This is a genomic window from Streptomyces sp. NPDC048278 (assembly GCF_040652195.1).
Lineage (GTDB): Bacteria > Actinomycetota > Actinomycetes > Streptomycetales > Streptomycetaceae > Streptomyces.
This window is the reverse complement of the sequence record NZ_JBEZLP010000003.1, coordinates 54,701-110,378: the sequence shown is the minus strand read 5'-3', so window position 1 is coordinate 110,378 and position 55,678 is coordinate 54,701. Positions and strand designations below refer to the sequence as shown.

Genomic DNA, 55,678 nt, shown 5'->3' with positions numbered 1-55,678 from the left:
GCCGGTGATGGTGTAGGTGTCCTGCTTCGCGTCCCGGCCGCCCTGCTGGTGGTTGTACTGGCCGGCGAACACCCACTCGCCGGTGGCGACCTTGCTGCCGGGCTTGAGCGTCCAGGTGTAGATCAGGAAGCCGTCCCGCTCGGTGACCGACTGCGTGAAGTCGGTCTCCGGCAGGGAGCGCCAGGCTCCCGCGTTCGACACCCCGCCGGTCTGGGCCACCTTCAACTCGACTGTGAGCGCGGTCAGTTGCCTCGAGGCCTTCAGGGTCACGTCGGACTGCGCCCAGAAGTCGTTGCTGTGCGGGTCCACCGAGCCGTCCGACCAGAGCGGGCCGTCCTGCTCGCCCCGGGCGACGGGCGCCGCCGGGGTGGCGGAGGCCTTCGCGGTCGCCGAGGGCGTCGGGCTCGCCTTGGGGGAGGAGTGGGCCGAGGGCACGCCCGGGGCCGGCGGGGCCGCCGTGTGGGACGGCGGGCGGCTGGTCGCGTCCGGGGACGCGGAGGGCGTCGGGGACACCGCGACCGTCTTCTCGGTGGGCGGGTCCTTCACGGCCGAGGCGACCGCGTAGCCGCCGACCCCGAGGACCGCGGCGACCGCGGCCGTGGCGCTGACCACCCGGATCCAGCCGAGGACCGGGGGAAGGGTGGCCCGATGGTCCGGGCGGCCCTGCGCGGCCATGCCCCGCTCGACCCGGGCCAGGATGCGGGCGCGGTCGGGTTCGTGCGCCTCGGCCGCCCCGTGCAGCCGGGCGCGCAGCTCGTCGTGCACGTCCTGCTGGCTCATCGGTTCCTTCCTCCGCTCTCACCGGTCCGCGGCGCCATCACCGCGTGCACCCGCTGCGGAACACCCTGGGAGTCGCCGAGGAGCCGCTGCAGCTCCGCCATGCCCTTCGACGTCTGGCTCTTAACCGTACCCACCGAGATCCCCAGGGCGAGCGCGGTGTCCTTCTCCGACAGGTCGAACGCGTGCCGGAGCACCACACACGCCCGCTTGCGGAACGGCAGTCGGGCCAACGCCCCCTGGACGTCGACCACTCCGGCGACGTCCGGGTTCTCGGTCGTCTCCTCGCGGTGCGGCCAGAACAGGGCGATACGGCGCCGCTCGCGCACGGCGCTGCGGATGCGGGTCCGGGCCAGGTTGGCGACGACGCCCCGGGCGTACGCCACCGGATGGTCGGCGGCCCGCACCCGGTCCCAGCGGTGCCACAGCGCCAGCAGGGCGTCGGCGGCCAGATCGTCGGCGGCGTCCGCCTCACCGGTCAACAGATGGGCGAGGCGCGCGAGTTCGGCGTAGTGGCGTTCGAAGAAGGCATGGAACTCCACGGAGGCGGCGTCGTCGACGACTGTGCCCACGGGTGACCTCTTCTGTCAGGGATTCTGTGTCATGTAGATGACATGCGGTGACATATGGATGTCCGGAGGAACGTTCCGGCGAGATCCGGAGCGTAGCAGTGATCATTTCGTGTCCGTCGTACGGGGGTTCGGTGTGCTCCGTACGAGGAGCCGGACGCGGTGTGGTCCACCGAACCACACCGAGCCCGATTCCGTAACACGGGGAAAACCTGAAACCGGTGCGACGCGGGAACAATCCAGCCAGCATCCGCACACGCACGCTCAGGTGACGAGGAGTTCGACCATGTCCGAGACGCAGAAGGCGGCCCCGCCGCAGGGGGCCGCGCCGCCTGCCGGGAACGGCGTCGACCGGTTCTTCAAGATCTCCGAACGGGGATCCACCTTCGGCCGGGAGATACGCGGCGGCTTCGCCACGTTCTTCACCATGGCCTACATCCTTGTCCTGAACCCCATCATCCTCGGCAGCGCCAAGGACAAGTTCGGGCACACCCTCGACACCGGCCAACTCGTCACCGCCACCGCGCTGGTGGCCTGTGTGATGACGGTCGTCATGGGCGTCGGCGGCAACCTGCCCCTGGCGATCGCGGCCGGCCTCGGCCTCAACGCCGTCGTGGCCTTCCAGCTGGCGCCGCTGATGAGCTGGTCCGACGCGATGGGCCTGGTCGTCCTCGAAGGCCTGCTGATCTGCGTCCTGGTCCTGACCGGCCTGCGCGAGGCCATCATGAACGCCATCCCGCAGCAGCTGAAGCAGGCGATCGGCGTCGGCATCGGCCTGTTCATCGCGTTCATCGGCTTCGTCGACGCGGGCTTCGTCAGCCGGATCCCGGACGCGGCGGACACCACCGTGCCGGTGCAGCTCGGTGCCGTCGGACGGCTCACCGGCTGGCCCGTCCTCGTCTTCTGTGTCGGCGTGCTCCTGACCATCGCGCTGGTCGCGCGGAAGGTGAAGGGCGCGATCCTGATCAGCATCGTCACGATGACGCTGGTGGCGATCGTCATCAACTCCGCCGCTGACATCAAGAGCTGGGGCCTGACCACGCCGAAGATCCCCGACAAGATCGTGGGCACGCCCGACTTCGGGCTCATCGGCCACTTCAGCCTGTTCGGCGGCTTCGCCAAGGCCGGCGTCCTCACCGCCGTCCTGCTGGTCTTCACCCTGATCCTGTCCGACTTCTTCGACGCCATGGGCACGATCGTCGGCATCAGCGCGGAGGCCGGACTCCTCGACGAGCAGGGGCAGGTGCCGGGCATCGGGCGGGTGCTGTTCATCGACGGCGCGGCGGCGGTGGCCGGCGGCCTCGGCTCGGCCTCCTCCAACACGGCGTACATCGAATCGGCGGCGGGGGTGGGCGAGGGGGCCCGTACCGGCTTCGCCAACCTGGTCACCGGCGGCATGTTCGGCCTGGCGCTCTTCCTGACCCCGCTGCTCACCATCGTCCCGCTGCAGGCGGCGGCGCCCGCGCTGATCGCCGTGGGCTTCCTGATGATGACCCACGTCAAGCACATCGACTGGGACAGGTACGAGATCGCCATCCCGGCGTTCCTGACGATCGCCGCGATGCCGTTCACCTACTCCATCACGGACGGCATCGGTGCGGGGTTCCTGGCGTACGTCGTGATCAAGACGGTGCTGGGGAAGGCGAAGGAGGTCAACTGGCTGCTGTGGGCCGTGTCGGCGCTGTTCCTGGTGTACTTCGCGATCGATCCGGTGGAGCAGGTGCTGGGGGTGAAGTAGGTGACGCTGCGCGACCGGCCGCGGGTTCGTCGTGGCTGGTCGCGCCCGCGGGGCGGTAGCCGCACATCGACTACCGCCCCGCGCCCCTGACGGGGCGCTTCAGCTCGGGGCGTTATTTCAGCGCCGCCTCCATCATCGCCTTCGCCACCGGTGCCGCCAGGCCGTTGCCGCTCACTTCCGACCGGGCCGCGTCCGACTGCTCGACCATCACCGCCACCGCGACCTCCTTGCCGGTGCTGTCCGACTTGCCGTACGACGTGAACCAGGCGTACGGCGTCTTGCTGTTGTTCTCGCCGTGCTGGGCGGTGCCCGTCTTGCCGCCGACCGTCACCCCGTCGATGAGCGCGTTCGTACCCGTGCCCTCCTTGACGACCGTCTCCATCGCGGACTGCAGCTGTTCCGCGGTCGAGGAGCTGACGATCTCCGTGCTGCTCGTGTCGTCGTCGTAGTTCTTCAGCACGTCGCCGCCGCTGTCGGTGATCTGCGAGACCATGTGCGGGGAGACCAGCTTGCCGCCGTTGGCTATGGCGGCAGACACCATGGCCATCTGGAGCGGGGTCGCCGTGACGTCGAACTGGCCGATGCCGGAGAGACCGGTCTGGGCCTTGTCCATGTCCGACGGGTAGACGCTGGCGTAGGCCCGCACCGGCACGTCCTGCTTCTGGTCGTTGAAGCCGAACTTCTCGGCCATCGCCCGCACCTTGTCCTGGCCCAGGTCGACGGCCATCTTGCCGAAGACGTTGTTGCAGGAGTACTGGAGAGCCACCCGGATCGGGGCGTTCTCGCAGGGCGCGGACGTGCTCTCGTTGCGCAGCGGGGTCGTGGTGCCGGGCAGGGTGTACGGGTTGGGGCTGTCGGTCTTGGTGTCGACGTTCGCGTAGAGGCCGTCCTCCAGGGCCGCCGCCGCGACCACCAGCTTGAACGTCGAACCCGGCGGCAGCGGCTGGCGCAGCGCCCGGTTGGTGAGCGGCTTGTCGCTGTCGGCGTTCAGCTTCTTCCAGGCCGAACCGGCGGTGTTGGCGTCGGTGAGCGAGGAGGGGTCGTACGACGGTGTCGACACGACCGCGAGGATCTTTCCGGTCTTCGGGTCGATCGCGACGGCGCCGCCCTTCTTGCCGCCGAGCGCCTGGTACGCCGCCTTCTGGACGGCGGGGTCGATCGTCGTGATCACGTTGCCCGGTTCGGCGCGCTCGCCGGTGACCGTGTCCATGACCGTCTTGAGTTGGCTGTCGGTGCCGTTGAGCAGATCCTGGTAGATGCCCTCCAGCTGGGTCGGGGCGTAGGCCTGTGAGGCGTAGCCCGTCACCGCCGCGTACAGCTTGCCGTTCGTGTACGTGCGCTTGTACTTGAGGTCGCTGTTGCTCAGGGTCTGTGCCGAGCCGGTGATCGCGTCACCGGCCACGATGATGTTCCCGAGCGGCTGTGAGTACGTCTCGATGACGTTGCGCCGGTTGTTCGTGTCGTCCGCGAGGGCCTGGCCGTCGTAGAACTGCACCCATGTCGCCCTGACCAGCAGAGTGACCACGAGCAGCAGTGCGAAGACGGACGCCCGCCTGATCGTCTTGTTCATCCCGCTCAGACAGACGAGCGAAAGCGGGGTCCTCGTTCCCGTACGGCCGAATTCTCATCGGGCTCCGTCGATTCTCATCGGCCGCTCACGCGGGGAGCCGGAGGCCTAGAGCCGTCGCGTCGCCAGCGTCAGCCGGTCCCGGGCGTCGAACAGGGCGTCCTTGATCATCTGTTCGTGGGCGGGGGTGAGGCGGGCCACCGGCACCGAGCAGCTGATCGCGTCGCGGGCCGGGGTGCGGTAGGGGATCGCGATCCCGAAGCAGCGCAGCCCCAGCGTGTTCTCCTCGCGGTCGATCGCGAAGCCCTGCTCGCGGATCTGGTGCAGCTCCTCGATGAGCTTCTCGCGGTCCGTGAGGGTGTGCTCGGTCAGCGCGGGGAGGGTCTCCGGCAGCAGCTTGCGGACCTGCTCGTCGGTGTGGGTGGCGAGCAGCGCCTTGCCGAGCGAGGTGGAGTGCGCGGGCAGCCGGCGGCCGACCCGGGTGAAGGGGCGCAGGTAGTGCTGGGACTGGCGGGTGGCCAGGTAGACCACGTTCGTGCCGTCGAGGCGGGCGAGGTGGATGGTCTCCGTGGTGTCGTCGGAGAGCCGGTCGAGGGTCGGGCGGGCCGCCGCGACCACCTCGTCGCCGTCGATGTACGAGGTGCCGACCAGCAGCGCCCGCACCCCGATGCCGTACCGGGTACCGGTCGCGTCCGTCTCCACCCAGCCCAGCTCCACCAGCGTGCGCAGCAACATGTAGAGGCTCGACTTGGGGTACCCGACGGCCTCCTGGACGGCCGCGAGGGAGTGCATACCGGGCCGGCCCGCGAAGTACTCCAGCAACTCCACGGTCCGAACCGCGGACTTGACCTGTGCCCCGCCGCCTGTCTCGCCTGCCGACATCGCCCTTGACCCCTTCGTTGGACGAGAAACCGAGGTTATAGTCTCCAACAGCATATTCATCATCAGAGACAGCGTTCAGTATATCGAACAGTCCTGGTGAATGACCCGGATATGACCGGGATACTGCGGCAGAACGCAACTCATGGAGGGACCCGCGGTGGCAGCAGCACCAGTCTGGAGCGTCGACCCGCGCACCGGGAAGCAGCGTGAGCAGGTTGCGGTGGAGGCCACAGCCGAGGAGGTCGACACCGTCGTCACGGCCGCGCACGCCGCCCGCGGCTCCCTCGCCGACCGCACGGTCCGCGCGGCCTTCCTGCGCTCGGCCGCCGCCGGACTCGACGCGGCCAAGGACCGGCTGGTCGAGGCCGCCGACGCGGAGACCGCGCTCGGCCCCGTCCGGCTGACCGGGGAACTCGCCCGTACCGTCTACCAGCTGCGGGCGTTCGCGGACATCGTCGACGAGGGCGCCTTCCTCGACGTCATCATCAACCACCCCGACGCGACCGCCACCCCGCCCGTCCCGGACCTGCGCCGCTACAAGGTCCCGCTGGGCGTCGTCGCCGTCTACTCGGCCTCCAACTTCCCGTTCGCCTTCTCCGTCGCCGGCGGCGACACCGCGAGCGCGCTGGCCGCCGGCAACCCGGTCGTCGTCAAGGCCCACCCCGACCACCCGGCCCTGTCCGAGCTGGTCGCGAAGGTGCTGCGCCGGGCCGCCGCCGAGCACGGCATCCCCGACGCCGTCGTCGGTCTCGTGCACGGCTTCGAGGCCGGCATCGAGCTGATCAGGCACCCGCTGGTCGCCGCGGCCGGCTTCACCGGTTCCGTCCGGGGCGGCCGGGCGCTCTTCGACGCGGCTGCCGCGCGTCCGGTGCCGATCCCCTTCCACGGCGAACTGGGCTCCCTGAACCCGGTGCTCGTCACCGAGGCCGCGGCCACCGAGCGGGCCGAGGAGATCGGCACCGGGCTCGCCGGGTCGATGACGCTGGGCGTCGGGCAGTTCTGCGTGAAGCCGGGCCTGGTCCTTGTGCCGGCCGGCGCCGCCGGGGACGGCCTGGTCAAGTCCCTCACGGACGCGGTCAGCAACACCGACGCGGGCGTGCTGCTCGACCACCGGATGCGGGACAACTTCGTCGCCGGGGTCGCCGAGCGCGCCGAACTCCCCGACGTGGAGAGCCCGGTGACGCCGGGCGCGGGCGGCGAGCACACCGTGAGCCCCGGGTTCCTGACGGTGCCGGCGGAGAGGCTGACCGAGGCCGGGGCGTACGACCTGCTCCTGGAGGAGTGCTTCGGGCCGGTGACCGTGGTGGTCCTCTACGAGGACCGGGGCGAGGCGACGGCGGTGCTGTCGCGGCTGCCGGGGAACCTCACGGCGACCGTGCACGTCTCCGCCGAGGAGGCCGCGGGGGAGGGGCTGGGGGCGGAGATCCTCGCGGAGCTCACGCCGCTGGCAGGCCGGGTCCTGGTGAACGGGTGGCCGACGGGGGTCGCCGTGGCTCCGGCCCAGCACCACGGCGGGCCCTACCCGGCGACCACCTCCACGTCGACCTCCGTGGGCGGTACCGCCATCGAGCGGTGGCTGCGGCCGGTGGCCTATCAGGGGGCGCCTGCCGCTCTGCTGCCCGCGGAGCTGCGGGACGAGAACCCGCTGGGGCTTCCCCGGCGGTTCAACGGGGTGCTGGAGCGGTAGCGCCGTGGGGGTGCGGGGTGCGTTGCGGGGTGCCGGTTCGATGTGGTTGCCCGCGCAGTTCCCCGCGCCCCTATGGGGCACGGCTGCCCGTGCGCACGTCGAAAAGTTCTGCTGACAGAATTCCGCCATGGACCTGGAACTTCCCGAACTTCCTTTTCCCCTTCGTACCTACGGGCCCGACGGGCACTGGTTCCATGAGGGCGGGGTGCTCACCGGGTGGGCCGGGGCCCGGCAGGACCGGTTCGTCTCGCCCACCGGGGAGGCGCTGGACCCCGCCTCGGACGCGCCCCGGCTGCTGGGGGCGCCCGAGGGCGACTTCCAGCTGATCGCCCGGGTCACCGTCGGGTTCGGTGCCGCCTTCGACGCCGGTGTGCTGTACGTCCACGTCGGCGACCGGGCCTGGGCCAAGCTCTGCCTGGAGAACTCCCCGGACGTGCCCACCGTCTGCACGGTGGTCACCCGGGGGCACTCGGACGACTCCAACGCCTTCACGGTGGAGGGGAGTTCCGTCTGGCTCCGGATCAGCAGGACCGGCCGCGCGTTCGCCTTCCACGCCTCCCGCGACGGCAAGAAGTGGGTCTTCGTCCGGCTGTTCACCCTGGGCGCCGAGAAGGAGACGGAAGACGCACTGGTCGGCTTCATGACCCAGTCCCCGATGGGGGAGGGGTGCGTCGTGACCTACGACCACATCGAGTTCAGGCCCGACTGGCCGGCCGACCTGCGCGACGGAAGCTGATCACGAGGCTCACGGCGAACAGGGCCGCGGCCAGGGCCAGGCTCGCCCGCATCCCGGCCGCGAAGCCGCCGCCGACCAGGGCGCCGAACACCGCGATCCCGAGCCCGCCGGCCACCTGCCGGGCCGCGTTGAGCACCCCGGCCGCCAGGCCGGCCCGCTCGGCCGGTACGGCGTCCATCATCACGACGGTCAGCGGCGGCACGGTCAGCGCGCAGCCGACCGCCATCGGGACGAGCAGGACGGCCACCACGGGGGCGGGCGTGCCGGAGCCGACGGCGAGCAGCCCCAGCAGGCCCACCGCGGCCAGTGCCTGGCCGACCAGCATCGGCAGCCGCGGCCCGTGGCGGGCGGCCAGCTTTCCGGACACCACGTTGGCGAGACCGATCAGCCCGGACATCGGCAGGAACAGCAGCCCGGTGCAGAGCGCCGAACGGCCCTGGACCTGCTGGAAGAAGAGCGAGAAGACGAACACCACACCGTAGAAGGCCACGCTGCACGCCGCCCCGGCCGTCACCGCCACCCGTACCGCCCGGTCCCGGAACAGCTCCGGCGGGACGACCGGATGGGCCTGCCGGCGCTCGACGCGGACGAACAGGACGGCGCAGGCCAGCGCCACGGCGAAGGCCGCCAGTCCCGTCGCACCGCCCTCGATGACCGCGAAGGTGAGGGCGGTGAGCGTGACGACGGCGGTGAGCTGGCCGGGCAGGTCCAGCGGGGCCGGGCGGCGCTCCGAGCGCGGTGTGCGCACCAGCAGGAGCAGCGCGACCGCCCCGAGCGGCAGGTTGATGAAGAAGATCCCGCGCCAGTCCCAGGCCGCGGTCAGCGCGCCGCCCGCCACCGGGCCCAGGGCCAGCGCGACCGAGCCGCCGGCGCCCCACAGCGCCACCGCCCGCGTGCGCCGGCCGGGATCCGCGTACGCCTGCCGCACCAGGGAGAGGGAGGCGGGCAGCACGACGGCCGCCGCGGCGCCCTGCACCACGCGCGCGCCGATCAGCACCGGGAGGGTCGGTGCCAGGCCGCAGGCCGCCGAGGCGAGGGTGAAGACGGCGATGCCGAGCCCGTACGCCCGGCTCGCCCCGGCCCGGTCCGCGAAGGCGCCGGTGGAGAGCATCAGGGCGGCGAAGGCCAGCGTGTAGGCGTCCACCGTCCACTGCAGTCCGGACAGGCCGCCGCCGAGCGCCGAGCCGATCGCCGGCAGGGCCACGTTCACCACGGACGCGTCGAGGGTGATGAGGGCGAAGCCCAGCAGGGCGGCGGTCAGGGTGAGGGCGGGGGTGTGGTTCCGCCCTTTCGGCGATGCGCTCTGCTCCGCGGCGATCCGGGCGGCCCGTCGGGTCTGGTCGGTTGGCATGGCTCCATGCTGCTGACCGGTCGCGCCGCACAGTAGTGGCCCGGACGTCAGGTGTCCGGAGGTTCCGGCCATGCTGCGCGTCGCGGTGGTCGCGTCCCCGCCCGTGTCGTGTTCGACCCCGCCGTTCCGGAGCCCTCACCGACCTGGCCCGGCACGCCGGGGTCTCCGTGCGCACCCACCTGGTCCGCCGCACCGGACCGACCCCGAGCGCCTGCCGTGCCCGGTTCGGCCGGCGCGGAATCGGCGCGGAACCGGCGCGGAACCGGCGCGGACGAGGGCACGTCCTCCTTGGCGTGATCAGTGACCACGTGAAGGGGATCAGGGTGATCCGTACGGCGGTGTCTGCCGAGGCGGAGGCGATTGCCGTGCTGCACCGGCGGGCCCGGGCGACGTACTACCCGGAGGGGCTCCCGGACGACGGGGTGGACTGGACGGCTGCGTGGCGTGGTGCCGTCGGGCGCCCGGACGGGCAGGTGCTGTGCGTGGTGGAGGCGGGGGCGATCATCGGGGTCGCCTCGTTCCGGCCCCCGGAGGGCGCCACCGGCGAAACGGTCAAGCTGTTCCAGTTCCACGTCGACCCCGATCGCTGGCGGGCCGGTGTCGGCACCGCCCTGCACACCGCCTGCCTGGAGCAGTGGCGGGCCGACGGCAGACGGACCGCCGTGCTGGACGTGCACGTCGACAACCGGCGGGCCCAGGCCTTCTACGCCCGCCAGGGCTGGATGCCGGACCCGGAGAACCCGCCGGCCGAGGGGGACCACCACCTGTACCTCCGGTACACGGTGGACGCGGTGGACGGGGAATGAAGCGAGCTGTTTGAAGGTTCAGGTAGTTGCAGGGTTTACCGTCGCTACCTGGAGAGCCGAGAACATGCGCGTCGAGATCTGGTCCGATATCGCTTGCCCCTGGTGCTATGTCGGAAAGGCGCGCTTCGAGAAGGCGCTCGCCGCCTTCCCGCACCGCGACGACGTCGAGGTCGTGCACCGCTCCTTCGAGCTGGACCCCGGCCGCGCCAAGGACGACGTCCAGCCGGTGCTCGCCATGCTCAGCAAGAAGTACGGCATGAGCGAGGCCCAGGCCCAGGCGGGCGAGGAGAACCTGGGCGCGCAGGCCGCCGCCGAGGGTCTCGAGTACCGGACCCGGGACCGCGACCACGGCAACACCTTCGACATGCACCGGCTGCTGCACTTCGCCAAGGAGCAGGGCCGCCAGGACGAGCTGATCCAGATCCTGTACCGGGCGAACTTCGCCGAGGAGCGGTCCGTCTTCAGCGAGGGCGAGGACCGGATCGTGGCGCTGGCCGAGGAGGCCGGGCTGGACGCGGCGGCCGTGCGCGCGGTGCTCGCCGACCCGTCCCGCTACGCCGACGACGTCCGTGCCGACGAGCGCGAGGCCGCCGAGCTCGGCGCGAACGGGGTGCCGTTCTTCGTCCTCGACCGGAAGTACGGGGTCTCGGGCGCCCAGCCCGCCGAGGTGTTCACACAGGCGCTCAGCCAGGCCTGGGGCGCGCGTTCCCCGCTGAAGCTGATCGACGAGGGCGGCGCGGAGGCCTGCGGGCCGGACGGGTGCGCGGTGCCGCAGCACTGAGAAACGTGCAGGTCAGGGCCGTCTTATAAGCATCGCTTAGCGGTTCCGGGTAAAAATCCGCAATGGACGGGGGGTGCCCGGGGCCGCAGAGTGGACGCATGGAGACCACGGAGACGTTCGAGAGCCTCGTCCGCGCCGAGTTCGCCCCGCAGACCACCTACCTCAACACCGCCAGCAACAGCCTGCTGCCCGCCCGCACCGTGGCCGCCCTGCACCGGGCGGCGCTGCTGCGGGCCGAGGGCCGGGCGCTGACCTCGCTGTACGAGGACGTGGAGGCGTGCCGGGCCGCGTACGCCCGGCTCGCCGGAGTCCCGGCCACCCGGGTCGCGGCGGGCGCCTCGGTCGCCGCGCACTCCGGCGTGATCGCCGCCTCGCTCCCGGCCGGCGCCGAAGTCCTCACCGCCGAGGACGACTTCACCTCCGTACTGAACCCGTTCCACGTCCGCGGCGACCTCAAGGTCCGCGCGGTGCCGCTGGAGCGTCTCGCCGAGTCCGTCCGGCCGGACACCGCCCTCGTCGCGGTCAGCGCGGTCCAGTCGGCGGACGGCCGGCTCGCCGACCTGCCCGCCCTGCGCGAGGCCGCCCGGGCGCACGGGACCCGCACCTACGTCGACTTCTCCCAGGCCGCCGGCTGGCTGCCGATGGACGCCGACGCGTACGACTTCACCGCGACCGTCTCCTTCAAGTGGCTGCTCGGCCCGCACGGTGTGGCCTTCCTCGTGCTCCCCGAGGACTTCGGCGGCCTGACCCCGCTCCTCGCGGGCTGGGTCGCGGGCGAGGAACCGTGGGACAGCTGCTACGGCCCGGTCGCCGAACTCGCCCACTCCGCCCGGCGGTTCGACCTCACCCACGCCCTGTTCACGTTCGCCGGCCTGCGCCGCTCGCTCGACCTGATCGAGGAGCTCGGCATGCCCGCCGTGCACGCCCACGACGTGGGCCTCGCCGACCGGTTCCGCGCCGGGCTCGCGGCCCTCGGGCACGAGCCGGTGCCCGCGCCCGGCTCCGCGATCGTCTCGGTCCCCGGGCTCGGTGGCCGCCAGCCCGAGCTGAGCCGGGCTGGCATCGAGGTCTCCAACCGCGCGGGCAACCTGCGCGCGGCCTTCCACCTCTTCAACACGCCCGCAGACGTGGACCGCCTGCTCGACGCCCTGGCCGGCTGACCGACGGCACGGCCGGGCCGGGACCCCCCGTCCCACACGAGGAGATCCCGGCCCGGCGGCTCATGGAACGGTCACCTCACCGGCGTGAAGTCCCGTGCCCCGATGAACTCCGGCCGGCGTACCGGCGCCGCGAACGGTTCCACCGCCGCGTTCTCCACGCTGTTGAACACGATGAAGACGTTGCTGCGCGGGAACGGCGTGATGTTGTCGCCGGAGCCGTGCATGCAGTTGCAGTCGAACCAGGTCGCCGAGCCGGCCCTGCCGGTGAACAGCCTGATGCCGTACTCGCCCGCCATCGCGGTCAGCGCCTCGTCGGACGGGGTGCCCGCGTCCTGCATCTGCAGGGACTTCTTGTAGTTGTCCCTGGGTGTGGCGCCGGCGCACCCCAGGAACGTCCGGTGCGAGCCCGGCATGATCATGAGCCCGCCGTTGGTGTCGTGGTTCTCGGTCAGGGCGATCGAGACGGACACGGCCCGCATGTTCGGCAGGCCGTCCTCGGCGTGCCAGGTCTCGAAGTCCGAGTGCCAGTAGAAGCCGCTGGCCCCGAACCCCGGCTTGACGTTGATCCGGGACTGGTGGACGTACACGTCCGAGCCGAGGATCTGCCGGGCCCGGCCGACCACCCGCTCGTCGTGCACCAGGTTCGCGAACACCTCGCTGATCCGGTGCACTTCGAAGACGGACCGGATCTCCTTGGACGTCGGCTCCACGATCGAGCGTTCGTCGGCCCGGATCGCCGGGTCGGCGACCAGCCGCTCCAACTCCTGCCGGTAGACGGCGACTTCGTCGTCGGCGAGCAACTGCTCGACGGTGAGGAAGCCGTCGCGCTCGAACGCCTCCAGCCGGTCCGTGGCGATCGGCCCGGGCGCGCCGGGCGCCGACCAGACGACCGGGTCCTTGCGGGGGACGGCGACCTCGACGGGGCCGCGGCTCGGGTAGAGGTCGGTGAGCGTGGTCATGGTCAGCCCTCCTCGGTCAGCAGGGGATAGACGCCGTTCTCGTCGTGGTCCTCCCGCCCGGTGACCGGGGGGTTGAACACGCAGACGCAGCGGAAGTCCTCCTTGACGCGCAGCGAGTGCCGCTCGTGCCCGTCGAGGAGGTACATGGTCCCGGGCGTGATCGTGTACGACGTCCCGGTCTCGTGGTCGGTCAGCTCGGCCTCGCCCTCGACACAGACGACGGCCTCGATGTGGTTGGCGTACCACATCGACGTCTCCGTGCCCGCGTAGAGGATCGTCTCGTGCAGCGAGAAGCCGACCCGCTCCTTGGCGAGGACGATGCGTTTGCTCTCCCAGGTCCCGGACGCGGACTTCACATGCCGGTCGGTGCCTTCTATCTCCTTGAAAGAACGGACGATCACGGTTCTGCCATGCCTCCTAGCTGGTGTTTCAGACGGTTTCCCGGACGGCCCGGGCGACGATGCTCAGCCCCTCGTCCAGCTCGTCCGGGGTGACGGTCAGGGCGGGCAGCAGCTTGACGACCTCGCTCTCCGGCCCCGACGTCTCGATGAGCAGCCCGAGTTCGAAGGCGCGCGCGGCGATCCGCCCGGCCCGCTCCTTGTCGTGGAACTCCAGGCCCCACACCAGGCCCCGCCCCCGGTACTCCCGCACGTCGGCGAGGTTCTCCTCGACGATCGCGATGAGCCCCTGCTCGATCTGCTCGCCCTTGGTGCGGGTCTGCTTCTCCATCGCCGGGCCGTCGGTCCAGTAGCTCTCCAGGGCGGCGGTCGCGGTGACGAAGGCGGGGTTGTTGCCGCGGAAGGTGCCGTTGTGCTCGCCCGGCTCCCACACGTCCAGTTCGGGCCGGAACAGGCACAGCGACATGGGCAGCCCGTACCCGCTGATGGACTTCGACACCGTGACGATGTCGGGGACGATGCCCGCCTCCTCGAACGAGAAGAAGGCGCCGGTCCGCCCGCAGCCCATCTGGATGTCGTCGACGATCAGCAGCATGTCCTGCCGCTCGCAGAGCGCCTTGAGGGCACGCAGCCACTCGGGCCGGGCGACGTTGATGCCGCCCTCGCCCTGCACGGTCTCCACGATCACCGCGGCCGGCTTGTTGAGCCCCGACCCCTGGTCCTCCAACAGCCGCTCGAACCAGAGGAAGTCCGGCACGGTCCCCTCGAAGTAGTTGTCGAACGGCATCGGCGTCCCGTGCACCAGCGGGACCCCGGCCCCGGCCCGCTTGAAGGCGTTGCCGGTGACCGCGAGGGACCCGAGGGACATCCCGTGGAAGGCGTTGGTGAACGACACGATCGCCTCGCGCCCCTTCACCTTCCGGGCGAGCTTGAGCGCCGACTCGACGGCGTTCGTCCCCGTCGGCCCCGGGAACATGACCTTGTACGGCAGCTCGCGGGGCCGCAGCACCAGGTCCTGGAACGTCTGCAGGAACGACCGCTTGGCCGTGGTCGACATGTCCAGGCCGTGGGTGACGCCGTCGCGTTCCAGATAGTCGAGCAACGCCCGTTTCAGCACGGGGTTGTTGTGGCCGTAGTTGAGTGAACCGGCGCCGGCGAAGAAGTCCAGGTACGCGTGGCCGTCCTCGTCGTACATGCGGCTGCCCCGGGCCCGGTCGAACACCGTCGGCCAGCTGCGGCAGTAGCTGCGGACCTCGGACTCCAGGGTCTCGAAGACGCTCAGGTCGGGCTGGGTGATGGTCACGGCGGGGCTCCTCAGTGCGATGTGGGGGTCAAGGGGCCTATGCGGTACAGGACTTCGGGGTCGTGCGGACCGTCGGGGAACTCGCCGGCCTCGAACAGCACCGTGCGCTCGACGGCGGCGCCGTGCCGGGCGGCGTACGAGGTGAACAGGTGCTCGGAGGCGGTGTTGCCGGGCGTGATGGTGGTCTCGACGGCGGTGAGCGGCCGTTCGGCGGCCACCCGTGCCGTGAGTCCGTCCAGCAGCCGCGCCGCGATGCCGCGCCCGCGCTGCGCGGCGTCCACGGCCACCTGCCAGACGAGCAGGGTGTCCGGCCGGTCCGGCCGGGTGTACCCGGTCACGAACCCGACGGGCTCGCCGTCCGCGCCGCGCGCCACCGCCGAGGTGCCGGCGAAATCCCGGCACCACAGCAGATAGCTGTACGAGGAGTTCAGATCGAGGCTTCCGGAATCCTTGGCGATACGCCAGAGAGCGGCACCGTCGGTCACCAGCGGGCGGTCGACGATCAGGTCTGCTTGTGGGGCAGTCATGTGGATCGAATTTAGCGAGGCAAATGCAAAAACGCACGGCAGGTCGAGCTCAGGGCCCGACCTGCCGTGCCTGTATGTACCGATATGACCCACCGCAAAGTGGACAAATATCCCTGTTATGTGGAGTGCGTCACAGGGTTGAAACCCGGATGAAATTCCCCCGGTTTAGCTCTGCAAAAAGCGGGCAGACGAACTCGGGTAAGCCATCGAAAAAAAGGGAATTCGAAATAGCTTTGAATTCGGCTACCGCCAGGCGGAATCCACGGCCCGCCGGGCGCCCGCAAGGTCCACCGCCGGCCCCCGCTTCGCCAGCCCCGCGCCGAGCGCCGCCAGGCTCGCCCAAACGGCACCGGCCGTCGCGTCCACCCCGTAGTGGTTGACCCGGATCATCTCCCCGGCCAGCGCGCCCCCGCCCGCCGCCAGCGGCAGGGTGCCGTCGTCCGCCAGTGCCTCGGCGACCAGCTCCGAGGCCGCCACGCCGGCCGGCACCCGCAGGGTCGTGGCGACCGGCGCCGCGTCCGACTCCTCGTACACGTACGGCTCCAGGCCGCCGCCCAGGGCCACCGCCCCGGCCCGGGTGGCCAGCGCGGCCGTGCGGTGACGCCGCATCACCGTCTCCAGGCCGTCCGCCTCGATCCGCTCCAGGCACGCCTCCAGCGCCAGCATCTCCAGCTGGGCCGGCGCGTGCAGCAGCGCCTTGCGGCCACCGTCGACCCAGCGCTCCTTCCAGTCCAGCAGGGAGAGGTAGGAGCGGCGCGGGGCGTGCGGGTTCGCCGCCATCCGGGCCCACGCCCGCTCGCTCACCGAGACCGCCGAGACGCCGGCCGGGCCGCCCATCGCCTTCTGCGCCCCGATCACGCACAGGTCCACGCCCCACGCGTCCGGCAGCACCGGCTCGGCCCCGACCGAGGCGACCGCGTCGAGGTAGAAGAGGGCGCCCTGCTCCCGTACCGCCTCGCCGATCTCCGCGACCGGGTTGGTGTTGCCGGTGGCCGCCTCCGCGTGCACCAGGGAGACGAAGTCGATCTCCGGGTGCTCGGCGAACGCCTCCCGGATCCGCTCGGCCGTCACCGCCGCGTGGAACGGCACGGTGAGGTCGATCACGGTCGCGCCGCAGTCCCGCAGCCAGTTCCCGAAGGTCTGCCCGTACGGGCCGGTGATCACGTTCAGGGCGACCGTTTCCGGCCCCGCCGTCGCCCGGATCGCGCCCTCCAGGGGCAACAGTGCCTCGCCCTGCATGATCACCACGTCCTGGCGGGTATCCAGCAGCCGGGCCACCCGGTCCTCGATCGCGGCGAAGTGCGCGGCGCTCAGCGGGGCCAGGTCGAGGAAGGGGTGGGTCACGGCGGTGCTCTCTTCGGTCGGGACGGGGGAGATCCAGATGAGCGTAACCGGCAGGGGGGTCACCGTCCCCGACCGGCGACTTCTCAGGCTGAACGGCTCCAAGACCATCGGTTTGATTTGAGAGACCCAAACATCTCCTTATAATCGGAACCCGTAGAACCGGAACCCAAAGCTCCCCCACAGATTTCTGGAGGTCTCGTGACCACGCTCCTCGGGCGCCGCCGGGCTCGCGCCCTGGCCGCCGTCACCGCCGCGGCCGGGCTGGCCCTCGTGGCCGGCTGCACGTCGAGCGGCAACGGCTCCAGCGCCTCCAGGACGGCCGCAGGCGGGGTCGAACTCGTCAAGGCGGGTCAGCTCACCACCTGCACCCACCTGCCGTACCCGCCGTTCCAGTCGGAGATCGACGGCAAGGTGCAGGGCTTCGACGTGTCGATGATCGACCTGGTCGCCAAGGACCTCGGCGTGAAGCAGCAGATCCTCGACACGCCGTTCGAGAACTTCAAGACCGGCGCCTTCCTCAACTCCGGCGAGTGCGACCTGGCCGCGGCCGGCATGACCATCACCGCCGAGCGCAAGAAGAACGTCGACTTCTCCACCCCCTACTTCGACGCCACCCAGGCCCTCCTCGTGGGCAGGAACAGCGGTATCACCTCGCTGGCCGACGCCAAGGCCAAGAAGGTGAAGCTCGGCGCCCAGGCGCAGACCACCGGCGAGGACTACGTCAGCAAGCAGGGCTTCGACCCGGTCTCCTTCGAGTCCTCCGACGCCGTCCTCAACGGCCTGCGCACCGGCCAGGTCAAGGCCGTCGTCATCGACTACCCGGTGGTCCAGGGCTGGCTCAAGGACAAGGCCAACGCGGACGCCTTCCAGGTCGCCGGCAACATCAACACCGGCGAGCAGTACGGCTTCACGGTGAAGAAGGGCAACACCAAGCTCCTCGCCGCCGTCGACAAGGCGATCACCGACGCCAAGGCCGACGGCACGTACAAGAAGCTGTACGAGAAGTGGATCGGTCCCTACGACGCCTCGGCCGCGTCCCCCGCCGCCTCATGACCGCAGGCACGGACACCGGACTGAGGCCCCGCAGGAAGGGGCTGTCCCGGCGGCAGAAGCGCCGGCTGTCGCGCGGGGCGCAGTACGTCGTCTTCGTCGCCGCCGTGGTCGCGTTCGCGGTCGGCGCCGACTGGGGACGGCTGCAGAACCAGTTCGCCCAGTGGGACATCGCCCGGCAGATGTTCCCGGACGTCATCACGCTGGCGCTGAAGAACACCGTGCTCTACACGGTGTCCGGCTTCGCCGTCGGCCTGGCGCTCGGCATGGTGATAGCGCTCATGCGGCTGTCGTCGGTCGGGCCCTACCGCTGGCTGGCCGGCGTCTACATCGAGATCTTCCGCGGCCTGCCTGCCCTGCTGATCTTCATCTTCATCGGCGTCGCCGTCCCGCTCGCCTTCCCCGGCACCGAGATCGTCGGCGGCACCTACGGCAAGGTGGCCCTGGCGCTCGGCCTGGTCGCCGCCGCCTACATGGCGGAGACGATCCGCGCGGGCATCCAGGCGGTCCCCAAGGGCCAGCTGGAAGCGGCCCGTTCACTGGGCTTCTCACCCGCCCGCGCGATGATCTCGATCATCATCCCGCAGGCCTTCCGCATCATCCTGCCGCCCCTGACCAACGAGCTGGTCCTGCTCTTCAAGGACTCCTCCCTGGTCCTCTTCCTCGGCGTCACCCTGGAGGAGCGCGAACTGTCCAAGTACGGCCGCGACCTGGCCAGTACGACCGCCAACTCCACGCCGATCCTCGTCGCCGGCCTGTGCTACCTGCTGGTCACGATCCCGCTCGGCTTCGTCGTGCGCCGCATGGAGGCGAAGGCCCAGGAGGCCGTCACATGAGCCGACCCGAGATCGAGGTGAAGGGTCTGCACAAGTCCTTCGGCGAGAACGAGGTGCTGCGCGGCATCGACCTGGAGATCGGCCAGGGCGAGGTCGTCTGCGTCATCGGTCCGTCCGGCTCCGGCAAGTCGACGCTGCTGAGGTGCGTCAACCTCCTGGAAGAGCCGTCCCAGGGGCAGGTGTTCGTCGGCGGCACCGAGTTGACGGACCCCGACGTCGACATCGACGCCGTGCGCCGCCGGATCGGCATGGTCTTCCAGCAGTTCAACCTCTTCCCGCACCTCACGGTCACCGAGAACCTCACCCTGCCGCAGCGTCGGGTGCTGCGCAGGGACAAGGCGACGGCGGCACGGGTCGCCGCCGAGAACCTCGCCCGCGTGGGCCTCTCCGAGAAGGCGGACGCCTACCCCGCCTCCCTCTCCGGCGGCCAGCAGCAGCGCGTGGCGATCGCCCGCTCGCTGTCCATGGGCCCCGAGGTGATGCTCTTCGACGAGCCGACGTCCGCCCTCGACCCGGAACTGGTCGGGGACGTCCTGGCGGTGATGCGGATGCTGGCGCAGGAGGGCATGACCATGATGGTGGTCACCCACGAGATGACCTTCGCCCGCGAGGTCGCCGACCGGGTGGTCTTCATGGACGGGGGAGTCGTGGTCGAGGACGGCACGCCGGACCAGGTCATCGGCAACCCCACCCACACCCGCACCCGCCACTTCCTCTCCCGGCTCCTGGACCCGGCCATGGCCCAGGTGGAGGAGGAGACCGCGGAGTAGCCGCCCGGACAGGGGAGACCGGACCGGCTGTCAGTGCCGTGTGCGAGGGTTCGGGCATGAACGCACACCGTGTGGAGCACAGCTGGGCGGAGACCGTCGCCCTCTTCGAGCGGCGGGGGCTGCCCGAGTCGTCGTACGAGAACCTCTACGAGGAGTCCTACGACGTGCACACCGGCCCGGTGGTGATCGCGGGCGACCTCGACCTGGACACGGTCGGGTCCTCCGGCGCCGGGGTGGTCGTCGACGGCGACCTGACCGTCGGGGGCAGCATCGTCAACGTCGACGACGGCTGCCCGGCCTCGATCGTCCTCGGCGACCTGCGGGCCGCCAACGTCTACCTCGAAGGCGACGTCAAGCTGCTGGTGCTGGGCAGCGTCACCGTGGACGCCTTCATCGGCAGCATGACCGACAAGCTGGTCATGATCCACGGCGACCTGCGGGCCGGAGTGACCGTGCTGTCGGGCGAGTTCAGCCCCGACCTGGTCGGCGGCACCCTGCACGGCGCGGTCGTCGCGCCCGCCTACCTCGACCTCGCCCAGGACGTCGACCCGGCCGCGGTCCTCGTCCCCGAGGTGCTGCGCGCGGACGGCGAGGACGACCCGCGCGGCTTCGACGCCCCGCGGGTGCACGGCGGCCGGCTGCTGAACCGCATCGGGAAGGGGCTCCCGGTCGTCCTAGGCTGAGCCCCATGAGCGATCGAGCGGTGCTGCACGTGAAGGGCAGGGTCCTGGCGGGCCCCGAGGACGTCCGCGACGAGCTGTGGGTGGTGGACGGCCGGGTCTCCTACGGCCGTCCCGCCGGCGCCCGTGACATCCGGACCGTCGAGGGCTGGGCGCTCCCCGGCCTCGTCGACGCCCACTGCCACGTCGGTCTCGGCCCGCACGGCCCGGTGGACGCGGCGACGGCCGAGAAGCAGGCCCTCACCGACCGCGAGGCCGGCACCCTCCTCATCCGGGACGCCGGCTCCCCCTCCGACACCCGCTGGGTCGACGACCGCGACGACCTCCCGAAGATCATCCGGGCCGGCCGGCACATCGCCCGCACCCGCCGCTACATCAGGAACTTCGCCCACGAGATCGAGCCGGCCGACCTGGTCGCGTACGTCGCCCAGGAGGCCCGGCGCGGCGACGGCTGGGTCAAGCTGGTCGGCGACTGGATCGACCGCGACCTCGGCGACCTGGCCCCCAGCTGGCCCCGTGACGCCGTCGAGGCCGCCATCGCCGAGGCCCACCGGCTCGGCGCCCGGGTCACCGCCCACTGCTTCGCCGAGAGCTCGCTCAGGGACCTCGTCGAGGCCGGCATCGACTGCGTCGAGCACGCCACGGGCCTGACGGAGGATCTGATCCCCCTCTTCGCCGCCCGCGGCGTCGCGATCGTCCCCACCCTCGTCAACATCGCCACCTTCCCCGACCTGGCGGCGGGCGGCGAGGCCAGGTTCCCCCGCTGGTCGGCCCACATGCGCCGGCTGCACGAGCGCCGCTACGACACCGTCCGGGCCGCCTACGACGCCGGGATCCCGGTGTACGTCGGCACGGACGCCGGCGGCAGCCTGGCCCACGGACTGGTCGCGGCCGAGGTCGCCGAGCTGGTGACCGCCGGGATCCCGCCCCTCGACGCGCTCTCGGCGACCAGCTGGGCGGCCCGCGCCTGGCTCGGCAGGCCCGGCCTGGAGGAGGGCGCGCCGGCCGACCTGGTGGTGTACGAGAGCGACCCGCGCGCGGACGTGCGCGTCCTCGCGTCCCCCAGGAGAGTGGTGCTGAACGGGCAGGTCGTGCAGTAAGGGAACTCCTGTGCCGACCGATTCGAATACGTTCACGGAAAGTCCACTATTGAGTGAAGTGACGCAGGATTGCCGCCTGTTCACCCACAGTGCGTAATTCTTGGCGGGTCCCGAGCACGTTTCCTCTGGGGGTCCCACCACCTTGAACAGCGACACATTCCGTATGCCCGCACGCCGTCTCGCGACCCTCGCGACGGCCACGGCCCTGGCCGCCGGTCCCGCGGCCCTGGCCGGCGCGGGCACCGCACACGCGACCACCGACCACGGTCGCGCGAGCGCGTTCGTCCTGCGCACCGGCCTTGACGTCTCCCTCCTCAAGAAGACCGTGAACGTCCCGCTCGCGGTCTCCCTGAACGAGGTCCAGGCACCGCAGAGCGCCAACCGGACGGCGCTCACCGCCACCCTCGACGGAGTCGACGGCGGCAAGCCCTTCAACGTCCTCGGCGCGGACGTCGCCGCGGCGAAGGCGACCGTCACCGCCGACCGCGCCGAGGCCTCCGTCCACCTCGCCCACGCCAGGCTGCACCTGCCGGGCCTGCCCCTGCTGTCCCTCGTCGAACTCGACACGGTCACGTCCGAGGCCACCTGCGAGACCGGCAGGCAGCCGCAGGCCACCGCCGACGTGCTCGGCGCCGTCACCGTGCTCGGCAAGCGCGTCACGCTCAGCGCGGGCGGCCCCACCGACGTCAGGGTCCCCGGCGTCGGCGAGGTCCGCCTCGACCTGTCCCAGCGCGAGACGACCTCGACCACGGCCGCGGCCGGCGCCCTCGAACTCAAGGTCTCCATCAACCCGCTGAAGCTCAACGTGGCCGAGGTGGAGGGGACGGTGACGCTGGCGAAGGCGACGTGCGAAACGCCCCCCGACCCCGAGGCCGCTCCGGGTGCCCCTGGCGACCCTGCCGACTCTGCCGACCCCACGGACCCCGCCGACCCCGCCGACCCGGCGTCCGACGTGAAGGTCCAGGGCGCCCCGGCGAAGGAGACCACCAAGCTGGCGGAAACGGGCGGCAGTTCGGCGACGCCGTACGTCGTGGGAGGATCGCTGGCGTTGATTCTGGCGGGCGGAGGAGCGGTCACTGTGGTCCGGCGCAGGCGATAGCGCCCCTTGAGGGGCGCGGGGAACTGCGCGACCAGCCACAACGCACCCGCACTCGCGTGACGGCCCGCAGTTCCCCGGTCCCTCCCCTCACGCCCGTATCAACATCAACGCCTGATCAAGCGCCTGCAGGAACCGGTTCACCGTCACCCGGTCCCGCACCGCGATCCGCACCCACTCCTCGTCGAGCCCGGGAAACGTGTCCCCCCGCCGCACGGCGTACCCCAGCACCCGCAGCTGCCGCCGCACGGCCGCCGCCCCCGCCATCCGGACGAGCACGAACGGCCCCTCCGCCGGCCCCGCCACCCGCACCCCCTCCGGCGCGAACTCCTCCAGCCCCGCGACCAGATGGGCCCGGTCGGTGGCGACGCGGTGCGCCGCGTGCGCCGCCTCCGCCAGCGCGCGCGGCGCGACACACGCCTCTGCCGCCGCCAGCGCCGGCGTCGACACCGGCCACAACGGCTGCGCCCGCGCCAGCTCGGCGACGGTCTCCGGCGCGGCCAGCACGTACCCGATCCGCAGCCCGGCCAGCCCCCACGTCTTCGTCAGGCTCCGCAGCACCACAAGACCCGGTACGTCGGTCCGCCCGGCCAGCGCCTCCCGCTCGCCCGGCACCGCGTCCATGAACGCCTCGTCGACCACCAGCGTCCGCCCCGGCCGGGCGAGCCGGGCGATAGCCCCGGCCGGATGCAGCACCGACGTCGGGTTGGTCGGATTGCCGATCACCACCAGGTCGGCGTCCTCCGGGACGGCCGCCGGATCCAGCCGGAACCCGTCCGCCTCCCGCAGCAGCACCCGGTCCACGGTGTGCCCGGCGTCCCGCAGCGCCGCCTCCGGCTCGGTGAACTGCGGATGCACCACCACCGGCCGGCGCACCTTCAACGCCCGCGCCAGCAGCACGAACGCCTCCGCGGCACCCGCCGTCAGCAGCACCCGCTCCACCGGCAGCCCGTGCCGCGCCGCGACCGCGGCCCGTGCCGCCCGCCCGTCCGGGTAGGCCGCGAGCCCGCCCAGCGACTGGGCTATCCGGTCCCGCAGCCAGACCGGGGGAGTGCCGGTCCGCACGTTGACCGCGAGGTCGACGAGGGCCGGACCGCCGTCCCGGACCTCGGCGTCGCCGTGGTGGCGCAGATCGTGCCCGCCTCCGGAGCCTCTGTCGCCTCCGGGGCCGTCGGCACCGCCGGAACCGTCCTCAGTGCGCATGCGCGTGCCCGCCATGGTGATGGTGTCCGTGCCCGTGGTGGTGGCCGTCGTCGTCCGGGTGGAAGTGCGGCTGCTGCGGCAGCCCGACCTTGTCCTCGAAGCCGGGCAGCGCGATCCGGTACACGCACGAGTCGCAGTTCATCCGCAGATCACCCTCGACCGCCTCCCGGTACCGCTCCATCACCAGGTCCAGCAGCTCGGGCTCGGGCCCGATGACGTCCGCCGAACGCACCTCGATCTCCGGGTGCGCCGCCGCCCAGCCCTCGGTCTGCTGCCGCACCCGGTCCGGCAGGATCCCGGTGAAGAGAAAGTACGGCAGGACGACGATCCGGCGCGCCCCCAGTTTCAGACACCGGTCGAGCCCGCCCGGCACGTCCGGCGCCGCCAGCGACACGAACGCCGTCTCCACCCCCGCGTACCCGCGGCCCTCCCAGAGCAGCCGGGCCGCCTTGTGCACCTCGGCGTTGGCGTCGGGGTCGGTGGAACCCCGGCCCACCAGCAGCACGGTCACGTCCGAGCGGTCCTGGACGGCCCGTGAGGAACCGCCCAGCGCCTCGTCCAGCCGCCGCTCCAGGACCGACAGCAGCGAAGGGTGCGGACCGAGCGGACGGCCGTAGGTGTACGAGATCCCCGGGTGCCGCTCCTTCTCCCGGGTCAGCGCGGCCGGGATGTCGCCCTTGGCGTGCCCGGCGGAGACCAGCATCAGCGGAACCGCGGCGAACCGCCGTACGCCCCGCTCCACCAGCTCGGCCACGGCGTCGCCGAGCGGCGGCGGGGACAGCTCGATGAAGCCGCCCGCGACGGGCAGTTCGGGGTGGCGGCGCCCCAGCTCCCGGACGAAGTCGCGGAACGCCTCGGCCCCGGCTTCGTCCCGGGTGCCGTGGCCGGCGATGAGCAGGGCGGGCGGGGTGGTCACGGCGTCTCCTCGGAAGTGGGGTGGTACAGCAGGGCGTTGAGCGCGGCGGCGGCGACCGCCGAGCCGCCCTTCTCGGACACGTTGCTCACGGCGGGCAGCCCGCTCTCCCGCAACGCGGCCTTGGACTCGACCGCGCCGACGAAGCCGACGGGCAGACCGATGACGAGCGCGGGGGAGGCGTCCAGCGTCAGCAACTCCTCCAGGGCGGTCGGCGCGTTGCCGACCACCCACAGGGCGCCGGGCCCGACCTGCTCGTAGGCGAGCCGGATCGCGTGTGCCGAACGGGTCAGCCCGGGACCGGACTCGGCGTCGCGCAGCCGGCACACCGTCGCGCGGCGGGTGATCCCGGCGGCGACCATCTCGACGTCCACGACGACCGGCGCCCCGGCGTGCAGCGCCGCGTGCGCCCTCACCAGGTCGTCCTCGTCGGTCACCAGGTCGGTCGCGTACTCCAGGTCGGCCGCGGAGTGCACGACCCGCTCCACGACCGCCCGGGTCAGCGGCGGGAAGTGCGAGGTGTCCAGGCGGGCGCGCAGCCGCCGGTAGGACTCCTCCTCGATGGGATGGACGACCCGGTTCACCTGCCCTCCTCCTGGGTGCTCCCCTGCCAGCGGTAGCCGCGCGGGGTGACCATGCGCCCGGCGATGTTCCGGGTCGCCGTGTTGCCCACGGTCACGACGGTCATCATGTCCACCCACGCCGGGTCCAGCGCACCCAGGGTGGTCAGCCGGCTCGACTCGTCGGGGCGCGAGGCGTTGCGTACGACACCGACGGGCGTCGACGGCTCCCGGTGCCCGGCGAGGATCGCGAGCGCCTTGGGCAGCTGCCAGTCGCGGCCCCGGGAACGCGGGTTGTAGAACGTCACCACGATGTCCGCCTCGGCCGCCGCGCGCACCCGGCGCTCGATGACCTCCCACGGCGTGTGCAGGTCGGACAGGCTGATCGAGACATGGTCGTGGCCGAGCGGCGCGCCCAGGATCGCCCCGGCCGCGAGCGCGGCCGTGACACCGGGTACGCCGATCACGTCGATGTCGTCGGAGGCCTCGGCGAGCGCCGGGGAGGCCATGGCGTACACGCCCGCGTCCCCGCTGCCGATCAGCGCGACGGCCTGCCCGGCGCGCGCCTCGGCGACCGCGGTCCGGGCCCGCTCCTCCTCGGCGCCGAGCCCCGACTCCAGGATCCGGGTGCCGGGCCGCAGCAGGTCGCGGATCTGGTCGACGTACTGGTCGAGGCCTACGAGCACGGCGGCGCGCCGGAGTTCGGCCCTGGCGCGCGGGGTGAGCAGGTCCCGGGCGCCGGGGCCGAGCCCGACGACCGCGAGCCGGCCGCGCGCCGGACGCCGTACGACCGCGCAGGTCGCCATGGCGGCCCGGCCGTCCTCCCGGCGCGACTTCCGCTTGGGGACGAGGAGTTCGCCGCCGCGCGCGAGGGCCGCCGCCTCGGCGACGGAGGGGGTGCCGACGGCGGCGAGCGGAGCGTCCGAGGGGTGGGGGACCTGCACCCCGGCCAGTTCCCCGGCGGGGTAGGTCACCAGCGGGACCCCGAGCCGCGCCGCCGCCGCGACGATTCCGGGTTCTCCGGCCTTGGCGTCGACCGTGGCGAGTTCGGCGATGCTGCGCGGTGACAGCCCCGCGTCCCGCAACGCCGCCTCGACGAGGCCGAGCACCTCGTCGACGGGGGCGTCCTTCGAGGCGCCGACGCCGACGACCAGGGACGGCGGCCTCAACAGCACCTCGTTCCCCGCGGGTTCGACCGCGCGGTCGGTCAGCCGGACGGAGAAGGCGCCCTCCTCCGCCAGCGGCAGCGGTGGCAGCGGCCAGGTCAACTCGGTGTGCAGCGCCACCGGTTCGCCGTCCAGCAGGGCCCGCGACACGGCCGCCACCGAGCCCTCGACGGGGAAGCCGAGGGTGTCGAGACCGGGCAGCCCGACCGCGTCGGTCGCGGTGGTCACGACCGGCTGCGCGGCCAGCAACTCACCCACTTCCACCGCGAGTTCGTTGGCGCCGCCGCCGTGCCCGCCGACCAGCGACACGGCGAACCGTCCGCCCTCGTCGACGCACACCACACCCGGGTCGGTCGCCTTCCCGCCCAGCAGCGGGGCGATCAGCCGGACCACCGCACCCGTGGCCAGGAAACACACCAGCTGCTCGCACTCCGCGAACGCGGACCGTACGGCGTCCTTGACGGGACCGTCGTACACCCGCGTGCGGTCCGGCCACGCCGCGGCCAGCCGGTCGCGCGCCGCCGCCCCCGCCGCGGTGGCGGAAATCAGGCCGATCACAGAGCAACTCCTTCGTCAGACAAGGGGGTCCGTGTTCCCCAGAGCAGGAACACGGGATTGGTCGCCGCCAGCCGGGTCACGTCGCCCGGCAGCGGCGCGAGACGGGACGACTGCAGCAGCACCCCGTCGCAGGAGAACCCGGCACCGGTGAGCGCCGCACGCGCCGCCGGCACCCGGTCCAGGGCGGCCATCGCGACCACCACGGTCCGCCGGGCGCGCGCGGCACAGGCGCCGACGATCGCGGGCAGTTCGCTCCCGCCCCCGCCGACGAACACGGCGTCCGGGTCGGGGAGTCCGGCCAGGGCATCCGGTGCCATGTCACACACCACGTCCACGTACACCCCGTGCGCAAGCGCGTTGGCCGCGATCCGCGCCACCCCGTCCGCCGCCTTCTCCACGGCGACGACGGCCGCGCCGAGCCGCGCGCACTCCACCGCCACCGACCCGGACCCCGCGCCCACGTCCCAGACCAGGTCGCCGAGGCGGGGTCCGAGCCGGGCCAGGGCCAGCGCCCGTACCTCGAACTTGGTGATCATCGAGTCGCGGTGCGCGAACGCGTCCTCGCCGAGGGCCCACCCGGTGGGTTCCGCCCGGCCGCCCGCGACCGTCCGTGCGGCGCCCGGCGCCCGCGTCCGCGCCTCGTCGAGGCACAGCACCACGCTGACGTCCGGCCCCCAGTCCCGGTCGGCGGCCTCGGCCGGCGTCACCCGCTCGACGCGCTCCCGCACGGAGCCGAGCGCCGAGGCGACGACGAGCACGCGCGTGGCCTGCCGCAGGGCCGCCCCCAGCTCGGCCGGACCCGCTCCCGGGCCGGTCAGCACCGCCACCTTCGGATGCGCCCGGCACACGTTGACCGCCGTACGCGGCTCCCGCCCGTGCGCGCTCACCACCACGGCGTCGTCCCAGGTGAGCCCGATGCGCGCGAAGGCGGCGGCGACGGAGGACACCCCGGGGCGGACGTCCAGGCGCTCCGCCCCGAACCGCTCGGCCAGCACCCGCACGATCCCGAAGAACCCCGGATCCCCCGAGGCCAGCACGGTCACGGGCCGGTCCTCGCCGACGTACTCCCCGATGGTGTCGAGGGCGGGCGCCAGCGGCCCGAGGACGACCTGCTCGGCCCCCTCCGGCAGCCGTACGGCGTCCAGGTGCCGCCGCCCGCCGACGACCAGCTCGGCACCGGCCAGCGTCTCCGGTGCCGGGGAGGCTCCCGTCCCGGTACCGACCACGGTGATCATGTACTGGCCCCCCGCTCGCGCAGCTCCCGCCGGGCCTCCGGGTCGGCCTTGCGGAAGCCGTGGAAGTGGCCCGGGTGGTAGAGGTGCGAGCGGGTGCCGTGGGCGGCCAGGGCCGGGCCGACCAGGAAGAGGGTGTGCTTCCAGAGCTTGTGCTCCTTGACCGTCTCCTCCAGCGTCTCGATCGTGCACCGCACGACCAGCTCCTCCGGCCAGGTCGCCTGGTAGGCGACGACGACCGGGGTGGACGTCGGGTAGCCGCCCTCCAGCAGCTCGCGCACCAGCTGCCCGCTGCGCGCGGCGGAGAGGAAGACCGCCATGGTGGTCCCGTGCCGGGCGAACTCCCGGACCTCCTCCCCGGGCGGCATCGGCGTCTTGCCGCCGCCGAGCCGGGTGAGCACGACGGACTGCGCCACCTCGGGAATGGTCAGCTCGCGCTGGGCCAGCGCGGCCACGGCCGAGAAGGAGGAGACGCCGGGCACGATCTCGACCTCGATGCCGATCCCGGCACACCGGTCGACCTGCTCCTGCGTACCGCCCCAGAGCGCCGGGTCCCCGGAGTGGATCCTGGCCACCCGCAGCCCCTCCGCCCGCGCCCGCTCGTACACGGCGACGACGTCCTCCAGGGACATCGTCGCGGAATCGAGGACCTCCGCGTCCTCGCGGGCGTGCTGGAGGACCTCGGCCTGGACCAGGCTCGCGGCCCAGATCACGACGTCGGCCTCGGCGATCGCGCGTGCGGCCCGGAACGTCAGCAGGTCGGCGGCGCCGGGGCCGGCACCGACGAAGGTCACCTTGCCGGCCGGAGCGGCACCGGAGGCGGGCTCGGTGGCAGCGGCAGCGGCAGAGGCGGCGGCATCGGCCATGGAAATTCGGTCCTCTCTGGACAAAGGGTGTTACTGGTGGTGCTGGATGTGCGCTGGGGCGGGTCGATCGGATAGCAAGGGCACATGGCGGTCTTCGTCGCGCTCGGCGCGTTCCTGATGACGCTGGCCGGCGGCTGGACGGCACAGCGTGTGACCGACCGTCGTCACCTGGTCCTGGGCCTGGCCGGCGGTCTGATGCTCGGGGTGGTCGGTCTCGACCTGCTGCCGGAGGCGCTGCGCGCGGCCGGCCGGGAGGTCTTCGGCGTACCGGCCGCCCTGCTGCTGTTCGTGGCCGGCTTCCTGCTGGCCCATCTGGTGGAGCGCACCCTGGCCCTGCGCCAGGCCGCGCACGGCGCCGACGAGCACGGTCACCGGGCCCCCGAGGTGGGGCTGACGGCGGCCGGCGCGATGGTCGGCCACAGCGTGATGGACGGCGTGGCGATCGGCGCGGCCTTCCAGGTGGGCGGCGGCATGGGCGCGGCGGTCGCGCTCGCCGTGATCGCCCACGACTTCGCGGACGGCTTCAACACGTTCACCATCACGAGCCTGTACGGCAACGCGCGCCGCCGGGCGATAGGCATGCTGGTCGCGGACGCCTTCGCACCGGTCGTCGGCGCCCTGTCCACGATCTTCGTCACCATTCCCGAGACCGTTCTCGGCGGCTATCTCGGCCTCTTCGGCGGCGTCCTGCTCTACCTGGCCGCCGCCGAGATCCTCCCCGAGGCCCACCACGAGCACCCGGCCCGCTCGACGCTGCTGTGCACGGTCGCCGGCGCGGCCTTCATCTGGCTGGTGGTGGGCATCTCCGGCTGACGCCCGACCGCTCACAGCTTCCCGCCTCTGCCACCGTCCCGGCGCGGGGGCGCGATGAGCGTGGAGAGGTACGGCAGCGGGGAGCCGTCGAGCTCGGCGGCCGGCCGGACGGACTCCTCCGCGAGCCCCAGCGCCGCCCCCCACACCGCGTCGTCCAGCCGCCCGGCCTCCCGCAACGCCTCCACGACGGCCCCGGCGTGCCGTCCGAACTTGTACGCCACGACCGTCCCCGGCCCGCCGAGCGCGTCCTTGAGCACCTCGGCCCCCGCCGTCACCGGCACCAGCGTCAACGGCTCGGTCCCCTCGGTGAGCACGGCCCCGGAGCGGGCGGCGAGATCCTGCATGGCGGTGATCCCGGGCACGGTCTCCACCACCACGTCCGGCACCAGCTCGGCGATGGTCTGCGCGAGATACGTGAACGTCGAATAGACGTTCGGGTCCCCGATGGTGGCGAAGGCGACCGCCCCGTTGCCCCGCAGCAGCTCGGCGACGCGGGCCCCCGCCGCGTCCCAGGCGGCCTCCCGCCGCCCCCGGTCACTGCGCTCGTTCAGCGCGAAGACGACCCGTACGACCTTCTCCGCGCCGACGTAGTGCAGCACCGTGGCCTCGGCCCGCCCCCGCTCACCGGTGTCCATGACGGGCACCACGACGACATCGGCCGCACGCAGCGCGTTGACCCCCTTGACGGTCACCAGCTCCGGGTCACCGGGCCCGACCCCGACTCCGATCAACCTGCTGCTGCTCATGACGTCCGGCACCTCTCCACGAACCTCCGGGCCACACCGGGCTCGGACGCCCAGTGCGTGTGCAGATAACTCGCGTGCACACCCCGCTGTACAAAACCTTCGACCCGCGGCCGGGGCGCACGCACCCCCCACGCGGGAGCCGCCCCCGCCCCCGGCTCCACCACCGTCCGGTGGAACTCGTGCCCCCGCATCCGCGTCCCGGCGACGGCCAGCACACTGTCACTCACGGCGACCGCGTCCCGGTACCCCAGCGTCAGCCGTTCCGACATCCGCGCGGTCACGTCGAGCACCCCGCACATGGCCAGCCCGTCCAGCTCCCGGCCCAGATAGAGCAGACCGGCACACTCGGCGGCCACCGGCGCACCCCGCTCCGCGAGAGCGGCGACGTCCTTGCGCAGCGCCTCATTGGCCGACAACTCCGCCCCGTACACCTCGGGAAACCCGCCCCCGATCACCAACCCGCACGTCCCGTCGGGCAGTTCCTCATCCCGAAGCGGATCGAACACGACAACCTCGGCCCCGGCAGCGGCAAGCAACTCGGCGTGCTCGGCATACGAGAACGTGAACGCGGCCCCACCGGCAACAGCCACTACGGGCCGCACCCCTTCCAGCCGGTCCGGCGTTTGAGGCCGAGATCCGGGCCGCACCCCTTCCAGCCCGTCCGGCGTTTGAGGACGAGGCCGTTCAGGCCGAAGCGGGGGTGCGGGGGCGGCAGCCCCCGAAGCGGGCGGTCGAAGGGGGTCCACCCCCTGGAGGGACGGGACGGGTAGGGGCGGCGGGGGCGAGGAAACCAGGGCCGCACCCGCGTCCCACGCCGCACCCCCCGGCACCTCGCCGGCCCCCCGCGCCAACCCCATCAGTGCCTCCAGGTCACACCCGTCGGAGACCTGCGCGGCCATCGCCGCCACCGCATCCACCGCCGCCCCCCGCCGCTCGGCGACCGGCACCAACCCCAGATGCCGCGACGGCGTGTCCACCCGCGCCACCCGCCGCAACACCCCGAACACCGGCACCCCCGCCGAATCCAGCGCCTCCCGCAGCAGCTCCTCGTGCCGGTCCGACCCCACCTTGTTCAGGATCACGCCCCCGACCCGCACCTCCGGATCCCACGAGGCGAACCCGTGCACCAGCGCCGCCACCGACCGCGACTGCGACGACGCGTCCACGACCAGCACCACCGGCGCCCGCAACAGCTTCGCCACATGGGCGGTGGACGCCAGCTCCCCTTCCCCCGCGGCCCCGTCGTACAGCCCCATCACGCCCTCGACGACGGCCAGGTCACACCCCCGCGCACCGTGCGCGAACAGCGGGCCGACCAGCTCCGGCCCGCACAGGTACGCGTCGAGGTTCCGCCCCACCCGCCCGGTCGCGAGCGCGTGGTACCCGGGGTCGATGTAGTCCGGCCCGACCTTGTGCGGGGACACGGCGAGCCCCCGCGCGGCGAACGCGGCCATCAGCCCGGTGGCGACGGTGGTCTTGCCGCTGCCCGACGAGGGCGCGGCGACGACCAGCCGGGGCACGGACGAGGACGTCACCACTCGATGCCCCTCTGCCCCTTCTGCCCCGCGTCCATCGGGTGCTTGACCTTGGACATGTCGGTGACGAGATCGGCGAGGTCGACCAGCTTCTCCGGCGCGTTCCGCCCGGTGATCACGACATGCTGGGTCCCGGGCCGGTTCCGCAGCACGTCGACGACCTCGTCCGTGTCGACCCACCCCCAGTGCATCGGGTACGCGAACTCGTCGAGGACGTAGAGCCGGTACGTCTCGGCCGCCAGGTCCCGCTTGACCTGCTCCCAGCCCTCCCGCGCCTTCTCCTCGTTGTCCATCTGGGCGTCGCGCTGGACCCAGGACCAGCCCTCGCCCATCTTGTGCCAGTCGACGGAGCCGCCCTCGCCGGAGGCGCCCAGCACCCGCAGCGCGTTCTCCTCGCCGACCTTCCACTTCGCCGACTTGACGAACTGGAACACCCCGATGGGCCACCCCTGGTTCCAGGCCCGCAGTGCGAGCCCGAACGCGGCGGTGGACTTGCCCTTCCCGATCCCCGTGTGCACGACGACGAGCGGCCGGTTACGGCGCTGACGGGTCGTCAGGCCGTCGTCGGGCACGACACTCGGCTGTCCCTGCGGCATTACGCGGCCCTCCTCGAACGACCCTGAACGTCCTTCACCAGCCCGGCGATCGAGTCCGCCCGCAGCTCGTCGAGCGTCACCGCGGTACCGCCCAGCTCGCCCGCCAACTGCCCGGCGAGCCCCAGCCGCACCGGCCCGGACTCGCAGTCCACGACCACCGAGGCGACCCCGCCGGCCGCGAACAGCCGTGCCGCCCGCCCGGCCAGCGCGACCGGCTCCGGCCCGCCCGTGGCCCGTCCGTCGGTCACCAGCACCACCAGCGCCCGCCGCGCCGGATCCCGCAACCGCTCCACCCGCAGCACGTCGTGCGCCTTGAGCAGCCCGGCCGCGAGCGGCGTACGGCCGCCCGTCGGCAGCGACTCCAGCCGGGCCGCGGCGGCGTCCACCGACGAGGTCGGCGGCAGCGCGACATCGGCGGCCGAACCCCGGAACGTCACCAGCCCCACCTTGTCCCGCCGCTGGTACGCGTCGAGCAGCAGCGACAGCACGGCGCCCTTCACCGCGCTCATCCGCTGCCGGGCCGCCATCGAACCGGACGCGTCCACCACGAACAGCACGAGGTTCCCCTCGCGCCCTTCCCGGGTCGCCTGCCGCAGATCGTCCCGCCGGAGCACGAGCCCCGGCCCGGACCGCCCGCGCGCCCGCTGATGCGGGGCGGCGGCCTGCACGGTCGCCGCCAGGTGCAGCTTGGTCAGCGCACCCCGCGGCCGGCGCGCACCCGTGGTCCGCCCGTGCTCGGTCCGCGCCCGCGACCGCCGCCCGGCGGCGCCCTCGCCGATCCCGGGCACGCTCAGCACCTTGGTACGGAAGGGCTCGGCGGCCCGCACGGGCGCCTGCTCCCCGCCACCGGCCTGCTGCGGCACGCCGTCGCCCTCACCGGCCTCGGGCCGGGCGGCACCACCTGCGTCCCCGTCGCCCTGCGGTCCCTCGTCGGGCTGCGGCTGCCCGCCGCCCCCGCCGGGACCGTCCGGATCCGGGTCGTCCTCGCTCCGGTCCTCCCCGGAGAACTCCTCCAGCGTCTGGTCCAGCTTGTCCTCGTCGAGTCCCGGCGCGTCGAAGGGGTTGCGGCGCCTGCGGTGCGGCAGCGCCAGCAGCGCGGCCTGCCGTACGTCCTCGGCGAGCACCTCGGTCCGCCCGGCCCACGCGGCCAGCGCGGTCGCCGTGCGGGCCATCACGATGTCGGCGCGCATCCCGTCGACCTCGAAGGCCGCGCAGGTCGCCGCGATCTGCCGCAACGCCCCGTCGCCCAGCCGCACCGACGGCAGCAACTCCCGCGCCGCCACGATCCGTTGCCGTACGGAGGTCTCCTCGCCGGCCCAGCGCGCCGCGAACCCCGCCGGATCGTCGTCGTACGCGAGCCGCCGCCGGACGACCTCCACCCGCTGGTCGGGTTCGCGGGAGGCGGCCACCTCGACCGTGAGGCCGAACCGGTCGAGCAACTGCGGTCGCAGCTCGCCCTCTTCGGGGTTCATCGTCCCGACGAGCAGGAAGCGCGCCGCGTGCCGGACCGACACACCCTCGCGCTCCACGTACGACGCGCCCATCGCCGCCGCGTCGAGCAGCAGGTCGACCAGGTGGTCGTGGAGGAGGTTGACCTCGTCGACGTAGAGGATGCCCCGGTGCGCGTCGGCCAGCAGGCCCGGCTCGAAGGCCTTCACGCCCTCCGCCAGGGCGCGTTCGATGTCGAGGGCGCCGACCAGCCGGTCCTCCGACGCACCGACCGGCAGCTCGACCATGCGCGCCGGGCGGGACTCGAAGGCCCCGGGCGGGTTGTGCGGACCGTCCGGACAGGCCGGGTCCGGCGCGTCCGGGTCGCAGGAGAAACGGCAGCCGGCGACGACATCCACGGCCGGCAGCAGCGCCGACAGCGCACGCACGGCGGTCGACTTGGCGGTGCCCTTCTCACCGCGTACCAGCACGCCGCCGACCGCCGGTGAGACGGCGTTCAGCAGCAGCGCGAGCCGCAGGTCGTCCTGGCCGACGACGGCTGTGAACGGGAACGGGGTACTCACTGGTCGTCGCCCTCCGAGTTGCCTTCCAGGTCGCCTTCGAGCTCCAGGTAGGTCGCCCGCAGCCGCTCCAGGGTGTCCGCGTCCGGCTCGGCCCACAGGCCCCGGTCGGCGGCCTCCAGGAGCCGTTCGGTGACGCCGCGCAGCGCCCACGGGTTGGACTTCTTCATGAAGTCCCGGTTCTCCGCGTCGAAGACGTACTCCGCGCTGAGCTTCTCGTACATCCAGTCGTCGACCACGCCCGCGGTCGCGTCGTAGCCGAAGAGGTAGTCGACGGTCGCCGCCATCTCGAAGGCGCCCTTGTAGCCGTGCCGGCGCATCGCCGCCATCCAGCGGGGGTTGACCACCCGCGCCCGGAAGACCCGGTGCGTCTCCTCGCCGAGCGTGCGCGTCCTCACCTGGTCCGGCGTGGCCGAATCACCCACGTACGCCTCGGGGTTGGCGCCGGTCAGGTGGCGGACCATGGCGACCATGCCGCCGTGGTACTGGAAGTAGTCGTCGGCGTCCACGAGGTCGTGCTCACGGGTGTCCACGTTCTTCGCGGCGACCGCGATCCGCTTGAACGCGGTCTCCATGTCCCCGCGCGCCGCCCGCCCGTCGAGCCCGCGCCCGTAGGCGTAACCGCCCCACACCGCGTACACCTCGGCGAGGTCGGCGTCGGACCGCCAGTTGCGGGCGTCGATCAGCGGCAGCAGCCCGGCGCCGTACGCCCCCGGCTTGGAGCCGAAGACACGGGCGGTCGCGCGCCGCCGGTCGCCGTGTTCGGCGGTGTCCTCGTCGGCGTGCGCCCGCACGTAGTTGGACTCCGCCGGCTCGTCCAGCTCGGCGACCGTGCGCACCGCGTCGTCGATCAGCCCGACCACGTGCGGGAACGCGTCCCGGAAGAAGCCGGAGATGCGGACCGTGACGTCGATGCGCGGCCGGCCCAGCTCGGCCGGCGGGACCACCTCGAAGCCGGTGACGCGCCGTGACGCGTCGTCCCAGACCGGACGGCAGCCCAGCAGCGCCAGGATCTCGGCGATGTCGTCGCCCTGCGTGCGCATCGCGGAGGTGCCCCACACCGTCAGGCCGACGGACTTCGGGTACTCGCCGGTGTCCTCCAGATACCGCTGCACCAGCGAGTCGGCGAGCGACTGGCCCACCTCCCAACTCAGCCGGGAGGGAATCGCCTTGGGGTCCACCGAGTAGAAGTTCCGGCCGGTCGGCAGGACGTTGACCAGGCCGCGGGTGGGAGAGCCGGACGGGCCGGCCGGGACGTAACCGCCGTCCAGGGCCTTCAGGATGTGCCCGATCTCGTCCGTGGTGCGTGCCAGCCGCGGCACGACCTCGGTGCACGCGAACTCCAGCACGGCCACCGCGTCCGGGAGTTCGGTGCCGAGGACCTCCCGCACCAGGGCGCGGCTCTCGGCGACCGCCCAGTCCCGCTGCTCCATGCCCTCCGCGACCCGGCGGCACAGCTGCTCCAGCAGGTCGACCGCGTCGGCCGCGGTCCGCGACGGGCCCTCGACCAGATCCGACAGCTCGACCGGCACCTTCACCGGCGCCCCCGGCTCGGCCAGCAACTCCTTCTCGACCAGGCCGAAATGCGCGGCGAAGGCGGCGCGCAGCCCCGGCAGCGCGTTCGCCTGCCCGCCCCACACCTGCGAGGCGCGCAGCACGGCCAGCACCAGGTTCACCCGAGGCTCGCCGACCGGCCCGCCGCCCAGGATGTGCAGCCCGTCGCGGATCTGCACGTCCTTGATCTCGCACAGATAGCCGTCGATGTGCATGACGAACGAGTCGAAGTCGTCGTCCTCGGGCTGCTCGTCCACATGCAGGTCGTGGTGGAGCTCGGCCGCCTTGACCAGCGTCCAGATCTGGGCGCGGACGGCCGGCGCCTTCGTCGGGTCCAGGTCCGACACCAGCGCGTACTCGTCGAGCAGCTGCTCCAGCTTGGCCAGGTCGCCGTAGGTGTCGGCGCGGGCCATCGGCGGCACCAGGTGGTCGACGACCGTGGCGTGCCCGCGCCGCTTGGCCTGGGTGCCCTCACCGGGGTCGTTGACGATGAACGGGTAGATCAGCGGCAGGTCGCCGAGGACCGCGTCCGGCGCGCAGCCGGCGCCCAGCCCGAGGCCCTTGCCCGGCAGCCACTCCATCGTGCCGTGCTTGCCCATGTGCACGATCGCGTCCGCGCCGAACCCCCCCTCCGATGCCACAGCGTCCAGCCACCGGTAGGCCGCCATGTAGTGATGCGACGGCGGCATGTCCGGGTCGTGGTAGATCGCGATCGGGTTCTCGCCGAAGCCGCGCGGTGGCTGGATCATCACGACGACGTTCCCGAACCGGAGCGAGGCCAGCACGATGTCGTCCCCGTCGACGTACAGGCTGCCCGGCGGCTCGCCCCACGCCTCGGTCATCGCGTCCCTGAGCTCCGGGTCGAGCTTCTCGAACCACGCCCGGTAGTCCGCGAGCGGTACCCGCGCGGGCGCGGCGGCCAGTTGCTCCTCGGTGAGCCATTCGACGTCGTGGCCACCGGCGTTGATGAGCCGGTGGATCAACTCGTCACCCTCGGAGGGGTATTCGGTGACCCCGTAGCCGGCCGCCGCGAGGGCGTCCAGCACCCGCACCGCCGACGCGGGCGTGTCCAGGCCGACCGCGTTGCCGACCCGCGAGTGCTTGGTCGGGTACGCCGTGAAGACCAGCGCGATCTTCTTCTCCGCGTTCGGCTTGTGCCGGAGCCGCGCGTGCCGTACGGCGATCCCGGCGACCCGTCCGGCCCGCTCGGGGTCGGCGACGTACACCGGGACGTCGTCGGGACCCTGTTCCTTGAAGGAGAACGGGACCGTGATCAGCCGCCCGTCGAACTCCGGGATCGCGACCTGCATCGCCGCGTCCATGGGGGAGAGGGCCGCGTCGGACTCGTCCCAGGCGCTCTTCGAGGAGGTCAGGCAGAGGCCCTGCAGCACCGGCACGTCGAGGTCGGCGAGCGCCCCGATGTCCCAGGCCTCCTCGTCGCCGCCGGCCGAGGCGTGCGAGGCGTGCGTACCGCCGGCCGCCAGGACGGTCGCGACCAGCGCGTCGGCCCCGGCGAGGAGCTCGTACAGTCCCGCGTCCGCACCGCGCAGCGAACCGCAGTACACCGGAAGGGCGTTGGCGCCGTGCGCCTCGATCGCGTCGCACAGGGTGTCCACGAAGCCGGTGTTGCCGCTCAGTTCGTGGGCCCGGTAGAAGAGCACCCCGACGGTCGGCCGGCCGCTCTCCCGGGTACGCGCGCCGTGGACGCCGTACTCCGGCATCTTCCGCGGCTCCTCGAACCCCTCGCCGGTCAGCAGCACCGTGTCGGAGAGGAACCGGGCCAGCTCGGTGAGGTTGGCGGGGCCGCCCTCGACGAGGTACTTGAGGGCCTCGGCGACCACACCCGCCGGCACCGACGACTCCGCCATCAGCTCGGCGTCCGGCACCGCCTCGCCGCCGAGCAGCACCGTCGGGATCCCGGCGGCCTTCAGCGCGGCGAGCCCGTCCTCCCAGGCCCGCTTGCCGCCGAGCAGCCGTACGACGGCGATGTCCGCGCCCGCGATCAGCGCGGGCAGCTCCTCCGCGACGTCGACGCGCGTCGGATTGCCGATCCGGTAGTCGGCACCGGAGGCGGCCCGGGCCGCCAGCAGATCGGTGTCGGCGGTCGACAACAACAACACAGTGCTCATGCGGGCGCTCCCGGTGGAATGAAAGGCAGTCCTTGCGGCGCGCCCGACTCGATGAGCCGCCAGAGCGCGTCCGTGTCCGCGTGCTGTTCGATCAGGTCGCCGAGCCGGTCGAGCTGCTCCTCGCGCAGCGCGGCGAACGAGGTGTCGGGGGCCGGCACGAACCGGCGGCCCGCGGCGGTGGCCACCTCGCGCAGGAAGGCCCGGCGGAAACCGTCCGACTCCAGGGAGCCGTGCCAGTGCGTGCCCCAGGTCTGCCCGACCCGGCAGCCGTCCAGGCTGTGTCCATGGTCATCAGAGATGAACGCGTCGCCTCCGGTTACTTCGGCGACCCCGTGATGAATCTCGTACCCCTCGACCCGCTCGCCGAGTGCCGCCCCCTCCGGCCGGGTAAGGATCTTCTCGGGGGCGAACCGCACCCTTAGGGGCAGCACCCCGAGACCCTCCACCCGCCCCCGCCGGCTTTCGACCTCGTCCTCGATGTGCTCCCCGAGGATCTGGAAGCCGCCGCAGATCCCGAGCACGGGCCGCTGTTCGGCGGCCCGGCGCCGCAGCGCCTCCGCGAGCCCCCGCTCGTGCAGCCACTCCAGGGCGCGGACCGTCCCACGGGTGCCGGGAATGATGACGAGGTCGGCGTCGGCCAGCTCCTCCGGCCGGTCCACGAACCGCACCACGACGCCCGGTTCGGCGGCCAGCGCGTCCACGTCCGTGAAGTTGGACATCAGGGGGATCGCACAGACGGCGACCCGCAGCACGTCCTCGCCGACGGGCGGGGCGGTGTTCGACTCGCGGACGGTCCCGCGCAGGGAGACCCGGAGCCCGTCCTCCTCGTCGATGCCGAGGCCGTGCCGGAAGGGCAGGACACCGTAGGTGTGGCGCCCGGTGAGCCCGTGGAGCATGTCGAGGCCCGGCTCCAGCAGGGAGACGTCCCCACGGAACTTGTTGACGAGGAACCCGGCGACGAGGGCCTGGTCCTCCGGCGAGAGCAGTGCGACGGTCCCGAAGAAGGAGGCGAAGACGCCGCCGCGGTCGATGTCGCCGACCACGAGCACGGGCAGCCCGGCGTTCCGGGCGATCCCCATGTTCACGATGTCGGTCCGGCGCAGGTTGATCTCCGCCGGACTGCCGGCCCCCTCACAGATCACCGCGTCATACGTGCCCCGCAACTCGGCGAGACAGTCGAGCACCGTCCCGAGCAGCTTCTGCTGCCGCCCGCCGTGGTAGCCGCGCGCGCTCAGTTCGCCGACGGGCCTGCCGAGCAGCACGACCTGACTGCTCTGCTCGCCGCCGGGCTTGAGCAGCACGGGGTTCATCAGCGCGGTCGGCTCCACCCGGCAGGCCTGCGCCTGCATGGCCTGCGCCCGCCCGATCTCGGCTCCTTCGCGCGTGACAAAGGAGTTGAGCGACATGTTCTGCGCCTTGAACGGCGCGACCTTCACACCCTGCCGCACCAGCCACCGGCAGATACCGGCGGTGACGACACTCTTCCCGGCGTCGGAGGTGGTACCGGCGACGAGGAGGCCTCCGTTGTTCATGACGCCCGCCCCGAGCGCGATCCGCGCAGCAGGGCCCCCGCCGCGCTCACCCCCAGCGCCAGCCACCCCACGCGCCGCGACAACCGCACCGCCCGCCCGATGTCCGCGACTTCCACGGCCCGTCCCTCCCCGTTCAGCACCGGCCGGTGCTCGACCCGGCCCCCGTACGACAACGTCCCCCCGAGCCGGACCCCCAACGCCCCCGCGAAGGAAGCCTCCACGGGCCCGGCATTGGGACTCGGATGCTTCGCCGCGTCGGTCCGCCAGGCCCGTACGGCTCCCCGCGGGTCGTCCCCGGCCGCCGCGGCCAGTACGGCGGTGAGCCGTGCCCCCGGCCATCCGGCCACGTCGTCCAGGCGCGCGGAGGCCCACCCGTACCGCCGGTACCGGGCCGACCTGTGACCCACCATCGCGTCCAGGGTGTTGACGGCGCGGAACCCGACCAGACCGGGGACGCCGGCCACGGCTCCCCACACCAGCGCGCCCACGACCGCGTCGCTCGTGTTCTCGGCGACGGACTCCACGACCGCCCGCGCGATCCCGTCGGCGTCCAGGGCCTGCGGATCCCGTCCGCACAGATGCGGCAGCCGCGCCCGGGCCGCCTCGACGTCGCCGGCCTCCAGGGCCCGCCCGACGCCGCGGGCCTCGCGCGCGAGCGAAGTACCGCCGACCACGGCCCAGGTGGCGGCGGCGGTGAGAGCGACGGACGCGGCGGTGGACGGCCGTACGACCCGCTGGGCCACGGCGCCCAGCGCCACGGCGCCGCCGGCGCACACCGCGGTGTGCAGCGCGCCCCACCCGCGGTGGTCCCGCCACAGCACCCGCTCCACGGCGCCTGCCGCCCGTCCGAACACGGCGACCGGATGCCCTCGGCGCGGATCGCCGAGCAGCAGATCACCGAGTAGGCCGGCGGCGGCACCGTACGCGAAGACGCGATCGGCACCCATCGGCTCAGCCGGCCGAGGGGTCGGCGACGGGGTCGGGAACGGGCCGGGTACTCGACCTCGATCGGCAGCCGCGCATGGCGTTATGTCCTCACTCAGGGTGTCCGCGCCCTGGTTCGACGAGACCGGCGGTGGGAGTTCCTGGCTTCCGGGGACTGCTACCCCGGTGACAGTGGCGGGACCGCGCCGGATTCACACCGGCTTCCTCCCTTGCCGCCGTACATGGCTCCGGAAGTCCACCACGCCCCGGAAGACCCGTCAACTTGCCTTTGACCTGCAACGGAGGAGTGTGCTGAGGCCCACACACTGGCCGGTTCGCTCACTGGCCGACCGGCCCCTGTCTCCCTAGACTGAAACCGAGGATCCGGCGAGCGGTAGGGCGAGTGGCGGAGGGCGATTGCGACCCATTCCTCGGGGGGCCTGCGCGGCTGCGTGCGGTGACGCTACGGTTTACGGGCATCAACGGACACCTTCGAGGCGCCAATTCGCGAGTCGAGGAGGTCGGTGTGATCGACGGGGGCCCGTCCGCGAGTGCCTGGCGTATCAGCAGCTATTCGATGACTGGCGAAACCTGCGTGGCGGTCGCAGTCGTCGCGGGGGAGGTGCTGGTCCGCGACTCGAAGGACCTGACCGGCTCGGCCTTCATCTGTCTCGCGTGCGAGCCGTGGCACCTGTTCCTCGTGGGACTCAGATCGCGCGGCTTGAGTGACGCCGAGCCGATGTGACCGACCTGGGAGGGGGACCGGATGGGGAGCGACAGTGGGGGCCGCGGGGTGCACCGACCGGACTGGCTCGTCCTTGCGGCGTACTGCGTGGTGTGCGGTCTGGCGGCGAGCGTGGTGGGGGCCGCGACTTCGTTTCTGGCGGACGGCACCAGGGACAGGCTGATCGTCTGGGGAGCCGTGGCGACGGCCGTTGCCCTGGCCGGCGGTGTGGGATGGGGGTACGGCCCGGATCCGGTCCGTCGTCTGGTGAGAATCACTCTCGCCCGCCCCGGCCGGAGCGCCGCAGAAAGCGACCGAGAGCGACACCGACCGCACTGATCGCGCTCGTGGCGGCGAGTCCCAGTGCGATACCTATCGGCCTGGGTATGGACAGTTGGATGCCACGCGCCGCGTAGCAGAGAAAGCCCAGGGAGAGTACGACCGCGACCGTGCACAGGCTTGCGGTGACGAACCGCTGGATCGCGGTCCTGGAGAACGCCTTGTCCTCCGCGATCCGCCGGTCTTTCTCCCCATTTCGGATGTCCTCGTAGTTCTTGGTCTTCCGGGCGTTGTCCGTGACGCGGTCGATCAGTTCGTTGTCCGACAGGGAACCGGAACTCTGCAGCTCCTCAGGGGACGCAACGGTCCCCTCCGTCACACCGGACGGCTCACGTCCCCGGGGCCGCAGTGCTGCAGTGAGTCGTTCGGTGAGCCGCCCCATCGCCCCTCCTGTCGGGCCCATGGCCTAACTGGTGCCGAAGTCCCGTGCGGCGTCATCGATCAGAGCGACGGCGTCGTCGTCCGAGAGCGCCATGTCGGTGAGCAAGGCGAAGCATTCCTGGTATCGGGCGACGAGTTCATGGTCGTCCCTGATGGCGAGCTGTCCCGCCGAGTGCTCCACCCACAGCAGGTCGTCGTCGTCCTTGAAACCGAGCAGGACGAAACTGCCGAGCGTCGCGTAGTGGGCGCCCGCGCCGAAGGGCAGTACCTGGAGGGTTACCCGGGGGTGCTCCATCAGCGTCTTGATGTGCTGCAGTTGATGGCGCATTACGGCGGGTTCGCCGATCCGGCGGCGCAGGGCCGCCTCGTCGACCACGAACATCATCTCCGGGGACTCGTCCCCCTCGAAGAGCCGGTCCTGGCGGGCCGTGCGCAGTTCCACCACACGGCGAATGCGCTCCGGGGGGGCCTGGGGGGCGAGCAGCGCTTCCGCGTAGTCCTCTGTCTGCAGGAAGCCGGGGAAGACGATGGGGTGGTACGTGCGTACGGAGTCGGCGGCGCTCTCGTATCCGAGGTACTGGGTGAACGACTGGTTCAGTACGTCGCTGAAGGGAGTCCACCAACTCTGTCCCTTGGAGCCCCGGGCCGCCTCCTGGAGCTCGGAGACGAGCTGAGGGTCCGTCACTCCATAGCGTTCGAGGAGGGCGCGCAGGTCGGTCACCGAGAGACTGACCGTGCCGGCCTCGATGCGGATGATTTTGGAGAGGGACCACTCCAGGGCTTCGGCCGCCTCGCGCTGCGTCAACTCGGCTTTCTCGCGTGCACTGCGTAGTTCGATGCGCAGTCTGCGTCGGTTCAGGCTCGGATCCAGTGGCCTGGGCATCCTGCTCTCATCTCATCTCTGTGCGTCTGGGCCGAGGTTCGGGCGGCCGGCGGAACGCCATGCCCGATCCGACTCTATCAGTTGGCTGTGCTCCATATGCCATGTGTCGATTCGCTGTTTCGAGCAGACATCGCGATCCGACTGGTGTCGGGTCGCGCATGTCTGATCAGGACATGCAAAACGCGGGGCGGGGAAGCGTGAATGTGCGCTTCCCCGCCCCGCGGGACGGTGTGGAGGGGTGGTTCGCCCGAAGCCTCAGGCCTTCGCCACGATCAGGTGGATGCCGTACGCCACGGCTGCCGCGCAGCCGGCGAAGCAGAGGTAGGCGGCGGTCACGGCCAGGGTCGCGGAGTCGCCCTGGGCGGTGGCGCGTTCGCGGGCGGAGAGGCCCTTGATGCCGAGGGTGAAGAGCGCCACCAGCCCCACGGTGGCCACGAGGCTGACGCCGAAGACGGAGCCGATGGCTGCCCAGTCGATGTTCATGTCGCTTCTTCCTCGGGGTCAGACGGTGGCGGCCGGGTCGGTCGCGGGAGCGGCCGGGGCGGGGGAGGGGGACGGGATCGTGGCGGTGAGGTCGTCCGTGACCTGGCCCGTGACCGTGGCCGGGCCCGCGGGCGGCGGGGTCACGGCGGCGATCGCCGTGGTCACCACGCCGGCCGGCTCCTCGGCGACGACGTTGCTGCTGTCCACGACCTCGCGGCGGGAGAGCTTCCAGATCGTGGCGCTGGAGGCCACGAGGAAGACGGCGACGACCGCCGTGCCCCAGTCGCCGAGGTCCGTCACGGACTCGGCGAGCGCGCCGACCAGCGCGGCGGCCGGGAGCGTGAGCACCCAGGCGACCATCATGCGGGTCGCGGTGGACCAGCGGACCGTACCGCCCTTGCGGCCGAGGCCCGCGCCCATCACGGAACCGGAGACGACGTGCGTGGTGGAGAGCGAGAAGCCGAGGTGGGAGGAGGCCAGGATGGCGGTGGCCGCGCTGGTCTGGGCGGCGAAGCCCTGCTGCGGCTGGAGGTCGGTCAGGCCGGTGCCCATGGTGCGGATGATCCGCCAGCCGCCGATGTAGGTGCCGAGCGCGATGGCGAGGCCGGCCGAGAGGATGACCCAGGTGGGAGGGTTCGAGCCGGGGGCGATGGCGCCGCCCGCGATCAGCGCGAGGGTGATGATGCCCATCGTCTTCTGCGCGTCGTTGGTGCCGTGCGCGAGCGAGACCAGGCCGGCGGAGGCGATCTGGCCGGCGCGGTAGCCCTTGCGGGTGGCCTCGTCCTCGGCGTTCTTCGAGAGCGTGTAGGAGAGGCGGGTGGAGAGCGCCGCCGCGAGGCCCGCGACGACGGGGGCGGCGACCGCAGGCAGCAGGACCTTGGTGACGAGCACGTCGCCGTGGACCGCACCGAGGCCGGCGGAGGCGACGGTGGCGCCGATCAGACCGCCCATGAGGGCGTGCGAGGAACTGGACGGCAGGCCCACCAGCCAGGTCACCAGGTTCCAGAGGATGGCGCCGACGAGGGCGGCGAAGATGACCTCGGGACGAATGCCGTTCTCGTCGACGAGACCCTTGGAGATCGTGTTGGCGACCTCCACCGAGAGGAAGGCGCCCACCAGGTTGAGCGCGGCGGACATGGCCACCGCGATCTTGGGCTTGAGCGCACCGGTCGAGATGGTGGTGGCCATCGCGTTGGCGGTGTCGTGGAAACCGTTCGTGAAATCAAACGCGAGTGCGGTGATCACCACAATCGCGAGGATCAGCGAGAAGTTTTCCATTTACCCAGGCAATCTTTCGAGGTCATTGGCTGTTGGACCGTAGGCAACCTGGATGAACGGAAGATGAACTGGGGCGGTCTTGGTGGTGTATGAGATCGACTTGCGGGGTGGTTGTGCGCGGGGTGGGGTGAGGCCGCCGTCCCGGTTCCGGTCCGGCGGCCCGGTCGCCGCCCGGTTACAGGCCCAGGGCGAACGCCTTCAGCCGGCCCGCCGACCCGTTGAAGAGATTCTGGTCACCCGGCAGGCTGCCGCTGTTGTCGTACTGCCAGAAGGTCCACGACGACCAGCCGGCCGGCAGCGCCCCGGCGTCCGCCGAGCCGTGCCGGGCGATCCACAGCGCGTGGTCCGCGGCGAACGCGCTGCTGCCGCCGGTGCAGAGGTTCCACCAGTTCGTGGTCGTGTAGATCACCGGCCGCCGGCCCGTCTCCCGCTTCAGCTCGTCACTGAAGGACCTGATCCACTTGACCATCCGGGAGTTGCTCAGCCCGTAGCACCTCTGCTTCTTGTCGTACGGGTTGTACTCGACGTCGAGCGCGGGCGGCAGTGTCCAGCCGTCCGCCGTCCAGGCGCCGCCGTGGCTCACGAAGTACGCCGCCTGCCGGGCGCCCGACGACTTGTCCGGCAGGGCGAAGTGGTACGCGCCCCGCCTGATCCCCGCCTGGCGTGAGCCGTTGTACTGCTGGTCGAAGTACGGGTTGCGGTAGGTGGTGGACTCCGTGGCCTTGATGTAGACGAACCTTGCGCCCTTCGCCTTGGCGCTCGGCCAGTCGACGTTCTTCTGGTGCGAGGAGACGTCGTGCCCCTTCGGCAGGCTCGCCGCGGACGCCGGTGTCCCGGCGAACGAGGCCGCGGTGCCCGCGAGGGCGAGCGCCGCCACGAACGCCGCGAGGACGCGGGCGCGGTGGCGGCGCCGGCCGTGGCGGTGGCGGTGGTGGGACGGCGGAATGCGGTCACAGGCCATGTTTCCCCCCGGAATGGCGATGTGTACGAAAAATCGTCCAGAGATTATTGGAAGATCGGCGTATCCTCGGCGATCTTCGGCCAAGCCGAGAAATAAAACCCTTTGTGGCGGTTTGCGCCCTACTGGATTCGGGACGTCCGGCCTAAAGTGCCCCGCCGTACAGGCCCGTTGGAGCCCCGCCTGGCAGGATCGGGCCATGGCTGAGCAGCGGCGGGACGAGCGTGACGGACGGGATGGACGGGCCGGCGCACAAGGTGTGTCGGAGCCGCGAAGGCGGGATGTACGCGCGGCGGAGGCGGACGCCTGGCTCGAACTCGTCGCCACCGCCCGTCGCACGGTCTCCGACGGACTGGTCGTCGGCACCTCCGGCAACGTCTCGGTCCGCGTCGGCGACACCGTGCTGGTCACACCGTCCGGCGTGCCCTACGACCGACTCACCCCGGACGACGTGACGGGCGTGGACCTCGCCGGCCGCCAGGTCCTCGGCACCCTGGTCCCGACCAGCGAACTGCCGATGCACCTGGCGATCTACGGCAGTACCGGCGCCCGGGCCGTCGTCCACACCCACGCCGTGCACGCGACGGCCGTCTCCACGCTCGTCCCGGAGCTGCCGGCGATCCACTACATGTCCGCCGCGCTCGGCGGCGCGGTCCGGGTTGCCCCGTATGCGACGTACGGCACCGAGGAGTTGGCCGAGAACATGCTCCGCGCCCTGACCGACCGCTCCGGCTGCCTCCTCCAGAACCACGGCACGATCACCTACGGCACCACCCTGACCCAGGCCTACGACCGCACCGCCCAGCTGGAGTGGATGTGCCGCCTGTGGCTGACGGCGTCCTCGGTACCCGGCCTGGCCCCGAGCCTGCTCTCCCCGGAACAGGTGGCGGAGGTGGGCGAGCGGCTCCGCGGATACGGGCAGATGGCAGAAGGAGAAGTGAAGTGAAGTGAACGGAGGCGGATCCGCCGCCCCGCCCTCACCGCCCCGCCCTCACCGCCCCACTTCCGCCGCCCCGCCTCCACTGGCCGTCGACCCGCTCCGCCCCGACACTGGACAGGTGCGCCCAGTCAAAGTCACGGCCGCTGCCGTCGGTGCCGTACTCGCCGCCGGTGCGGCCGGTGTGGCCGCGGGGCGGTTCGCCAGTGACGCCGCGCTGAAGGCACCGCCCGGCCGCCCCCTGCCCACCGAGCCCCGGCTCACCGTGCACGGCACCGCGGCCGGCCGCATCACCCTCACCCGCGACCTCGCCTCGCTGCGCCCCGGCACCTACGGCCTGGCCGGGGACGGCTCGCACGCGGTCGTCGGCGCCGTCCTGGAAGCCGCCGCGGACACCGCCGACACCGTCGTACGGCGACTGGAACGGGTGACCCACGGCACCTTCGAGACCGGCGACCGGGCCTGGCTCACCGCCAACGTCCACGTCGGCAACCCGGGCACCGCCCTCGGCCTGGAGTACGCCGACATCGACCTGCCCGGCGAACTCGGCCCGCTGCCCGCCTGGTTCGTGCCCGGCCACCGCGACACCTGGGTGATCGCGGTGCACGGGCTCGGCACCACCCGCGAGCACCCCATGAACGTCATGGCCTTCCTGCACGCCCGCCGCCTGCCGGTCCTCGCCCTCGCCTACCGCGGCGACCTCGGCGCCCCGCGCCCACCGGACGGCCTGAACCACCTCGGCGAGAGCGAGTGGCGCGACCTGGACGCGGCGATCCGCTACGCCGTCCGCTACGGCGCCCGCCGCGTCGTCCTGCACGGCTGGTCCACCGGCGCCACCATGGCGCTGCGCGCCGCCGCCCACTCCGCACTGCGCGAACGGATCTCCGGCCTCGTCCTGGACTCCCCGGTACTCAGCTGGGAGGCCACCCTGCGCGCCCTCGCCCAGGCCCGGCACACCCCCGAGCCCCTGCTGCCGCTCGCGGTACGCGCCGCCCAGGGCCGTGCCGGCCTGCACGCCGACCACACCGCGGACCTCGTCGACCCGGACCGGCTCACCGTGCCCACCCTGATCGTGCACGGCCCCGACGACACCGTGGCCCCCTGGGCGTACTCCCGCCGCCTCGCCGAGCGCCGCCCCGACCTGGTCGCCCTGCACACCGTCCCGGACGCCCCGCACGGCGCGATGTGGAACCCCGACCCGGAGGAGTACGAGGAGCGGCTGCGCCGGTTCCTCACGCCCCTGATGTGACGCGCTCCGGCGCGTGCGCCCCCGCACGAGCCCGCCGCGACCCCCGACGGCAGCTCCGACGACAGCTCCGACCGGCACCTCGCATCGGCACCTCCCGTCTCCCGTCGGCACCTCACCTCGGGCACCTCCGAGGTGGCCGGTGTGATTCTTCCCGCACCCGCCGGTCCTTCCCCTCCCGTCCCCGGCGGCTCTCCGGCCCGAGCCGGAACCCCCGGTCGCAGCCGGTTCCGGAGGTTCCGTTTAACGCCGTACCACTGGCCTGAACATGTCTCCTCGCCTCCCCTCGCACCCCGTGCGTTGGCCAGCCCCGTCGCCCGCCGTGACATTCCGTTTGGGTTTTCGGACCGTCAACCGGAAGACTGCACCCGTGACGTCCCGTATCCCGCGCGACTCAAGGCTTCGACTCGTCCGAACGCGACCCCTGGCCGCCGCCCCCCGAGCGATGAACCAGCGGCCCGCGCGCCGCCCCGCACCCCGCCCGCCCGAGGGCACCCCGGCCCCCGCCGAGCTGGCCAGAATGGCTCGCTCCGGCCTGGCCGGCGCGGCCCGCGTCGCCCACTGGGCCGACGCCGCCCTCGGGCCGGGCAGCGACGGCACCGCCGACGGCAAGGCCACCCTCTCCGACGCGTCCGCCGAACGCGCGTCCGACGACCTGGGCCTGACCGCCGCTCAGGTCCGCGCCGACTGGGACACCGCCCGCCTCGCCGGTCTGGTCGAGGTGCACGGCGACAGCGCGCGCCCCGGCTGGCGCCTGCGCGCCTGGGACCGCGACGACAGCGCCGTGCTGCGGGGCTGGGTCGCCCTCTTCGACGCCTGGTCGCTGGCCCACCCGGAGCCCGCCGAGTTCGAGCCCGCGGCCGTCGCCGAGGTCGTCTCGGCCATGCCCCAGGTGCTCTCCTTCCTCCAGCTGTCCGCCGGCCCCGTCCCGGTCGAGCAGCTCCTGGACCTGCTGGGACAGCGGGTCACGGAACTGCGCACCGAGCGCTGCGAGGTCCCCTACGACACGGAGAACGGCACCGGGACCGCCAGACCGCTCGCCGCCGTGCGCTCCGCCGACGCCGACCCGGCGGACCACGCCCCGGCCGAGGACCCGGCCCCCGCCGACGAGGCCGAGCTCGCCCCGCTCCTCGACTGGGCCCTGCACGCCCTCGCCTCGGTCGGCGCGCTGACCTACGGCGACGGCCAGGCCACCCTCACCCCGCTGGGCAGCTGGGCGGTCTGGGTCAAGCTGGAGCAGATCTGCGTCGCCGCGCAGAGCCCCGCCGGCAACATCGAGGTCGCCGCCGAGGAGATGCTGCGCGGCTGCGCCCAGCTGCGGCCCAACGCGGCCCGCGCCGAGTACCGTGCCTGGCTCGCCGCCCGGCCCGTCGGCGGTGCCGTCACCGAACTCGTCGACGCCGCCCGTGGCGAGGACGCCCTGCTGCGCGGCCTCGCCTTCGAGGCGCTGCGCGTCGTCGGCGCCCCCGCAGAACCGGACGTCCGCGCGGTCGTCGACGAGCCGACCCTGCGGCCCTACGCCCTGTTGTGGCTGGCCGAGCACGACGGGGTCGACCCCGAGGACGCCCACGAGGTGCTCACCCGGGAAGAGGCCACCTGGCTCTGGGTGGACACGGCCGCCGCGGTCGCCGACCACGGCGAGGCCCCGCTGCTCGTCCGCCACCTGGAGTCGGCGCTGCAGCCCACCGTCCCCGCGCTGCTCGACGAGGTGCGCGCCGTCGGCCACCCGCGCACCGTGCAGGTCCTGGTCGCCCTCGCCGCCGCCCACCCCGACCCGGCCCTCGCCAAGGCCGTCCGCCGGGCCGCCTTCCAGGTGCACACCGGCGGCTAGCGTGCCCGGCGGCCGGCCGACGGTCGGGGCGGACCGGGCGGGCCTCGCAGGTCAGCCGGCTATCTCCGGGGCGTACGTGCCGAAGCTCCAGATGTTGCCCTCGACGTCGCGGGCCATGTAGTCACGCGAACCGTAGTCCTGGTCGGTCGGGGGCATCAGGATCTCGGCGCCGTGGTCGACGGCGCGCTGGTGGTGTGCGTCGACGTCGTCCACGACGATGTACACCCCGGTCGGGCCGCCGCCCTCCATCGCCGCGTCGAACCGTCCGCCGCGGCCCCTGGAGCCCAGCATGACCGCGCCGTTGCCCTGCACCAGCTCGGCGTGGAGCACCATGCCGTCCTCGCCCTCGTACACCGACAGCTCGGTGAAGCCGAAGGCCTCCGTCAGCTGCTTGATCGCCGCCTTCGCGTCCGTGTACAGCAGCGACGGATAGATACTCGGCCGCCCGCCACTCGTGCCCGCCATCCCGATCACTCCCTCGTGCGTCGGTCCCCCGAAAGCCGTCGTTCCGGCCTGGTCCCCAGTCTCGCACCCGGCACTGACAACGGCCCCGGTCCGTACCGTCGTTGCAGGTCAGCGGATCACCGGAAGGTGTCGCAGCGCGCCATGTCACCGGTCCGGTAGCCCTGGTAGAACCACTGCTGCCGCTGCTCGGCCGATCCGTGCGTCCACGTCTCCGGCGTCACCCGCCCCTGGTACCGCTCCTGGATCCGGTCGTCCCCCACGGCCGCCGCCGCGTCCAGCCCGTCCTGGATGTCCGCGGCCGTCAGGTCGGTGATCAGCGGCCGGCCGGTCGACTCGTCCTTCGTGGTCGTGGCGTGGTGCGCCCACACCCCGGCGTAGCAGTCGGCCTGCAGCTCCACCCGCACCGCATTGCTGTTCACCCCGGTCATGTTGGACTGCGACCTGCTCAACGTGCCCATCAGGTCCTGCACATGGTGCCCGTACTCGTGCGCCACGACGTACGCCTGCGCGAACGGCCCGCCGCTCGCGCCGAACTTGGACCGCAGCTCGTCGAAGAAGCCGAGGTCCAGATAGACCCGCCGGTCGCCGGGGCAGTAGAACGGCCCGACCGCCGAGGTCGCCGTCCCGCACGCGGTGCCGACCCGCCCGCTGAAGAAGACCGTGGGGGCGGCCGTGTAGGTGCCGTGGCGGCGCCGGAACTCCTGCGTCCAGTAGTCCTGCACGCTGTTGACCACCGCCACGATCCGGCAGTCCTCCTTGGTGTTCGCGTCCTTCCCGGTACGGCAGCTCTGCTGCACCTGCGCCAGCGAGGAGGAGGCGGGTGCGGGCGAGCTGTCCCCGGAGGAGAGCCCCAGCTGGTCCGGGCCGACCCCGAGGAACAGGGCGAGGAGCAGCGCGATCAGGCCGACCAGACCGCCGCCGACGGTCTTCCTCCCGCCCGGGATCCGGCTGCCCCGCACATCCTGCACCTCGGAGGTGTCCAGGTTCGCGTCGTCGTCGAACTGCATGGGGCACCGCCTTCCGCTCGCACCGTCCCCCACCACCACCTTGCGCCATCCGCGCCGCCACTTCGCGCCGATGACCGGTCCGACGCCCGAACGGGCGACGTCCCGCCCCGCCCCCGCGTCACGCCCGCCCGCCCGTCCGGGGCGTGGCTACGCTCTGCGCCTGACGCGTGGCACAGGGCGCCCGGCCGGGCGCCGAAGGGGGAAGAGGTGGCCGTCCTGCACCACAGGAGAACCGGGCCGTCCGACGCCGGGACACTCCTGGAGCAGCCCACACAGCCCGCGCCGGCCCGCCGGGAGCGGTCTTCGGTCCCCCTCCCGCACCGGCCGCCGGATGCCCTCCCGGAGACACCTCCCGTCCGCAGACCCGTCAAGCGTGTCCTCGCCCTCGCCCTGCTCCTCGCGGCCGGGCTCCTCGCCGCGGCCCACCAGATCCGCCCCGCCCCCTACGGCGACCACCTCACCTCCGGACCGCCCGCACCCACCGCACGCGCGCGTGGCGGCGTCGTCGAGGCGTACGACGGACGGACCCTGCGCTGGCGGTACGCGCGCGTGGGCCGGCGTCCGCTCAGCGTGCTGCCCACGCGCGGGCAGGCGATCACCGTCTGGGACGACGGGCTCGTCACCGACACCGACGGCCGCTCGGTGCGCTGGCACCGCGCCCTGCCCGCGGCGACCGGCTGGCTGCGTGCCCGGGGCGGCGCCGGCGTCCTGCGCCCCCTGGGCCGCGGCATCCTCGCCGTCGTCACCCCGTCCCGCATCGCCGCGTACCGCACCGCCGACGGCGACCTGCGCTGGGTGCTGCCCGCCCGCGCGGGCTGCGCGTTCCGCCCCGAACGTGCCGTACGTCACGGCCACGCCCTGCTGGTCGCCCAGCCGTGCGCGGACGGCGCCTGGACGGCGCAGCTCGTCGCCGTCGACGACCTGGGCGGAATCGCCCCGCACCGCACCCCGCTGGGCAACGAACGGCCCCGCGCGGGCCGCCCCGAACGCCCGCGCACCGAAAAAGCGCTTGCGCCGCCCCGTTAGACTTGGCCCATGGCCATTCTCCTCGCGCATTAGACGGCGGGAACGTCCTCAGCCGCCCACCCGTCACTATCCGTACGCCCTGGAGTCTGTCCGTGATCTCCGCCTCCGGTATCGAGCTGCGCGCCGGTGCCCGCATCCTCATCGAGAACGCCACCTTCCGCGTGGCCAAGGGCGACCGCATCGGCCTGGTCGGCCGCAACGGCGCCGGCAAGACCACCCTCACCAAGGTGCTGGCCGGCGACGGCATCCCCGCCGCGGGCACCGTCACCCGCTCCGGCGAGGTCGGCTACCTCCCGCAGGACCCCCGCACCGGCGACCTGGACGTGCTCGCCCGCGACCGCATCCTGTCCGCGCGCGGCCTCGACGTCCTGATCCGCAAGATGCGGGAGAACGAGCAGCGCATCGCCAACGGCCAGGGCGCCACCCGGGAGAAGGCGCTCAGGCAGTACGAGCGCCAGGAGACCGAGTTCCTCACCAAGGGCGGGTACTCCGCCGAGGCCGAGGCCGCCACCATCGCCGCCGCGCTCAACCTGCCCGACCGGGTGCTCGGCCAGCCCCTGCACACGCTCTCCGGTGGTCAGCGCCGCCGTATCGAGCTGGCCCGCATCCTGTTCTCGGACGCCGACACCCTGCTGCTCGACGAGCCGACCAACCACCTCGACGCGGACTCGATCGTCTGGCTGCGCGACTACCTGAAGACCTACCGCGGCGGCTTCATCGTGATCTCCCACGACGTCGACCTGGTCGAGACGGTCGTCAACAAGGTCTTCTACCTGGACGCCAACCGTTCCCAGATCGACGTCTACAACATGGGCTGGAAGCTCTACCAGCAGCAGCGCGAGGCCGACGAGAAGCGCCGCAAGCGCGAGCGCGCCAATGCCGAGAAGAAGGCCGCCGCGCTGCACTCGCAGGCCGACAAGATGCGCGCCAAGGCCACCAAGACGGTCGCCGCGCAGAACATGGCCAAGCGCGCCGACAAGCTGCTGGCCGGCCTGGACGCCGTCCGCGTCTCCGACAAGGTCGCCAAGCTGCGCTTCCCGGAGCCGGCGCCCTGCGGCAAGACCCCGCTGACCGCCGAGGGTCTGTCGAAGTCGTACGGCTCGCTGGAGATCTTCACCGACGTCGACCTGGCCATCGACAAGGGTTCCCGGGTCGTCATCCTCGGCCTCAACGGCGCCGGCAAGACCACCCTGCTGCGCCTCCTCGGCGGCGTCGAGCAGCCCGACACCGGCGAGGTCGTCGAGGGGCACGGCCTCAAGCTCGGCTACTACGCGCAGGAGCACGAGACCCTGGACCCGGACCGCACGGTCCTGGAGAACATGCGCTCGTCCGCGCCCGACATGGACCTCGTCGAGGTCCGCAAGGTGCTGGGCTCGTTCCTGTTCTCCGGCGACGACGTCGACAAGCCGGCCGGTGTCCTCTCCGGCGGCGAGAAGACCCGCCTCGCCCTCGCCACCCTGGTCGTCTCCGCCGCGAACGTCCTGCTCCTGGACGAGCCGACCAACAACCTCGACCCCGCCAGCCGTGAGGAGATCCTCGGCGCCCTGCGCACCTACAAGGGCGCGGTCGTCCTCGTCACCCACGACGAGGGCGCCGTCGAGGCGCTCCAGCCGGAGCGGATCATCCTGCTCCCCGACGGCGTCGAGGACCTGTGGGGCGCGGACTACGCGGATCTCGTCGCCCTCGCTTGATCGAATGCCTGATCCACTGGCTATGGATCATTCGGCCTATCGGTGATCCATCATCTGTGTGAGATCTCCTCGTATCGAGGTGTGTCCTACATCGATTTCACGGCCGATCCCTTTGTCGACAAGGGATCGGCCGTTTTGCATGTCTGACCTGGCATTTCACAGAAGAACCCGTTCGGCCCCACGGACAACTCTCGCCGGAATCACAGATTCCGTATGTGGGGATGCGCTCCTGTCGTCACAACGATGTCTCACGGACCTTGCCGAATGGGTGGCCATCACGCCCCGGAGGGGTGATCATGAGGGGACCAGAGCGCACTTCCCATGAGGAGGCACGGGTGGCCGAGACTCTGAAGAAGGGCAGCCGGGTTACCGGCGCCGCGCGCGACAAGCTCGCGGCAGACCTGAAGAAGAAGTACGACTCCGGTGCGAGCATTCGGGCACTGGCCGAGGAAACCGGCCGCTCGTATGGCTTCGTCCACCGGATGCTCAGCGAGTCGGGTGTCACGCTGCGTGGGCGTGGCGGGGCGACGCGGGGCAAGAAAGCCGCGTCCTGACCCCGGGCGGCCCATCGGCTTCGATGGTGGCCACCCGGTCGGTCGGTTGATCGGCCGGGTGGTTACTGTGCAGTCACTTGGCATGCCGTACGGCATTGCGTGATGACCGCACACATCGGAGGCGCCCCATGGCTTCGCCCGACCAGGACCTCGCTCCTGTTCTCGACAAGGACGGCGTACGGCTCACCGTCGACGACGCGCTCGCCACGGTGACGCTGACCAACCCGGCCAAGCGCAACGCCCAGAGCCCCGCACTGTGGCGGGCGTTGGCAGAGGCCGGGCGGTCGCTGCCGGGGTCCGTCCGGGTCGTCGTGCTGCGCGGTGAGGGACAGTCCTTCTCCGCGGGCCTCGACCGGCAGATGTTCACGCCGGAGGGGATCCCGGGCGAGCCGACCTTCATCGAGCTCGCACACCGCGACGACGCCGCCCTCGACGCGTCCATCGCCGAATTCCAGGAGGCGTTCACCTGGTGGCGGCAGAGCGACATCGTGTCCATCGCCGCCGTGCAGGGGCACGCCATCGGGGCCGGCTTCCAGCTGGCCCTCGCCTGTGACCTGCGCGTCGTCGCGGACGACGTGCAGTTCGCGATGCGCGAGACGAGCCTCGGGCTTGTGCCCGACCTGACCGGTACCCACCCGCTCGTCTCCCTGGTGGGCTATGCCCGCGCGCTGGAGATCTGCGCGACCGGACGCTACGTCCAGGCCGACGAGGCGGTGGCCTCCGGACTGGCGAGCGTCGCCGTGCCGGTGGGCGAACTCGACGGGGCGGTACGGGATCTGGCGGGGGCGCTGCTGGCTGCGCCGCGGGATGCGGTGGTGGAGACGAAGGCGTTGCTGCGGGGTGCCGTCGGCCGTACCTACGACGAGCAGCGGGCCGCGGAGCGGCAGGCGCAGGCCCGGCGGCTGCGGGACCTTGCGGGGGTCGGCGAGTAGTTCACCGTGGGCCGGTGGGGGCTGGTCGCGCAGTTCCCCGCGGGCCGGTGGGGGGCGCTCGCGCAGTTCCCCGCGCCCCTTACGGGGCGCTGCGGCTGATGCCCGTCGCCGGCAGAGCCTCCGCGGCCGGCCGCCCCCGACGGGGCGCTTCAGCCGACGTCCGTCACCAGTACAGCCACCGTCGGCCGGTCCTCCAGCGCCTCGCCGACCGTCGTACGGACCTGGCGGGCCACCTCCACGGCCCGCAGGTCGTCGGTCAGGGCCACCTCCACCCGGACGTGCCGACGTGGCAGCGCGGTGTCGAAGTGGATCTCCCGGCTGAGTGCCCCCGTCACCCGGGCCACCCCCGGCACCGCCAGCGCCGCCGCCGTCACCCGGGCGCCCTCGGGATCCGTCCCCTCCCGGACGGACGGCGGCCGGGGCGCGCGTACGGCGTCCGGCTCCACCGTCTCCTCCTCCAGCAGGTCCGTCACCCGCAGGTCGACCTCGG

Annotated in this window: 52 protein-coding genes and 1 riboswitch (2 of these 53 cut by a window edge); of the genes, 21 read left to right on the top strand and 31 right to left on the bottom strand. The window is 72.3% G+C overall.

Features of this window, described 5'->3' with window-relative positions; translation table 11 throughout:
• On the bottom strand, nucleotides 1-780 hold the 5' portion of the coding sequence (locus AB0D74_RS06690) for a hypothetical protein (protein ID WP_362581228.1). It extends 72 nt beyond the left edge of the window; the window shows 780 of its 852 coding nt (coding positions 1-780); it begins with the start codon at nucleotides 778-780; its stop codon lies beyond the left edge, outside the window.
• Nucleotides 777-1,349, bottom strand: coding sequence for a SigE family RNA polymerase sigma factor (locus AB0D74_RS06685; protein ID WP_362581226.1), 573 nt, complete (start codon nucleotides 1,347-1,349; stop codon nucleotides 777-779). The genes AB0D74_RS06690 and AB0D74_RS06685 overlap by 4 nt, the downstream gene beginning before the upstream one ends.
• A 283-nt stretch (nucleotides 1,350-1,632) precedes the next feature.
• Between AB0D74_RS06685 and AB0D74_RS06680 the strand changes: the two genes are divergently transcribed.
• Nucleotides 1,633-3,084 (top strand): NCS2 family permease, encoded by a 1,452-nt coding sequence (locus AB0D74_RS06680; RefSeq protein WP_362581224.1) that lies wholly within the window; start codon nucleotides 1,633-1,635, stop codon nucleotides 3,082-3,084.
• A 112-nt stretch (nucleotides 3,085-3,196) separates the two neighbouring features.
• On the opposite strand, the gene AB0D74_RS06675 is transcribed toward AB0D74_RS06680, so the two are convergent.
• Nucleotides 3,197-4,654 carry a penicillin-binding transpeptidase domain-containing protein gene (locus AB0D74_RS06675; protein ID WP_362581222.1) on the bottom strand — a complete coding sequence of 486 codons (1,458 nt, stop codon included), beginning with the start codon at nucleotides 4,652-4,654 and terminating at the stop codon, nucleotides 3,197-3,199.
• A 105-nt stretch (nucleotides 4,655-4,759) separates the two neighbouring features.
• A complete protein-coding gene (locus AB0D74_RS06670) occupies nucleotides 4,760-5,533 on the bottom strand; it encodes an IclR family transcriptional regulator (protein ID WP_362581220.1) in 774 nt (257 codons plus the stop codon).
• A 157-nt stretch (nucleotides 5,534-5,690) separates the two neighbouring features.
• On the opposite strand from AB0D74_RS06670, the gene AB0D74_RS06665 reads away from it, so the two are divergent.
• Together AB0D74_RS06665 and AB0D74_RS06660 are read left to right on the top strand one after the other, a co-directional pair.
• On the top strand, nucleotides 5,691-7,220 hold the full coding sequence (locus tag AB0D74_RS06665; protein WP_362581218.1) for an aldehyde dehydrogenase (NADP(+)): 1,530 nt from the start codon (nucleotides 5,691-5,693) through the stop codon (nucleotides 7,218-7,220).
• A 127-nt stretch (nucleotides 7,221-7,347) separates the two neighbouring features.
• Complete coding sequence (locus AB0D74_RS06660) at nucleotides 7,348-7,956, top strand: DUF1349 domain-containing protein (RefSeq protein ID WP_362581216.1); 609 nt, start codon at nucleotides 7,348-7,350, stop codon at nucleotides 7,954-7,956.
• On the opposite strand, the gene AB0D74_RS06655 is transcribed toward AB0D74_RS06660, so the two are convergent.
• Nucleotides 7,916-9,307, bottom strand: a complete 1,392-nt coding sequence (locus tag AB0D74_RS06655; protein ID WP_362581213.1) for an MFS transporter — start codon at nucleotides 9,305-9,307, stop codon at nucleotides 7,916-7,918. The genes AB0D74_RS06660 and AB0D74_RS06655 overlap by 41 nt on opposite strands.
• Nucleotides 9,308-9,600: 293 nt before the next feature.
• Here AB0D74_RS06655 and AB0D74_RS06650 point away from each other — a divergent pair, with 293 nt between their 5' ends.
• The 3 genes from AB0D74_RS06650 to AB0D74_RS06640 all read left to right on the top strand — a co-directional run bounded on the left by AB0D74_RS06650 (nucleotide 9,601) and on the right by AB0D74_RS06640 (nucleotide 12,054).
• A complete protein-coding gene (locus AB0D74_RS06650; protein ID WP_362581211.1) occupies nucleotides 9,601-10,113 on the top strand; it encodes a GNAT family N-acetyltransferase in 513 nt (170 codons plus the stop codon).
• A 64-nt stretch (nucleotides 10,114-10,177) separates the two neighbouring features.
• Complete coding sequence (locus AB0D74_RS06645; RefSeq protein WP_362581209.1) at nucleotides 10,178-10,894, top strand: DsbA family oxidoreductase; 717 nt, start codon at nucleotides 10,178-10,180, stop codon at nucleotides 10,892-10,894.
• 98 nt (nucleotides 10,895-10,992) lie between these two features.
• Nucleotides 10,993-12,054 carry an aminotransferase class V-fold PLP-dependent enzyme gene (locus AB0D74_RS06640; protein WP_362581207.1) on the top strand — a complete coding sequence of 354 codons (1,062 nt, stop codon included), beginning with the start codon at nucleotides 10,993-10,995 and terminating at the stop codon, nucleotides 12,052-12,054.
• A 71-nt stretch (nucleotides 12,055-12,125) separates the two neighbouring features.
• Here AB0D74_RS06640 and thpD read toward each other — a convergent pair whose 3' ends face one another.
• The 5 genes from thpD to AB0D74_RS06615 form a co-directional block, all read right to left on the bottom strand.
• Nucleotides 12,126-13,013, bottom strand: a complete 888-nt coding sequence (thpD, locus tag AB0D74_RS06635) for an ectoine hydroxylase (RefSeq protein WP_362581205.1) — start codon at nucleotides 13,011-13,013, stop codon at nucleotides 12,126-12,128.
• 2 nt (nucleotides 13,014-13,015) lie between these two features.
• The gene (locus AB0D74_RS06630; RefSeq protein WP_293997165.1) at nucleotides 13,016-13,414 is read right to left on the bottom strand and encodes an ectoine synthase; all 399 of its coding nucleotides are present in this window, start codon (nucleotides 13,412-13,414) and stop codon (nucleotides 13,016-13,018) included.
• A gap of 28 nt (nucleotides 13,415-13,442) precedes the next feature.
• Nucleotides 13,443-14,714 (bottom strand): diaminobutyrate--2-oxoglutarate transaminase, encoded by a 1,272-nt coding sequence (gene ectB / locus AB0D74_RS06625; protein ID WP_362581203.1) that lies wholly within the window; start codon nucleotides 14,712-14,714, stop codon nucleotides 13,443-13,445.
• An 11-nt stretch (nucleotides 14,715-14,725) separates the two neighbouring features.
• Entirely contained in the window at nucleotides 14,726-15,241 is a 516-nt protein-coding gene (ectA, locus tag AB0D74_RS06620) for a diaminobutyrate acetyltransferase (protein ID WP_362581201.1), read from the bottom strand.
• A 243-nt stretch (nucleotides 15,242-15,484) separates the two neighbouring features.
• The gene (locus tag AB0D74_RS06615) at nucleotides 15,485-16,585 is read right to left on the bottom strand and encodes an aminotransferase class V-fold PLP-dependent enzyme (protein WP_362581199.1); all 1,101 of its coding nucleotides are present in this window, start codon (nucleotides 16,583-16,585) and stop codon (nucleotides 15,485-15,487) included.
• 198 nt (nucleotides 16,586-16,783) lie between these two features.
• On the opposite strand from AB0D74_RS06615, the gene AB0D74_RS06610 reads away from it, so the two are divergent.
• From AB0D74_RS06610 to AB0D74_RS06585, 6 genes are all read left to right on the top strand, one after another.
• Nucleotides 16,784-17,638, top strand: a complete 855-nt coding sequence (locus AB0D74_RS06610) for an ABC transporter substrate-binding protein (RefSeq protein WP_362581197.1) — start codon at nucleotides 16,784-16,786, stop codon at nucleotides 17,636-17,638.
• A complete protein-coding gene (locus AB0D74_RS06605; protein ID WP_362581195.1) occupies nucleotides 17,635-18,471 on the top strand; it encodes an amino acid ABC transporter permease in 837 nt (278 codons plus the stop codon). The genes AB0D74_RS06610 and AB0D74_RS06605 overlap by 4 nt, the downstream gene beginning before the upstream one ends.
• The gene (locus tag AB0D74_RS06600) at nucleotides 18,468-19,241 is read left to right on the top strand and encodes an amino acid ABC transporter ATP-binding protein (protein WP_362581193.1); all 774 of its coding nucleotides are present in this window, start codon (nucleotides 18,468-18,470) and stop codon (nucleotides 19,239-19,241) included. The genes AB0D74_RS06605 and AB0D74_RS06600 overlap by 4 nt, the downstream gene beginning before the upstream one ends.
• A gap of 56 nt (nucleotides 19,242-19,297) precedes the next feature.
• Nucleotides 19,298-19,924, top strand: coding sequence for a hypothetical protein (locus tag AB0D74_RS06595; protein ID WP_362581191.1), 627 nt, complete (start codon nucleotides 19,298-19,300; stop codon nucleotides 19,922-19,924).
• A 5-nt stretch (nucleotides 19,925-19,929) separates the two neighbouring features.
• Entirely contained in the window at nucleotides 19,930-21,021 is a 1,092-nt protein-coding gene (locus AB0D74_RS06590) for an amidohydrolase family protein (RefSeq protein ID WP_362581189.1), read from the top strand.
• A 142-nt stretch (nucleotides 21,022-21,163) separates the two neighbouring features.
• Nucleotides 21,164-22,120, top strand: a complete 957-nt coding sequence (locus AB0D74_RS06585; protein WP_362581187.1) for an SCO1860 family LAETG-anchored protein — start codon at nucleotides 21,164-21,166, stop codon at nucleotides 22,118-22,120.
• Between the two features lie 87 nt (nucleotides 22,121-22,207).
• On the opposite strand, the gene cobC is transcribed toward AB0D74_RS06585, so the two are convergent.
• Genes cobC through cobM form a run of 6 tightly spaced genes read right to left on the bottom strand, consistent with a single transcriptional unit; the run spans nucleotide 22,208 to nucleotide 28,615 of the window.
• Nucleotides 22,208-23,320 (bottom strand): Rv2231c family pyridoxal phosphate-dependent protein CobC, encoded by a 1,113-nt coding sequence (gene cobC / locus AB0D74_RS06580; protein WP_362581185.1) that lies wholly within the window; start codon nucleotides 23,318-23,320, stop codon nucleotides 22,208-22,210.
• Complete coding sequence (locus tag AB0D74_RS06575) at nucleotides 23,310-24,236, bottom strand: sirohydrochlorin chelatase (RefSeq protein WP_362581183.1); 927 nt, start codon at nucleotides 24,234-24,236, stop codon at nucleotides 23,310-23,312. The genes cobC and AB0D74_RS06575 overlap by 11 nt, the downstream gene beginning before the upstream one ends.
• Nucleotides 24,233-24,817: a precorrin-8X methylmutase gene (locus tag AB0D74_RS06570; protein WP_362581181.1), complete on the bottom strand. Its 585-nt coding sequence runs from the start codon at nucleotides 24,815-24,817 to the stop codon at nucleotides 24,233-24,235. Before AB0D74_RS06570 ends, AB0D74_RS06575 begins: the two co-directional genes overlap by 4 nt.
• A complete protein-coding gene (gene cobJ, locus AB0D74_RS06565; RefSeq protein WP_362581179.1) occupies nucleotides 24,814-26,517 on the bottom strand; it encodes a precorrin-3B C(17)-methyltransferase in 1,704 nt (567 codons plus the stop codon). Before cobJ ends, AB0D74_RS06570 begins: the two co-directional genes overlap by 4 nt.
• Nucleotides 26,514-27,752 carry a precorrin-6y C5,15-methyltransferase (decarboxylating) subunit CbiE gene (gene cbiE, locus AB0D74_RS06560; RefSeq protein WP_362581177.1) on the bottom strand — a complete coding sequence of 413 codons (1,239 nt, stop codon included), beginning with the start codon at nucleotides 27,750-27,752 and terminating at the stop codon, nucleotides 26,514-26,516. Before cbiE ends, cobJ begins: the two co-directional genes overlap by 4 nt.
• Nucleotides 27,749-28,615: a precorrin-4 C(11)-methyltransferase gene (cobM, locus tag AB0D74_RS06555; RefSeq protein WP_362581175.1), complete on the bottom strand. Its 867-nt coding sequence runs from the start codon at nucleotides 28,613-28,615 to the stop codon at nucleotides 27,749-27,751. Before cobM ends, cbiE begins: the two co-directional genes overlap by 4 nt.
• An 84-nt stretch (nucleotides 28,616-28,699) precedes the next feature.
• Between cobM and AB0D74_RS06550 the strand changes: the two genes are divergently transcribed.
• Nucleotides 28,700-29,428, top strand: a complete 729-nt coding sequence (locus AB0D74_RS06550; RefSeq protein WP_362581173.1) for a ZIP family metal transporter — start codon at nucleotides 28,700-28,702, stop codon at nucleotides 29,426-29,428.
• Nucleotides 29,429-29,439: 11 nt separating this feature from the next.
• Here AB0D74_RS06550 and cobI read toward each other — a convergent pair whose 3' ends face one another.
• Genes cobI through AB0D74_RS06515 form a run of 7 tightly spaced genes read right to left on the bottom strand, consistent with a single transcriptional unit; the run spans nucleotide 29,440 to nucleotide 40,476 of the window.
• Nucleotides 29,440-30,186: a precorrin-2 C(20)-methyltransferase gene (cobI, locus tag AB0D74_RS06545; protein ID WP_362581171.1), complete on the bottom strand. Its 747-nt coding sequence runs from the start codon at nucleotides 30,184-30,186 to the stop codon at nucleotides 29,440-29,442.
• Nucleotides 30,171-31,712, bottom strand: coding sequence for a cobyrinate a,c-diamide synthase (locus tag AB0D74_RS06540; protein ID WP_362581169.1), 1,542 nt, complete (start codon nucleotides 31,710-31,712; stop codon nucleotides 30,171-30,173). Before AB0D74_RS06540 ends, cobI begins: the two co-directional genes overlap by 16 nt.
• The gene (gene cobO, locus AB0D74_RS06535) at nucleotides 31,706-32,305 is read right to left on the bottom strand and encodes a cob(I)yrinic acid a,c-diamide adenosyltransferase (RefSeq protein ID WP_362581167.1); all 600 of its coding nucleotides are present in this window, start codon (nucleotides 32,303-32,305) and stop codon (nucleotides 31,706-31,708) included. Before cobO ends, AB0D74_RS06540 begins: the two co-directional genes overlap by 7 nt.
• Entirely contained in the window at nucleotides 32,305-34,317 is a 2,013-nt protein-coding gene (locus AB0D74_RS06530; RefSeq protein WP_362581165.1) for a putative cobaltochelatase, read from the bottom strand. The genes cobO and AB0D74_RS06530 overlap by 1 nt, the downstream gene beginning before the upstream one ends.
• Complete coding sequence (cobN, locus tag AB0D74_RS06525) at nucleotides 34,314-37,997, bottom strand: cobaltochelatase subunit CobN (protein ID WP_362581163.1); 3,684 nt, start codon at nucleotides 37,995-37,997, stop codon at nucleotides 34,314-34,316. Before cobN ends, AB0D74_RS06530 begins: the two co-directional genes overlap by 4 nt.
• Nucleotides 37,994-39,529: a cobyric acid synthase gene (locus AB0D74_RS06520; protein WP_362581161.1), complete on the bottom strand. Its 1,536-nt coding sequence runs from the start codon at nucleotides 39,527-39,529 to the stop codon at nucleotides 37,994-37,996. Before AB0D74_RS06520 ends, cobN begins: the two co-directional genes overlap by 4 nt.
• Nucleotides 39,526-40,476 (bottom strand): cobalamin biosynthesis protein, encoded by a 951-nt coding sequence (locus AB0D74_RS06515; RefSeq protein WP_362581159.1) that lies wholly within the window; start codon nucleotides 40,474-40,476, stop codon nucleotides 39,526-39,528. Before AB0D74_RS06515 ends, AB0D74_RS06520 begins: the two co-directional genes overlap by 4 nt.
• Nucleotides 40,477-40,588: 112 nt before the next feature.
• Nucleotides 40,589-40,729: riboswitch (cobalamin riboswitch) on the bottom strand.
• Nucleotides 40,730-40,979: 250 nt separating this feature from the next.
• On the opposite strand from AB0D74_RS06515, the gene AB0D74_RS06510 reads away from it, so the two are divergent.
• Nucleotides 40,980-41,198, top strand: coding sequence for a DUF397 domain-containing protein (locus AB0D74_RS06510; RefSeq protein WP_362581157.1), 219 nt, complete (start codon nucleotides 40,980-40,982; stop codon nucleotides 41,196-41,198).
• Between the two features lie 253 nt (nucleotides 41,199-41,451).
• On the opposite strand, the gene AB0D74_RS06505 is transcribed toward AB0D74_RS06510, so the two are convergent.
• The 5 genes from AB0D74_RS06505 to AB0D74_RS06485 all read right to left on the bottom strand — a co-directional run bounded on the left by AB0D74_RS06505 (nucleotide 41,452) and on the right by AB0D74_RS06485 (nucleotide 45,502).
• Complete coding sequence (locus AB0D74_RS06505) at nucleotides 41,452-41,898, bottom strand: hypothetical protein (RefSeq protein ID WP_362581155.1); 447 nt, start codon at nucleotides 41,896-41,898, stop codon at nucleotides 41,452-41,454.
• A 24-nt stretch (nucleotides 41,899-41,922) separates the two neighbouring features.
• Nucleotides 41,923-42,780, bottom strand: coding sequence for a helix-turn-helix transcriptional regulator (locus AB0D74_RS06500; protein ID WP_362581153.1), 858 nt, complete (start codon nucleotides 42,778-42,780; stop codon nucleotides 41,923-41,925).
• Between the two features lie 255 nt (nucleotides 42,781-43,035).
• The gene (locus tag AB0D74_RS06495) at nucleotides 43,036-43,263 is read right to left on the bottom strand and encodes a hypothetical protein (RefSeq protein WP_362581151.1); all 228 of its coding nucleotides are present in this window, start codon (nucleotides 43,261-43,263) and stop codon (nucleotides 43,036-43,038) included.
• Nucleotides 43,264-43,281: 18 nt separating this feature from the next.
• Nucleotides 43,282-44,541 carry an inorganic phosphate transporter gene (locus AB0D74_RS06490; RefSeq protein ID WP_362581150.1) on the bottom strand — a complete coding sequence of 420 codons (1,260 nt, stop codon included), beginning with the start codon at nucleotides 44,539-44,541 and terminating at the stop codon, nucleotides 43,282-43,284.
• Between the two features lie 175 nt (nucleotides 44,542-44,716).
• Nucleotides 44,717-45,502 (bottom strand): lysozyme, encoded by a 786-nt coding sequence (locus AB0D74_RS06485; protein ID WP_362581148.1) that lies wholly within the window; start codon nucleotides 45,500-45,502, stop codon nucleotides 44,717-44,719.
• Nucleotides 45,503-45,698: 196 nt separating this feature from the next.
• On the opposite strand from AB0D74_RS06485, the gene AB0D74_RS06480 reads away from it, so the two are divergent.
• The 3 genes from AB0D74_RS06480 to AB0D74_RS06470 all read left to right on the top strand — a co-directional run bounded on the left by AB0D74_RS06480 (nucleotide 45,699) and on the right by AB0D74_RS06470 (nucleotide 49,513).
• Nucleotides 45,699-46,445, top strand: coding sequence for a class II aldolase/adducin family protein (locus AB0D74_RS06480; protein ID WP_362581146.1), 747 nt, complete (start codon nucleotides 45,699-45,701; stop codon nucleotides 46,443-46,445).
• Between the two features lie 112 nt (nucleotides 46,446-46,557).
• On the top strand, nucleotides 46,558-47,685 hold the full coding sequence (locus AB0D74_RS06475) for an alpha/beta fold hydrolase (protein WP_362581144.1): 1,128 nt from the start codon (nucleotides 46,558-46,560) through the stop codon (nucleotides 47,683-47,685).
• Nucleotides 47,686-48,127: 442 nt separating this feature from the next.
• Complete coding sequence (locus AB0D74_RS06470; RefSeq protein WP_362581142.1) at nucleotides 48,128-49,513, top strand: hypothetical protein; 1,386 nt, start codon at nucleotides 48,128-48,130, stop codon at nucleotides 49,511-49,513.
• A 51-nt stretch (nucleotides 49,514-49,564) separates the two neighbouring features.
• Here AB0D74_RS06470 and AB0D74_RS06465 read toward each other — a convergent pair whose 3' ends face one another.
• Together AB0D74_RS06465 and AB0D74_RS06460 are read right to left on the bottom strand one after the other, a co-directional pair.
• Complete coding sequence (locus AB0D74_RS06465) at nucleotides 49,565-49,978, bottom strand: VOC family protein (RefSeq protein WP_294013794.1); 414 nt, start codon at nucleotides 49,976-49,978, stop codon at nucleotides 49,565-49,567.
• A 116-nt stretch (nucleotides 49,979-50,094) separates the two neighbouring features.
• Nucleotides 50,095-50,985: a neutral zinc metallopeptidase gene (locus tag AB0D74_RS06460; protein WP_362581139.1), complete on the bottom strand. Its 891-nt coding sequence runs from the start codon at nucleotides 50,983-50,985 to the stop codon at nucleotides 50,095-50,097.
• A 207-nt stretch (nucleotides 50,986-51,192) separates the two neighbouring features.
• Between AB0D74_RS06460 and AB0D74_RS06455 the strand changes: the two genes are divergently transcribed.
• The 4 genes from AB0D74_RS06455 (at nucleotide 51,193) to AB0D74_RS06440 (ending at nucleotide 55,188) form a co-directional block, all read left to right on the top strand.
• On the top strand, nucleotides 51,193-52,011 hold the full coding sequence (locus tag AB0D74_RS06455; RefSeq protein ID WP_362581138.1) for a hypothetical protein: 819 nt from the start codon (nucleotides 51,193-51,195) through the stop codon (nucleotides 52,009-52,011).
• A 92-nt stretch (nucleotides 52,012-52,103) separates the two neighbouring features.
• Entirely contained in the window at nucleotides 52,104-53,702 is a 1,599-nt protein-coding gene (locus AB0D74_RS06450; protein WP_362581136.1) for an ABC-F family ATP-binding cassette domain-containing protein, read from the top strand.
• A gap of 335 nt (nucleotides 53,703-54,037) precedes the next feature.
• Entirely contained in the window at nucleotides 54,038-54,256 is a 219-nt protein-coding gene (locus tag AB0D74_RS06445) for a helix-turn-helix domain-containing protein (RefSeq protein WP_046727957.1), read from the top strand.
• 128 nt (nucleotides 54,257-54,384) lie between these two features.
• Nucleotides 54,385-55,188: an enoyl-CoA hydratase/isomerase family protein gene (locus AB0D74_RS06440; RefSeq protein WP_362581134.1), complete on the top strand. Its 804-nt coding sequence runs from the start codon at nucleotides 54,385-54,387 to the stop codon at nucleotides 55,186-55,188.
• A gap of 149 nt (nucleotides 55,189-55,337) precedes the next feature.
• Here AB0D74_RS06440 and AB0D74_RS06435 read toward each other — a convergent pair whose 3' ends face one another.
• Nucleotides 55,338-55,678, bottom strand: the end of a protein-coding gene (locus AB0D74_RS06435) for a nucleopolyhedrovirus P10 family protein (RefSeq protein WP_362581132.1). The gene runs 355 nt beyond the window's last position; 341 of the gene's 696 nt are visible here — the last part of the coding sequence; the start codon falls outside the window, past its right edge; its stop codon occupies nucleotides 55,338-55,340.

Excerpts from the sequence above, each read along its gene's own strand:
- AB0D74_RS06680 (WP_362581224.1), top strand. The coding sequence starts at position 1,633 with ATGTCCGAGACGCAGAAGGCGGCCCCGCCGCAGGGGGCCGCGCCGCCT.
- AB0D74_RS06675 (WP_362581222.1), bottom strand. The coding sequence starts at position 4,654 with ATGAACAAGACGATCAGGCGGGCGTCCGTCTTCGCACTGCTGCTCGTG.
- AB0D74_RS06670 (WP_362581220.1), bottom strand. The coding sequence starts at position 5,533 with ATGTCGGCAGGCGAGACAGGCGGCGGGGCACAGGTCAAGTCCGCGGTT.
- AB0D74_RS06660 (WP_362581216.1), top strand. The coding sequence starts at position 7,348 with ATGGACCTGGAACTTCCCGAACTTCCTTTTCCCCTTCGTACCTACGGG.
- AB0D74_RS06655 (WP_362581213.1), bottom strand. The coding sequence starts at position 9,307 with ATGCCAACCGACCAGACCCGACGGGCCGCCCGGATCGCCGCGGAGCAG.
- AB0D74_RS06645 (WP_362581209.1), top strand. The coding sequence starts at position 10,178 with ATGCGCGTCGAGATCTGGTCCGATATCGCTTGCCCCTGGTGCTATGTC.
- AB0D74_RS06640 (WP_362581207.1), top strand. The coding sequence starts at position 10,993 with ATGGAGACCACGGAGACGTTCGAGAGCCTCGTCCGCGCCGAGTTCGCC.
- thpD (WP_362581205.1), bottom strand. The coding sequence starts at position 13,013 with ATGACCACGCTCACCGACCTCTACCCGAGCCGCGGCCCCGTCGAGGTC.
- ectA (WP_362581201.1), bottom strand. The coding sequence starts at position 15,241 with ATGACTGCCCCACAAGCAGACCTGATCGTCGACCGCCCGCTGGTGACC.
- AB0D74_RS06605 (WP_362581195.1), top strand. The coding sequence starts at position 17,635 with ATGACCGCAGGCACGGACACCGGACTGAGGCCCCGCAGGAAGGGGCTG.
- AB0D74_RS06600 (WP_362581193.1), top strand. The coding sequence starts at position 18,468 with ATGAGCCGACCCGAGATCGAGGTGAAGGGTCTGCACAAGTCCTTCGGC.
- AB0D74_RS06595 (WP_362581191.1), top strand. The coding sequence starts at position 19,298 with ATGAACGCACACCGTGTGGAGCACAGCTGGGCGGAGACCGTCGCCCTC.
- AB0D74_RS06590 (WP_362581189.1), top strand. The coding sequence starts at position 19,930 with ATGAGCGATCGAGCGGTGCTGCACGTGAAGGGCAGGGTCCTGGCGGGC.
- cobC (WP_362581185.1), bottom strand. The coding sequence starts at position 23,320 with ATGCGCACTGAGGACGGTTCCGGCGGTGCCGACGGCCCCGGAGGCGAC.
- cbiE (WP_362581177.1), bottom strand. The coding sequence starts at position 27,752 with ATGATCACCGTGGTCGGTACCGGGACGGGAGCCTCCCCGGCACCGGAG.
- cobM (WP_362581175.1), bottom strand. The coding sequence starts at position 28,615 with ATGGCCGATGCCGCCGCCTCTGCCGCTGCCGCTGCCACCGAGCCCGCC.
- AB0D74_RS06550 (WP_362581173.1), top strand. The coding sequence starts at position 28,700 with ATGGCGGTCTTCGTCGCGCTCGGCGCGTTCCTGATGACGCTGGCCGGC.
- cobO (WP_362581167.1), bottom strand. The coding sequence starts at position 32,305 with ATGCCGCAGGGACAGCCGAGTGTCGTGCCCGACGACGGCCTGACGACC.
- cobN (WP_362581163.1), bottom strand. The coding sequence starts at position 37,997 with ATGAGCACTGTGTTGTTGTTGTCGACCGCCGACACCGATCTGCTGGCG.
- AB0D74_RS06520 (WP_362581161.1), bottom strand. The coding sequence starts at position 39,529 with ATGAACAACGGAGGCCTCCTCGTCGCCGGTACCACCTCCGACGCCGGG.
- AB0D74_RS06515 (WP_362581159.1), bottom strand. The coding sequence starts at position 40,476 with ATGGGTGCCGATCGCGTCTTCGCGTACGGTGCCGCCGCCGGCCTACTC.
- AB0D74_RS06505 (WP_362581155.1), bottom strand. The coding sequence starts at position 41,898 with ATGGGGCGGCTCACCGAACGACTCACTGCAGCACTGCGGCCCCGGGGA.
- AB0D74_RS06500 (WP_362581153.1), bottom strand. The coding sequence starts at position 42,780 with ATGCCCAGGCCACTGGATCCGAGCCTGAACCGACGCAGACTGCGCATC.
- AB0D74_RS06495 (WP_362581151.1), bottom strand. The coding sequence starts at position 43,263 with ATGAACATCGACTGGGCAGCCATCGGCTCCGTCTTCGGCGTCAGCCTC.
- AB0D74_RS06490 (WP_362581150.1), bottom strand. The coding sequence starts at position 44,541 with ATGGAAAACTTCTCGCTGATCCTCGCGATTGTGGTGATCACCGCACTC.
- AB0D74_RS06485 (WP_362581148.1), bottom strand. The coding sequence starts at position 45,502 with ATGGCCTGTGACCGCATTCCGCCGTCCCACCACCGCCACCGCCACGGC.
- AB0D74_RS06480 (WP_362581146.1), top strand. The coding sequence starts at position 45,699 with ATGGCTGAGCAGCGGCGGGACGAGCGTGACGGACGGGATGGACGGGCC.
- AB0D74_RS06470 (WP_362581142.1), top strand. The coding sequence starts at position 48,128 with ATGAACCAGCGGCCCGCGCGCCGCCCCGCACCCCGCCCGCCCGAGGGC.
- AB0D74_RS06465 (WP_294013794.1), bottom strand. The coding sequence starts at position 49,978 with ATGGCGGGCACGAGTGGCGGGCGGCCGAGTATCTATCCGTCGCTGCTG.
- AB0D74_RS06460 (WP_362581139.1), bottom strand. The coding sequence starts at position 50,985 with ATGCAGTTCGACGACGACGCGAACCTGGACACCTCCGAGGTGCAGGAT.
- AB0D74_RS06440 (WP_362581134.1), top strand. The coding sequence starts at position 54,385 with ATGGCTTCGCCCGACCAGGACCTCGCTCCTGTTCTCGACAAGGACGGC.